Origin of the sequence: Mesorhizobium sp. WSM3626 (genome assembly GCF_000513935.1) — a bacterium.
GTDB lineage: Bacteria > Pseudomonadota > Alphaproteobacteria > Rhizobiales > Rhizobiaceae > Mesorhizobium > Mesorhizobium salmacidum.
The window spans coordinates 224,923-281,809 of sequence record NZ_AZUY01000001.1; the positions used below are offsets into that span (position 1 = coordinate 224,923).

The following is a 56,887-nucleotide window of genomic DNA, read 5'->3' on the forward strand; positions in this document are numbered from 1 at the left end:
GAGGCCGAAGAAACGGGCGTCGGGATAGGCGCGGGCGGCGAGGATGATGTTGCGGCCGGTGCCACAGCCAAGCTCGAGCACTGTGCCGCCCGGCGGCACGTCCAGCCCCGCGATCAGCCGGTCGCGGCCGAGCAGGTAGTATTTGCGGGTCAGGTCGTAGATATGGCGCTGCCAGCGGTAGACGCCGTCCATCAGCTCGGCGTGGCTGGCCGGCAGCTCCGTCGTGCTCATGCCGCGCGCTTCACATAGAGGTGGAAGCCGCCATAGATGGCGGAGCGGTCACGAGCCGAGAATTCGCGCGATGCTTGGTTCTGATAGTCCCACTGATCGAGCAGCGAGGTCGAGACGCGCCCCGGCAGCAGACTGGGCTCGGCGGCGGTGCGGAAGATGACGCGGGCCCCGGCGGAGGCGGTGCGGGTGATCTCCAACCACAGCGCGTTGAGCTGGTCGTCAGTCATCCAGTCCTGTGCGTCGAGCAGGATGAAGCGGTCGACGGCGCCGGCATCCTTGCCGGCGAGGAATTCGATCAGGTTGGCATGGTGGATGGCGACGCGGTCGATATTGCCGCGGATGGTCTCGTAGTTGCGCTTTTCCAGATAGGCGGGCAAGGCGGCCTCGCCCGGCTCGGGATAGCGGCGGGCGAAAGCCTGCCAAGCGAAGTAGTTGTTTTCCAGGGGGAAATCGCAGGCGAGCTTTTCCAGCCGGGCCTTCAGCACGCTGGCCATGGTGCCGTCGCCGGAGGTGATCAGCGAGTCATACTGCGCCGGCGGGATGCCGAGACCGAACAGCGAGGCTTTTCGCGACGTCGCCCATTTCAGAAGCTTCTTGTCGAAGACCGGCGCCAGCTCCTCGTTGAAGAAGCGGCGCTGTTCGCCGATGTTCCTGGCTTCCATCATGCGGGCCGGGTTGACGCCGAAGAATTTCGCCGTGCGGTGGCCCATGGCGATGAACAGGCCGAGCAGGCCGGTCTGGTAGAAATTGCGGTCGAAAACGCCAATGCGCCTGTTGCCGCGCCAGTTGCGGCGCTCCCAGTAATGACGGCTGACCGGATCGAGATGCGGGGCGATGAAGCGGTCGTAGGCTTCGGAATTGTGGCTCGTGTCCGCCGCGCCGAAGAAACGGAACAGGTCGCCTTGCGAAGGCAGATGGCGAACCGCCTCCAGCTTCATGCGGCTCAGCGCGATGTGGGCCGCGTTGAGATCGACGGCGTCGATCTGTGCCGGCGAGCGGGTGAGATAGGCGAGGATGTTGCAGCCGCCCGAGGCGATGGTGACGACACGGTGGCCCTGGCCAAGCTGCATCGCGTCCATGTCGACGTCGGGGTCTTCCCAGATCTGCGGATAGACGAGGCCGGAAAACAGGAAGGCGAACAGCCGCTCGGAGATGCCGGCTTTCGAAAGCGGGCGGTTCTGGTAAACGGCCTTTCCAACTTCCTTGCCGCGGCGAAAAACCAGATCTGCGGAGACGTCCGTCATGGCAAAGTGATTCCCCATTTGCTTTGGCGCAAGCCGGTAACGCAGGGTCATGACAGGCCGGTGACAATCTGTTGACGCCTTCTTTTTACAGCCTACCAAACCCGCCCGGCGTCGGCGTGGTCACGATGACGGCCTCACCGACTTCGAGCACGGTCTGATCGCAAGCCCTCAGCACGTCGAACGTGCCGTCGTTGCGGCGCACCTTGGTCGAGCCGACCTCGCCGTCGCCGCCACCGTCCAGCCCTTGCGGCGGGCGGTTGCGGTGCGAGGACAGGATCGCGCATTCCATCTTCTCGAGGAAGCGAATGGTGCGTTTGGTGCCGTCGCCGGCGTTCCATTTGCCCTTGCCGCCGGATCCCTGGCGGATGTGAAAATCCTCCAGCACCACGGGAAAGCGCAGTTCCAGCACCTCCGGGTCGGTGAGGCGCGAATTGGTCATGTGGGTGTGGACGCCGGAGGTACCGGCAAAGCCGCGGCCGGAGTTCATATGGCCGGCCGGCGAGCCGGAGCAGATCGTCTCGTAATACTGATACTGCTTGTTGCCGAAGGTCAGGTTGTTCATCGTGCCCTGCGCGTTGGCCATCGCGCCCATGGCGCCGAACAGCGCGTTGGTGACATGCTGGGAAGTCTCGACATTGCCGGCGACGACGGCGGCAGGGTAGGTGGGCTTGAGCATGCAGCCGTCGGGAATGACGATATTGATCGGCCTGAGGCAGCCGGCATTCATCGGGATCATGTCCTCGACCATGACGCGAAAGGCGTAGAGCACGGCGGCACGGGCTACCGGCTCGGGCGCATTGAAGTTGTTCTTCATGACAGGCGATGTGCCGGTGAAGTCGACGGTCGCCTCGCGCTTTTGCCGGTCGACGGTGATCTTCACCTTGATGGCCTGGCCGGTGTCGGTCGGATATTCATACTCCGACGTGTCCGGCAGCCGCTCCAGTACGCGGCGTACGCTCTCGGCCGCGTTGTCCTGCACATGGCCCATATAGGCTTCGACGACGTCGAGGCCGAAATGCCCCACCATCTTGCGAAGTTCCGCCACGCCTTTCTCGTTGGCGGCGATCTGTGCCTTCAGATCGGCGATGTTCTGGTGCGGGTTGCGGGCCGGGTAGCGGTGGTCCGTGAGCAGCGTGTGCAGCTCCTTTTCGCGGAATTTTCCGCGGTCGACGATGCGGAAATTGTCGAACAGAACGCCTTCCTCGTCGACCGTGGTGGCGAGCGGCGTCATCGAGCCCGGCGCGGTGCCGCCAATGTCGGCATGGTGCCCGCGCGAGGCCGCCCAGAAGAGGATGCTTTTCCGGGCATCGTCGAAGACCGGCGTCACCACCGTGATGTCGGGCAGATGCGTGCCGCCATTATAGGGGGCGTTCAAGGCAAAGACGTCGCCGGGATGAATGTCGCCGGAGTTCAGCCGGATGATGGTTTCGACTGAACGGTCCATTGAGCCGAGATGCACCGGCATGTGCGGCGCATTGGCGACCAGCGCCCCGGTGTGGTCGAAGACGGCGCAGGAAAAATCGAGCCTTTCCTTGATGTTGACGGAGTAGGCGGTGTTCTGCAGCGTCACGCCCATTTGTTCCGCGATGGACATGAAGAGATTGTTGAAGACTTCGAGCATCACCGGATCGGCCTCGGTGCCAAGGGCAGCGGCGCGCGCTTTCTTTTCCGTACGGCGTATGACAACGTGATTGAGGTTGGTGATTTCGGCTTGCCAGCCCGGCTCGACGACGATGGTCTGGTTCGGCTCGATGATCAAGGCGGGCCCGGCGACCAGATTGGACGGTCCGAGGGTCTCGCGACGGTAGACGCCAGCTTCACGCCACCGGCCTTCCGTGTAGATGCGCCGGGTCTCGGAAGTGGCTGACTTGACAGTTGCAGGTCCGGCAGGCGCATAGGCCTCGGCGCTGGTCTGGCCGGTTTCGGTGCCTTCGACGCCGACGGTCTCGACGATCATTGGCTTGTCGTCATAGACGAAGCCGAATTGTGCCTTGTGTGCGATTTCGAAATCGCGCCTGGCCTGGAAGATCGAGTCTGCCTCGAAATTCACCGGCAGTGCCGTGTCAGTGCCGTCATAGCGAATGTGCAATACGGGCCTGGTGGAAACCGAGCCCTCGGCGATGCCTTGTGCCGCCAACTCCGCGATCACTGCCTTTTTCAAGGTGGCGATGAGGCCGCCGATTTCCGTTCTGGATTCCTCGGCGAGAGGCTTCAGCAGCGCCTGCTGGCGCGAGGCAAAGACCGAGGCCAGGCCGATACCGTAGGCCGAAAGCAGGCCGGAGAAGGGATGGATCAGCACCGCCTCCATGCCGAGCGCGTCGGCGACCAGGCAGGCGTGCTGTCCACCGGCGCCGCCGAAACAGTTCAGGAGATATTCGGTGACGTCGTAGCCGCGCTGCACCGAAATCTTCTTGATCGCATTGGCCATGTTCTCGACCGCGATGGTGACGAAGCCTTCGGCGACCGCTTCGGGCGAGCGACCGTCACCGATCCCGGCGGCGAGAGCCGTGAATTTCGCGCGCACGGTTTCCGCGTCGAGCGGCGCGTCCTGGCCGGGGCCGAAGATCGACGGGAAGAAATCGGGCCGCAGCTTGCCCAGCATGACATTGGCATCGGTGACGGCCAGCGGACCGCCGCGCCGGTACGCGGCGGGGCCGGGATTGGCGCCAGCGGAGTCCGGTCCGACACGGAAACGGCCGGCCTCGTAATGCAGGATCGAGCCGCCGCCGGCGGCGACCGTGTGGATGCGCATCATCGGCGCGCGGACACGCACGCCGGCGACCTCGGTGTCGAAGGCACGCTCATACTCGCCGTCATAGTGGGCGACGTCCGTGGACGTGCCGCCCATGTCGAAGCCGATAACCTTGTCGAAACCGGCGAGCTTCGCCGTCTCGACCATGCCGACCACGCCGCCGGCCGGGCCCGACAGCAGCGCGTCCTTGCCCTGGAACATGTCGGCGGCGGTGAGGCCGCCAGAAGACATCATGAACATGAGGCGAGGGGATTCGTCGTTTTCTCCCGCCGCACCCAGTTCTCCCGCCACCCGTTGTACGTAGCGTGAGAGGATGGGCGACAGATAAGCATCCACCACCGCGGTGTCGCCGCGGCCGACCAGTTTGATCAGCGGCGAGACCTCGTGGCTGACCGAGACCTGGCCGAAACCAAGCTTGCGGCAGACCTTGGCCACCGCCTTCTCGTGATCAGGATATTTCCAGGCATGCATGAAGGCGATGGCAACGGCATCGATGCCATCGGCTTTCGCTTGTTCTATGGCCGGCCGGCAAGCTGATATGTCGAGCAACCGTTCGACGCAGCCGTCGGCGAGCACACGCTCGTCGATCTCGATGATGCGCTCGTAGAGTTGCTCGGGGAGGATGATCTCCTTGGCGAAAATGTCGGGTCGTGCCTGGTAGGCGATCCTGAGCGCATCGCGAAACCCCCTGGTGATGAGCAACAAGACGCGGTCGCCCTTGCGCTCCAGAAGGGCGTTGGTGGCCACCGTGGTTCCCATCTTGATGTCGCCGATCAGGCCAGACGGGATCGCGGCGACCGTGTCAAGGCCGAGCAGGTCGCGAATGCCTTGAATGGCGGCGTCGGCATAGGCTTCGGGATTCTCAGACAGCAGCTTGCGCGGATGCAGCCCGCCTTGCGGGTCACGGCCGATAATATCGGTGAAGGTGCCGCCGCGATCGATCCAGAAATCCCATTTCGCGGTCATGCGGCTGTCTCCGGTATTCCGTTTCCGGTGTCGTTGTTAAAGCGCCGAAGCGCCGGCAGCAATAACGCTTGCATGCCATTGATGTTACAGGTGGAAACGCAACGTTACGAAACCCATGGCGATCTCGGGCATTTGTGTCTCGACCGTTCACCGCAACGTGAACGTGTGTCGAAGGAGAGATGTTATGAAAAAGCTCGTTCTTGCTTCCCTGTCCGCCCTTGCCCTGCTGGGCGTCGCGGCCTGCAGCGACAGCGGCACAGGCACCGACAACACCACGACGCAGAGCACCAATCCGCCGCCTGTCGAGCAGCCGATGAAGCCGGCGGCCCCGGCTGACAATTCGACCAAGCCTGCCGAGCCGGCTCCGGCAACGCCCGCTCCTGCGCCCGCGCAGTAGTTTGTAAGCAGTAAGTGTCTTGGGAGGAAGGCCGGCTCTGCGCCGGCCTTTTCTCGTATAGGCAACGACAGGACCGGCAATGCGCCTCTCGTTCACAGACCCGACAGATGGCTGTTATTGACTTGATAGCGGGGATCGGTTGGCTCTATGAAGCGGGCCATGTCGATTTGGGACCGCCTCGGCGACTTCATCACGCGGGTTTCATCTTCAACCACCTCTGGCGTTGCCGACGTGGTCGAGGCTGTGCGCACGGTTTTTTCCGGCGACGCCGACTTGCGCCGCCGCGTCGCCTTTTCGGTGGCGATGATCGCGCTTTCGGCCAAGATGGCCAAGGCCGACGGCATCGTCACCCAGGATGAGGTACGCGCCTTTCAGGAAATCTTCGAAGTGCCGCCGAAAGAGACGCGCAACGTTGCGCGGCTGTTCGATCTCGCCCAGCGGGACGTGGCCGGTTTCGAAACCTATGCCGAGCGCATGGCGCAACTCTGCGGCTCCGGGCACTCCAATTGCGTGATGCTGGAAGACATACTCGACGGCCTGTTCCACATCGCCAAGGCCGATGGGCTGGTGCATGAGCGCGAAGGCATCTTCCTGCACCGTATCGCCGAGATCTTCCGCATCGATGAGACGCATTACGAATCGATCTTGGCGCGGCACGTCAATCTTGGCGCAGGCGACCCCTATATCGTGCTCGGCATCGAGCGCGGCAAGCCGTTCGAGGAGGTCAGAAAACGCTATCGCAAGCTGGTATCGGACAACCATCCGGACCGGTTGATCGCGCGCGGGCTGCCGCAGGAATTCATCAAGATCGCGACGACCAGGGTCGCGGCGATCAACGCCGCTTATGAGATGATCGAGCGGGGCCTGCGGCACGCATGACCGGCTTCCTGCCCGACGAGCCGAGCGCCGAGGTCAGGGTATCGCCGAATTTCGGGCCAAGGCGCGACGCGCAGAAGCCCGACATGATCGTGCTGCACTATACCGGTATGGCGAGTGGTACCGGGGCCGAAGCCTGGCTGTGCGACCCGGCGAGTGAAGTCTCGTCGCATTATCTCGTCCATGAGAATGGCCACATCGTGCAGATGGTCCGGGAAAGCGACCGCGCCTGGCACGCTGGCCAGAGTTCCTGGTTCGGACACACCGACATCAATTCCTGCTCGGTCGGCATCGAAATCGTCAATCCGGGCCACTCGCTGGGCTATCCCGGCTTTCCGAAACGTCAGATCACGGCGGTCATCGAGCTGTGCAAGGGGATTGCCGCGCGGCACGCGATCGGCGCCGAGCGGGTGCTGGCGCACTCCGATGTGGCGCCGGGCCGCAAGATTGATCCCGGCGAGAAGTTTCCATGGGCCGCGCTGTTCAAGGCCGGGGTCGGCCATCTCGTGCCAGCCGCTCCCGTCAGGCGCGGAGCCGCGCTGAAGCCCGGTGACCGCGGTGCCGATGTCGAGACACTGCAATCGATGTTGTCGCTCTATGGCTATGGTGTCGAAATATCGGGCGTTTTCGACGATCGGACACGGGTCGTGGTCGAGGCCTTCCAACGGCATTTCCGGCCGCGCCGGATCGACGGAGTTGCCGACGGCTCGACGATGCGCACACTGCAGAAGCTGCTTGCTTCCGTCAGGAATTGACCCAGGGTCAATTCCTGATTCAAGTAATCCTCCCTGGCCATAAAGTTACAAACTGTCACTTAAAGTGACTTGCCCCGCCTTTATTGGCGCCAAATCGGGCTTCAAAGGGCTTTTCGTACAGTTTGTCGGACGTCCAGCCCCCCGGGTGTTCCGATATTGATCAAGCGATGCCACGCGAAGATCTTCGCGCGGTCCCAACAGAACAGGATCACATGCAGAAATTGACGGTTTTAACGGCAGCTCTTGCTGCCGGCGTAATGAGTTTTGCCTTCAGTGCGGCCGACGCCGCGCCGTTCAGCCCGCGGGCCGACCAGGGCTTCGTCGCGGCACCCGCCAAAGGCAAGGCCATTTCGGCCAAAAGCAGCAAGAGTGCCAGGGCGACGACGAAGCAGGCTGCCGCGAAAGTGGAAAAGGCAAGCTGGACCAAGGCAAGGAAATCCTCTGCCAAGAGGCAGACAAAGCGCGGTCGCAAAACCGTGGACATGACGAGGACGGCATCGATCGGTCTCAGCAACGTCGCTGCGGCGACGTCGGCAGTGACGAGCGGCGGCCAGTATTCCGCGATTGTCGCCCGCTACGCGGCGAGCTACGGCGTTCCGGTGTCGCTGGCCAACGCCGTGATCCAGATCGAAAGCAACTACCGGCCGAACATGGTCGGCGGCGCCGGCGAGATCGGCCTGATGCAGATCAAGCCGGCAACCGCGCGCATGATGGGTTACAGCGGGTCGGCCAAAGGCCTGTTCGATCCCGACACCAACATCAAATACGGCATGAAGTACCTCGCCATGGCGCGCGACCTCGGCGGTGGCACGACCTGCGGCACGATCCTGAAATACAATGCCGGCCATGGCGCCACCCGGATGAACCCGGTTTCGGCGGCTTACTGCAGCAAGGTCAAGGTTCAGTTGGCGGCTGTCGGCGCGCCGGCTTGACAAGAACCGGTCACGACCGGCTTTTTCGGTTGCGTTTTGTGGTGTGAACCCCTTTATACGCCCTGCCAGCTGGCCGGGCGGCCGCACCCGCAAACGCCGAAAGGCCGCGGGTGAGGAAAGTCCGGGCTCCATGGAGACACGGTGCCGGTTAATGGCCGGCGGGGGCGACCCCAGGGAAAGTGCCACAGAAAGCAAACCGCCACGACTTTGTCGGGGTAAGGGTGAAAGGGTGGGGTAAGAGCCCACCGCGCGACTGGCAACAGGAGCGGCACGGTAAACCCCACCGGGAGCAAGACCGAATAGGGGCGGTGCGAGGGGAAACCCTCGAGGGCTGTTTCCGGCTCACCGTCCGGGTAGGTTGCGTGAGGCGCATGGCAACATGCGCCCAAGATGAATGGCCGCCACGTTCTCGCCTCGCAAGGGGCGAGGGCCATACAAAACCCGGCTTACAGGCCAGCTGGCAGTTTCTCTCCGCGATATCTAGGATAAGTCTTTCATATCAGAAGGTTGCACCCATGGGTGCAGCTTCTTATCCAACGGCGCGGTGCTGCTTTGCATCGCCACAAGACAGAGATTTCCGCCGACTTTCTTGAAATTGGTGCGATTAAATCGTACCATCACGGCTCATTATCGGGAGCCTGTCATGGGTCAAGTCGACAAACGCAGCATCACACTTTCGCCGGAACTGGCGCAGGCGGTCGACGATGTGGTCGCGGCTGGAGAATACGCCTCGGCGAGCGAGGTGATCCGCGATGCATTGAGGCAATGGAAAGACCGCCGCGACCTGATGGGCTACACGATCGAAGAACTGCGCAAGCTGGTGCAGGAGGGGATCGACAGCGGGCCTGGGCGGTTTGCCTCGATGGAGGAAATCAAGGCGGAGGCCCGCAGGCGTCTGCGATCTGACGATGCGGCATGAAGTTGCTGCCTATCGACCGCAACGCTCGTGCAGAAGATGATTTGGTTGCGATCTGGCTTCATATTGCGCGCAACAACGAGGCAGCAGCCGATCGGTTGCTTGATCGTTTCGCGGCAAGATGGCAGCAATTGTCGACTTATCCCTTTTCAGGTGCGCCACGCGACGACATAGCGCCGGGTATCCGCCATCTGATTGTCGGCGAATATCTCACCTTGTACCGGGTCGGCGGTGATGCGATCGAAATTCTTCGCGTGCTGCATGGTCGTCGCAACATCGAAACCGATGACCTCGGCTCCTAGAACAATTCCAGGAAAGTGGTAGCAGTTTTCCCGGGAAAAGCGCGTAGCGCTTTCCCTTGTGGAATTGCGTAAAAACAAAGAGTTAGAGCGGTTCGGCGATTCCATCAACGCTGAACCGCTTGTCGATTTGTCAGCCGCCGATCCTGCCCAGCGAGGCCTCGATCGCCTTCCAGAGTTCTTCCACGGGCTCACAGCCTACCGACAGGCGAACGAAGCCGGCCGGAACCGCATCGCCTCGCTTAAGCCGCCGCTCGGCCGAGGTGTGGACGCCACCGAAAGAGGTCGCGGCCTGCATCAGGCTGCAATTGTTGATGAAATCCTCGGCTTTCTGCTCGGAAGCGAGTTCGAAGGAGATGAGGAAGCCGAAGCGCTCCATCTGGGCGCGGGCAAGATTGTGCGAGGGATCGCCTTCCAGTCCGGGATAGCGCAGGCCGCTTATCGCCGGATGCCCCTGCAGGCGCCGCGCGATCACTTCCGCCGACGAACACATGCGGTCGAAGCGCACGTCCAATGTTTCCAGGCCGCGATGCACCAGCCAGGCTTCGAACGGCCCGGGGATGCTGCCCGAGACCTCGCGCCAGCCGGTCACCGCGGCGATGATATCCGCATTGCGGCTGGCGACATGGCCGAACAGCACGTCGGAATGGCCATTAGGCGCCTTGGTGTCGGCGGCGACAACGACATCGGCGCCGTGATCGAGAGGGCGCTGGCCGAAGGGCGTCATCGTCGTGTTGTCGACCACCAGCAGCGCGCCGGCCTTGTGAACCGCTTCGGCGACAGCGGCGATATCGCAGATGTCCAGCCCCGGATTGGCTGGCGTTTCGACGAAGGCCAGGCGATAGCCATCGAAACCGCCGTCGAGGAAGGTCGATGTAGGCCTGACATCGTGGGTGACGCCGAGCGGCTTCAGGAAACGATCGGCCAGCGCCCTGGTGGTGTGATAGCCGTCCGAAGGCAGCAGGATATGGTCGCCGGCCTTGAGCACGGCAAAGAATGCCGCCGAGATCGCCGCCATCCCCGACGGAAAACCGACGCAAGGCGCGTCTTCCAAATGGGACAACATGTGTTCGACGGCATCCCAGGTCGGGTTGCTGAAGCGGCCGTACTGGTTGAAGCCGGTGGCATCGCCCGGAGCATGGAAGATGGCGGCCATGGTCAGGGGCAGGGGAATGGAATCGCCCATGGCAAACCCGCCGCGACACAAATGGGGAAGGGCTGCAGCGCGCGACTTCGCAGTTCCAGACATCGATTTCAAATCCCTTGGCGATCGGTGAGATGGACGAGACGCTATGCCCGGCGGCGGCTCGCGGCAAGGCGCCTCAAGTTGGGCCAGGCAGGCTCTAAACGCTTCGTTAGGCTTAATAGACCATAAAGACGAGACGTGCTGTCAAAGCCTTTCTCGTCGGCATGATGCGCGTGTTTGAGAAGCCTATTCCCGTTGACGCCCATAGTGCCCCATGATATCCCATCCAGACATCAAAGCCTTCGTTCCGCGTCAGGGTAGAGCGTACGCCAATCGGGCAGCCGCGGCGGCTGCGCGTTTGCCGGTTTTCGCCCGTGTGGACGAGGTGGGTGCGGGGCAGGCAATGCGCGGCGGTGGCGCGTGCGACACGATGAAGAGGGGTGCGGCGGCGCAAGCGGCCGCAACGTGTGATGGACCGGTTTCTGTCGAACACGGTGAGCAGGATCGATGCGAAGGGGCGGGTGTCCGTTCCTGCGCATTTTCGTGCCGTGGTGCAGAAGCGCGGCTATTCGGAACTCTATGCGCTGCGCTGCCTGGACCTGCCGGCAATGGATGTCGGCGGGCTCGATCTGCTCGACCGCTACGAGCAGCGCATCGCGCGGGAAGACCCGTTCCTGCAGGCAGCGGACGACATGTCGTTCTTCTGCCATGGCGACGGCGCATTCCTGAAACTCGACCAGGACGGCCGCATCACCATGACCGATTTCATTCGCGAGCATGCCGGCATCTCGGCGGAGGTGGCCTTTGTCGGGCGCGGCAATTTCTTTCAGATCTGGGAGCCGGGACGGCTTGCGACCTATGGGGCGCAGGCGCGGGCCAGGCTTTTGCAGCTTCGGCAGGGGACGAAGGCTCACGAGGCCAAGGCTGGGGAGCGACTGGAATGACGGTGGGCCACGGCGATGATATCAACGCCGTTGGCGGATCGGTCCGCCACATTCCGGTCCTCCTTGGCGAAGTGCTGGAAGCGCTGGCGCCGGCAGAGGGCGACATCATCATCGACGGTACGTTCGGCGCCGGCGGCTACACCAAGGCCATCCTGGCGGCGGGCGCGTCCGTCGTTGCCATCGACCGCGATCCGGATGCCATCGCGGCCGGCCGCGACCTCGAGGCGCGGTCCGGGGGCCGGCTGCGGCTCGTGCAGGCGCCGTTCTCGACGCTCGACGAACACGTGGAAAGCGCCGATGGCGTCGTGCTCGACATCGGCGTCTCCTCGATGCAGCTCGACCAGGCCGAGCGCGGCTTTTCCTTCCGCAACGACGGACCGCTCGACATGCGCATGGCGCAGGCGGGACTGAGCGCCGCCGATGTCGTCAACAGTTTCAAGCCGGGCGACCTTGCCCGCATCTTCGGCTTCCTCGGCGAGGAGCGTCACGCCGGCCGTATCGCCCGCATGATCGAGGCGCGCCGGGAAAAACGGCCGTTCGAGCGAACGCTGGAACTCGCCGACGCGATCGAGACGCATATCGGCCGCGCGCCGAAGGACAAGATCCATCCGGCGACGCGCGTCTTCCAGGCGCTGCGCATCTTCGTCAATGACGAACTTGGTGAATTGGCCAAGGCGCTGTTCGCGGCCGAACGCGCGCTGAAGCCCGGCGGCCGCCTTGTCGTGGTGACGTTCCATTCGCTGGAAGACCGCATCGTCAAGCGTTTCATCGCCGACCGCGCCGACGTCATGACCGGCTCGCGCCACATGCCGGAGGCGCAAGCGCGCACCGCGACCTTCCGCAAGGCTGGTGGCGGCGTGACGGCAGGCGACGCCGAGGTTGCGGCCAACCCGCGCGCCCGCTCGGCCAGACTGCGTGCCGCGATCCGCACCGAGGCTCCGGCGCGCAGCGGCGATTTCTCGATCTTCGGCCTTCCAAAACTTCCTGGCATCGACCGGCCAGGGGAGAGGTAAGCACGTGTTTCGTACCAGCGATATCATCCTGATCGCCGTCATGGTTTCGGCCGCCGCCCTCACCTACAAGGCCAAGCGCGAGGCCGAGGACCAGTTGGCGGCCGTGCAGAAGATCCATGCCGAGATACGTTACGAGGAGGACACGATCGACCTTCTCAAGGCCGACTGGAGCCTGCTCACCCAGCCGTCGCGGCTGCAGAAGCTCGCCGAGCTCTACAAATCGCAGCTCGCTTTGGAGCCGGTCAGTGCCCGGCAGATCGTGGGCCTGGGCGACCTGCCGGCCAAGGCCCTCGACATCCAGGACATCCTGAACGGGCGCCAGGGCGCCATGGCCGACAATTCCGACAAGGCGCCCTTGGGCGACAAGGATCCCGTCGTGACCGGAGACATCGCCCAATGATCGGCAAACTGCTGAAACGCTTCGCCACGGTAGGCCGCGCCAGGACGGGCGGGGACGGGTCGATCGTGGTCGAAGGCGCCCGCAAGGCGACCGGCGGCAAGGGCAAGGCGCGCATCGTGATGACGATGGCGGTATTCTTCGGCATTTTCTCAACTATATCCGGGCGGCTGGTCTATCTCGGTTTCCAGACACCCGACCTATCGGGCGGTCCGCAAAGCCGGGTCACCGCGTCACGTCCCGACATTGTCGATCGCAACGGCGAAGTGCTGGCCACCGACATCAAGACAGCGTCGCTGTTCGCCGAGCCGCGCCGCATCGTCGATGCCGATGAGGCGATCGAGAAGCTGTCGACGGTGCTGCCCGAAATCGACTACGAGCAGACCTATCACAAGCTGAAGAGCGGCGCCGGCTTCGTCTGGCTGCAGCGGCAGCTGACGCCCAAGCAGCAGGCCGACATCATGCAGCTCGGCATTCCCGGTTTTGGCTTCCGCACCGAAAAGCGCCGTTTTTATCCGAGCGGCGAAACCTCATCCTACATTGTCGGCCTGACCAACATCGACAACCAGGGCATCTCTGGCATGGAGAAATATATCGATGAGCAGGGCCTGAGCGACCTGCAGGCGTCGGGCCTGGCGGTGGCGAAGGATCTCAGGCCGGTCAAGCTTTCGATCGATCTGCGCGTCCAGCATGTGGTGCGCGACGAGATCGCCGCCGGCCTGGAACGCTACCGCGCCATGGGGGCGGGCGCCGTCGTGCTCAACGTCAAGACCGGCGAAGTGGTCGCCATGGCCTCGGTGCCGGATTTCGATCCGAACAATCCCTACAATGCGCAGGACAAGGACCGGCTCAACCGGATGTCGGCGGGGCTCTATGAGATGGGCTCGACGTTCAAGAGCTTCACCTCGGCCATGGCGCTCGATTCCGGCAAGGCGACGATGTCGAGCCGCTTCGACGCTTCGCATCCAATCCGGGTCGGCCACCAGGCCATTCACGATTTCCACGGCAAGAACCGCGTGCTGTCGTTGCCGGAGGTGTTCCTCTATTCCTCCAATATCGGGTCGGCCAGGGAGGCCGAGCTGGTCGGCATCGAGGCGCATCGCGAATTCCTGCATCGCCTCGGCATTCTGGAGAAGATGCAGACCGAACTGCCCGAAGTCGCCCGCCCGACCGAGCCGAAGGTCTGGAAGCAGGTCAATTCGTTCACCATCGCCTTCGGCCATGGCGTGTCGACGACGCCGCTGCAAGCGGCCGTCGGCTGCGCGGCGCTGGTCAATGGCGGATTCCTGATGCAGCCGACATTCCTGGTCCGCAGCCAGGAGGATGCGATGGCGGCGGCCAAAAAAGTGGTTGCCGAAAAAACTGTCGAGGGCATGCGCTACCTCTATTCGCTCAATGCCGAGAAGGGTTCGGCCAGAAACGCCCGGGTTCCCGGCTACCGCGTCGGCGGCAAGACCGGAACGGCCGAGAAGGTCATCAATGGCCGTTACTCGAAGGAGTTGAATTTCAACACCTTTGTCGCCGCCTTCCCGATGGACGATCCGCAATATCTAGTGTTCACGATCGCCGACGCCCCGCATCCGGAAAAGCCCGGGATGACCGACGTCGCGGCCAACAATGCAGGGGTAATGGCAGGCAATATCATCAGGCGTGCAGCGGCAATGCTTGGCGTGAAGCCAGATTTCAGCCATGAAAATGGTGCAACGCTGGTTTCCTATCAGTGATTCTTGGGGCGCGCCGGCAACTGCGCGCTATTTTGTTGCGGTGAACGGGACTCGATGAAGCTCAAAGATCTAGCCGGTATCCTGCCAGTCGAAGGAACAGCTTCCGCCGATCTGGAGGTTTCCGGCATCTCGTCGGATTCCCGCCAGGTAAAACCGGGCGTCCTCTTTTTCGCGCTTGCCGGCACCAGGGCCGATGGCGCCAGCTACGCCGCCGACGCGGCCCGGCGTGGCGCTGCCGCGATCGTCGCGGGCAGCGCCCTTGCCGATTTGCCGGTTCCGGTGCTGGCTGTCGATGATCCGCGCCTGGCACTGGCGTTGAGTGCCGCCCGCTACTTCGGCATACAGCCGCAAACCATGGTCGCCGTGACCGGTACCAGCGGCAAGACGTCGGTCGCCGCCTTCACCAGGCAGATATGGGAGCAGGCGGGATACGCAGCCGCCTCGATCGGCACCACCGGCGTGGTTGCGCCCGGCCGCAACGAATATGGTTCGCTGACGACACCCGATCCGGTCGCCCTGCACCAGTTGCTGAGGGAATTGGCCGATGCCGGCGTTACCCACGCTTCGATGGAGGCCTCCAGCCACGGGCTCGACCAGCGCCGCCTCGATGGGGTGAAGCTCTCGGCTGGCGGCTTCACCAATCTCGGCCGCGACCACATGGATTACCATCCGACGATCGAGGATTATCATCGCGCCAAATTGCGCCTGTTCGACACGCTGCTGCCGAAGGGCGCACCGGCCGTCGTCTTCGCCGACGATCCGTGGTCGGAACCGACGATAAAGGCGGCGCGGGCCGCTGGGCTCGACGTGCTGACGGTCGGCCGCCATGGCGATTTCCTCAAGCTGAAGCGGGTCGAGCATGAGCGTCATCGCCAGCGTGCCGAGGTCGAGGCCGACGGTGTGATCCACGAGATCGACCTGCCGCTCGCCGGCGATTTCCAGATAGCGAATGCGCTGGTTTCGGCGGGGCTTGCCATTTCCACAGGAACACCTGTCGCCAAAGCCTTGGCGGCATTGGAGAAATTGAAAGGCGCGCCGGGCCGGCTAGACCTGGTCGGCACCACGGCGAGCGGCGCGCCGGTCTATGTCGATTACGCTCACAAGCCCGATGCGCTGGAAAATGTTCTGTCCTCGGTGCGTCCGTTCACCACCGGGCGCGTGATGGTCGTGTTCGGCTGCGGTGGCGATCGTGACCGGGGAAAACGACCGATCATGGGCGAGATCGCGACCCGGCTCGCCGATGTCGTCATCGTCACCGACGACAATCCGCGCTCCGAAGTGCCCGAGACCATCCGCGCCGCCATTCTCGCCGCCGCGCCCGGTGCCATCGAGATCGGCGACCGGCGCAAGGCAATCCACGAGGCTGTCGGCATGCTGCATGCCGGCGACACGCTGATCGTGGCCGGCAAGGGCCATGAGGAAGGCCAGACGATCGGCTCTGAAACCCTGCATTTTTCCGACCATGAGGAAGTGCGCGCCGCGCTCAGGGAGCGTGCCGCATGAGTTTGCTGTGGACATCGGAAGCGCTGGTTGCCGCCACGGACGGGCGGCCGCTCGGCCCCATGCCCGAAGGCATATCGGGCATTTCGATCGACAGCCGCAGCCTGCAGCCGGGAGAGGCCTTCTTCGCCATCAAGGGCGAGGCGATGGACGGCCATGACTTCGTCACCGCCGCCATCAAGGCCGGCGCCGGCGTGCTGGTGGTGGCGGAAGGCAAGCTGCCGTCTCTTGGCCGGCTGACGGCGCCAATCATCGTCGTCGAGGACGTGCTGGTTGCGCTCGAAAAGCTCGGCGTCGCGGCGCGCGCCCGCTCGCAGGCCAGGATCATCGCGGTAACCGGCTCCGCGGGCAAGACCACAACCAAGGAGGCGCTTCGCCACGTGCTTTCTGCCGTCGGCAAGGTGCATGCCTCGGCGCAGTCCTTCAACAACCATTGGGGGGTGCCGCTGACCCTGGCGCGCATGCCGGCTGACTGCGACTATGCCGTGTTCGAGATCGGCATGAACCATCCCGGCGAGATACGGCCGCTGGTGAAGATGGTGCGGCCGCATGTCGCCATCGTCACCATGATCGCGGCCGCGCATCTTGGCTTCTTTCGCAATCTGGACGAGATCGCCAAGGCCAAGGCCGAGATTTTCGAGGGTCTGGAGCCCGACGGTGCCGCGGTGCTCAACCGCGACGATGCGCGTTTCAAGCTGCTGGACAAGATGGCACAGGCTGCCGGCGTCGAGCATGTCTATGGCTTCGGCGAGAATGCTCGCTCGACCTTCAAGCTGGTCAAGTGCGAGTTACATGCCGATCATTCCGACATCGCCGCCAGGATCAGCGGCCACGATGTGATCGCCCGTATCGGAGCTCCCGGCCGGCACATGGTGCAGAACGTGCTGGCGGTGCTTGGCGCCGCGCATCTGATTGGCGCCGATCTCGACAAGGTTGCATTGGCGCTGGCCGATCTCTCGGCCGAGCGCGGACGCGGCAAGCGCCACGTGCTGCGGCACCCCGGCGGCTCGACTTCGGGCCAGCCCGGTGGCCAAATCACACTGATCGACGAGAGCTACAACGCCAATCCGGCCTCGATGGCGGCCGCCATGGCGCTGCTCAATGCGACGCCGGTGACGGGCGAGGGCAGGCGCATCGCCGTGCTTGGCGACATGCTGGAGCTCGGCGACCACTCGGCCAAGCTGCATGCCGCTCTTGCCGATCTCATCGTCGGCACGGGCACGCGGACAGTCTTTCTCGGCGGGCCGGAAATGCGGTCGCTGGCGGAAGCGCTACCGGGCGATATCAGGACGGAATACCGCGCCGGCGTCGAGGAGTTGAAGCCGGTGCTGCTCGCCGCGCTGAAGCCGGGCGACGTGGTGATGATCAAATCGTCGAAGGGCATCGGTTTTGCAAAACTGGTCGATGCGCTGCTGGGCAAATTCCCGGCCAAGACGACAACCAGTAACCAGACCTAGTCGGGGGACGAAAGCGCATGTTCACACTGCTGGTCGATTTCGCGGACAAGGTCTCTGTCTTCAATGTCTTCCGCTACATCACGTTCCGCACCGGCGGCGCGCTGATCACCTCGGCGCTGATCGTCTTCATCTTCGGGCCGACCATCATCAATTCGCTGCGGCTCAGGCAAGGCAAGGGTCAACCGATCCGCGCCGACGGGCCGCAGACCCATTTCAAGAAGGCGGGCACGCCGACCATGGGCGGCCTGATGATCCTGTCCGGCATCATCGGCTCGTCGCTTTTATGGGCGAACCTGTCGAGCATCTATGTCTGGGTGGTGCTGTTGGTGACACTCGGCTTCGGCTTGATCGGCTTCTACGACGATTATCTGAAGGTGACGAAGCAGTCGCATCTCGGCTTCTCCGGCAAGGCGCGGCTTGCGTTGGAATTCGTTATCGCCGGCATCGCCGCCTGGGCGATCATGCACAATGGCCAGGCGCCGTTCTCGTCGTCGCTGACCTTCCCCTTCGCCAAGGAATTCATCGTCAACCTCGGATGGTTCTTCATTCCGTTCTCCTGCTTCGTCATCGTCGGCGCCGGCAATGCGGTGAACCTGACCGACGGCCTCGACGGTCTGGCGATCGTGCCGATCATGATCGCGGCGGCGTCCTTCGGCGTCATCGCCTATCTCTCGGGCAACGCGGTGTTCGCCGAATATCTGCAGATCCATTTCGTGCCCGGCACCGGTGAACTGGCGGTCGTGCTTGGCGCGGTCATCGGCGCCGGCCTCGGCTTCCTCTGGTTCAACGCGCCGCCTGCGGCGATCTTCATGGGCGACACCGGGTCGCTCGCCATGGGCGGCCTGATCGGCACGGTCGCGGTCGCCACCAAGCACGAGATCGTGCTCGTCATCGTCGGCGGCCTGTTCGTGGTCGAAATCCTCTCGGTCATCATCCAGGTCGGCTACTTCAAGATGACCGGCAAGCGCGTGTTCCTGATGGCGCCGATCCATCATCATTTCGAAAAGCTCGGTTGGACCGAAAGCCAGGTGGTGATCCGCTTCTGGATCATCGCCGTCATCCTGGCGCTGGTCGGCCTCTCCACCCTCAAGCTCAGATAGGCCACCGTTTGATCCCCGCCGCATCCTTCGCAGGCAAGCGTGTTTCGCTCTTCGGGCTCGGCGGCTCGGGGATCGCCACGGCGCGCGCGCTGATCGAGGGCGGCGCTGAGGTGCTGGCCTGGGACGACAATCCCGATAGTATCGCCAAGGCGGCCGCCACCGGTATCGCCACTGGCGATCTGCGTGGCGCCGACTGGGCTGGGTTTTCCGCCTTCGTGCTGTCGCCCGGCGTGCCGCTGACCCATCCCAAGCCGCACTGGACCGTGGAATTGGCGCGCGGGGCGGGCGTCGAGGTCATCGGCGATATCGAGTTGTTCTGCAGGGAGCGGACGCAGCGTTCGCCGGATGCTCCCTTCATCGCCATCACCGGCACCAACGGCAAGTCGACAACGACCGCGCTGACGGCGCATATTCTCAAGGCCTCCGGACGCGACACGCAGATGGGCGGCAATATCGGCCGCGCGGTGATGACGCTCGATCCGCCGAAGCCCGATCGCCACTACGTGGTCGAATGCTCGTCCTACCAGATCGACCTTGCGCCCTCGATCAATCCGACGGCCGGTATCCTGCTCAATCTGACGCCCGACCATCTCGACCGCCACGGCACCATGCAGCACTACGCCTCGATCAAGGAGCGGCTGGTGGCAGGCAGCGAGACGGCGATCATCGGCATCGACGATTCCTGGTGCGCGCAGATCGCCGATCGGCTGGAGCGGGCAGGGCGGCAGGTTATCCGCATTTCCAAGCGTCTGCCGCTGACCGACGGCTATTTCGCCGACGGCACCAACATGATGGAAGCCGTGCATGGCCGCTACAGCCGGGTCGCCTTCCTCGAAGGCATCGGCTCGCTGCGCGGCCAGCACAATGCGCAGAACGCTCTAGCCGCCGTCGCCGCCTGCCTCAAGGTCGGGCTCGACCTCGGCGAGATCCAGTCCGGACTGGAAAGCTTTCCGGGTCTCGCCCATCGCATGGAGCAGGTTGGCCGCAAGGACCATGTGCTGTTCGTCAACGATTCCAAGGCGACCAATGCCGATGCCGCGGCACCCGCGCTGTCCAGCTTCAGCCGCATCTACTGGATCGCCGGCGGCCTGCCGAAGGAAGGTGGCATCGAGCCGCTGCGCGGCTTCTTCCCGCGCATCGCCAAGGCCTATCTGATCGGCGAGGCCGCACCCGCCTTTTCTGCGACGCTCGGCGAGGCCGTGCCCTACGAGATCTCGGGCACGCTGGCCGCCGCGGTCGAGCATGCCGCGCATGACGCGGCCAAAGACGACAGCGGCGAGGCAGTGGTGCTGTTGTCGCCGGCCTGCGCCAGTTTCGACCAGTTCAAGAATTTCGAGGTCCGCGGCGAAGCCTTCAGGCAAGCTGCGAGCGCTATAGATGGTGTCAAACCCATCGGAGGGGCACGATAATGCAGAGCCGTCTCGACAAAAGTCCGGTCGCAACCTGGTGGTGGACCATCGATCGCTGGTTCCTGGCGGCGTTCCTGTCGCTGATGGGGCTCGGCATCGTGTTGTCCTTCGCGGCAAGCCCCGCGGTCGCCGAACGCATCGGCCTCGACAGTTTCCATTTCGCCACCCGACAGATCATCTTCACCGTGCCTGCGCTCGGCGTGATGCTGGCGGTCTCCTTCCTCGATTCCAGGCAGATCCGGCGCATGTCGCTGATCATGCTGTGCCTCATGCTGGTGCTGATGGTGGCGGTGCTCTATGTCGGCGTCGAGGTGAAGGGCGCGCGCCGCTGGGTATCGCTCGCCGGCCTGTCGATCCAGCCTTCGGAATTCCTCAAACCGGCCTTCGTCATCATGTGCGCCTGGCTGTTCGCCGAACACAAGCGCCAGCCCGACATTCCGGGCAATCTGTTCGCCATGCTGCTCCTGGTGCTGGTCGTGTCGCTGCTGGTAGCGCAGCCGGACCTTGGTCAGACCATGCTGACCACCGGCACCTGGGGCATTATGTTCTTCATGGCGGGACTGCCATGGCTTTGGATCATCGTGCTGGGAGCCGCCGGCGTCGGCGGCGTCTTCGCCGCCTATACGGTGTTTCCGCACGTCGCGCTGCGCATCGACAAGTTCCTCACCGGCGAAGGCGACACGTTCCAGGTCGACATGGGCCGCGATGCGCTGATCAATGGCGGCTGGTTCGGCGTCGGGCCGGGCGAGGGCACCGTCAAGCGGGTCATCCCCGACAGCCATGCCGACTTCGTCTTCTCGGTCGCGGGCGAGGAGTTCGGGCTGATCATGTGCTTCTTCATCATGTCGATCTTCGCCTTCATCGTGCTGCGCGGTCTCAACACGGCGCTCAAGGAGCATGACGACTTCACCCGCTATGCCGTCGGTGGTCTGGTCACCGTGTTCGGCTTGCAGGCCGTCATCAACATGTGCGTCAACCTGCAACTGGTGCCGGCCAAGGGCATGACGCTGCCCTTCATCTCCTATGGCGGCTCCTCGCAGATCGCCATCGCCATATCGATGGGCATGGTGCTGGCGCTGACACGCAAGCGGCCGGAAAAGCGCAAGCAGATGGGCTTTGCGCTGCCGCAGCGCGCCATGCCGGCGGAGTGACATGGCCAGAGGCGTTATCCTTCTCGCGGCGGGTGGAACCGGCGGACATCTGTTTCCAGCCGAAGCGCTGGCGCACGAACTGATCGAGCGCGGCTGGGCGGTGCATCTGGCGACCGACACCCGGGCCGAGCGGTTTGCCGCCCATTTCCCGGCGGCGGCCGTCCACCCGATCCAGTCGGCGACGTTAGGCTCGAAAAATCCCTTCACCCTACTTGGCGCCTTCTGGAAAATCTGGAGCGGCGTGCGTCAGGCCTCCGCCATCATCGGCAGGATCAAGCCGGAGGCCGTCGTGGGCTTTGGCGGCTATCCGACCTTGCCGCCGCTCTATGCGGCGACGCGGCGCAAGGTTCCGACGCTGATCCATGAGCAGAACGCGGTGATGGGGCGCGCCAACCGGGCGCTGTCGGGCCGTGTCGATGCGATAGCCGGCGGCTTCCTGCCGCAGGATGAGAGTGCGGCCGGCGCCAAGACGGTGACGACCGGCAATCCGGTCAGGCCGGCTGTGCTCGAAGCAGCCAGGACACCTTACGTGGCTTCAACCGGGGATGAGCCTTTCCGCCTGCTGGTGTTCGGCGGCAGCCAGGGCGCGCAATTCTTTTCCGATGCGATGCCGGGGGCAGTCGCGCTGCTTTCCGATGCACAGCGCAGACGCCTTGTCATTACTCAACAAGCTCGCGCGGACGACGTGGCGCGGGTGAAGGCGGCCTATGCCGTGCTCGGCGTCGCCGTCGAGGTCTCGCCGTTTTTTACCGACATGGCGGCGCGCATTGCGGCGGCGCATCTGGTGATCTCGCGTTCCGGCGCCTCGACTGTCTCGGAGATCGCCGTTATCGGCCGGCCGGCGCTGCTGGTCCCCTATCCCTTTGCGCTCGACCACGACCAGGCAGCGAATGCGGCAGCGCTCGCTGCCGCCGGCGGCGGCGAAGTGCATGTGCAATCGTCGCTTTCGTCCGAGCGTATCGCGGCACTGCTCGGTGCCCTGATGGACCAACCGGAGCGGCTAGCGACGATGGCTGCAGCTGCCAAGTCGGTCGGCAGGCCCGACGCGGCACGGTTGCTCGCCGACCTCACAGAGGCTATTGCGTCCCGCAAAACAGTATCGGATTTCAGGAAGGGAACGCACCCATGAAGATGCCGCAGACCATTGGCCTCGTGCATTTCATCGGCATTGGCGGTATCGGCATGAGCGGCATCGCCGAGGTGCTGCACAATCTCGGCTACAAGGTGCAAGGGTCCGACCAGGCCGACAGCGCCAATGTGCAGCGGCTGCGCGACAAGGGCATCGAATGCTTCGTCGGCCACAAGGCCGAGAATCTCGGTGACGCCGAGGTCATCGTCGTCTCGACCGCGATCAAGAAGTCGAATCCCGAACTGAAGGCGGCGCGTGAAAAGCTGTTGCCGATCGTGCGCCGCGCCGAGATGCTTGCCGAGCTGATGCGTTTCCGCCAGGCTGTTGCCATCGGCGGCACGCATGGCAAGACGACGACGACCTCGATGGTGGCGACACTGCTTGAAGCCGGTGGGCTCGACCCGACCGTCATCAATGGCGGCATCATCAATGCCTATGGCACCAATGCGCGCATGGGCGACGGCGAGTGGATGGTGGTCGAAGCCGACGAAAGCGACGGCACCTTCCTCAAGCTGCCAGCCGACATCGCGGTCGTCACCAACATCGATCCCGAGCATCTCGATCATTATGGCAATTTCGACAATGTGCGCGAAGCGTTCCGCCAGTTCGTCGAGAACGTGCCTTTCTATGGCTTCGGCGTGATGTGCACCGATCACCCGGAAGTGCAGGCGCTGGTCGGCCGCATCGAGGACCGGCGCGTCATCACCTATGGCGAGAACGCACAGGCCGACGTGCGCTTCACCAACCACCGCATGGCGGGGGCGACCTCGGAGTTCGATGTCATCATCCGCGACCGCAAGGGGCGCGGCCAGACAACGATAGCGGGCCTGCGCCTGCCGATGCCTGGTCACCACAATGTGTCCAACGCGACGGCCGCGATCGCGGTCGCGCACGAACTCGGCCTCTCCGCCGAGGCGATCAAGAAGGGTCTGTCGTCCTTCGCCGGCGTCAAGCGCCGCTTCACGCATACCGGTTCCTGGAATGGTGTCGACGTGTTCGACGACTACGGCCACCACCCGGTCGAGATCTCGGCGGTGCTGAAGGCGGCGCGCAGCGCCACCAACGGGCGCGTCATCGCCATCGCCCAGCCGCACCGCTTCACCCGGCTGCACGATCTGTTCAACGAGTTCTCCGCCTGCTTCAACGATGCCGACACGGTGATGGTCGCCCCGGTCTACGCCGCCGGCGAAGAGCCGATCGACGGCGTGACCTCGGACGCGCTGGTGTCGCGCATCCGCGCCGGTGGCCATCGTGATGCCCGCTACATCGAAGGGCCGGCGGATATCGCGCCTGTCATCCGCGACATCGCCAAGCCCGGCGACTTCGTCGTCTTCCTGGGCGCCGGCAATATCACCCAATGGGCCTATGCCTTGCCGAAGGAGCTTGCCGCCTCATGATGAACGGCCAGGCCCTGATCGACAGACTTGGCGACCGGCTGGCCGGCCTGCGCGGTCGCATCACGCCGAACGCCGAGATGGACAAGATCACCTGGTTCCGCGCAGGCGGCCTTGCCGAGGCGCTGTTCCAGCCGGCGGACGAGGAGGACCTTGCGGCGTTCCTCAGGGCGGTTCCCGAAGAGATTCCCTTGATGATCGTCGGCGTCGGTTCGAACCTTCTGGTCCGCGACGGCGGCATTCCGGGTTTTGTCGTCAGGCTTTCCGCGAAGGGCTTTGGCGAGCCAGAAGTCATTTCCCCGATCAGGATCAAGGCAGGTGCCGCCACGCCCGACAAGCGTATCGCGGCGGTGGCGCTCGAGGCCGGCATTGGCGGCTTCCATTTCTATCACGGCATTCCGGGCGCCATTGGCGGGGCGCTCAGGATGAATGCCGGCGCCAATGGCGTCGAGACGCGCGAGCGCGTCGTCGAGGTGCGGGCGCTCGACCGCAAGGGCAATGTCCAGACGCTGAGCAATGCCGAGATGGGCTATGCCTATCGCCATTCGGCGGCACCGTCCGGGTTGATCTTCACCTCGGCCGTTTTCGAAGGCTTTGCCGAGGAGAAAGCGGTGATCAAGACGGCGATGGATGCGGTGCAGAACCATCGCGAGACGGTGCAGCCGATCCGCGAGAAGACCGGCGGCTCGACCTTCAAGAATCCGGAAGGCACCTCGGCCTGGAAGGAAATCGACAAGGCGGGTTGCCGCGGCCTGATGATCGGCGGCGCGCAGATGTCGCCGATGCACTGCAACTTCATGATCAACACCGGAACCGCGACCGGCTACGACCTCGAATATCTCGGCGAGACGGTACGCGCGCGGGTGCTCGAGCATTCCGGCATCCGGTTGCAGTGGGAGATCAAGCGCATCGGCGATTTCCGCTCCGGGCATGCCGTGCAGGAGTTCCTCGGCCAGCTCCTTTAGCGCATCTTGAAGTTCACGTGATGCGTGAACTTCAACGGGATCGAAATGCCGTGAAATCGTTGCTGCAAAGACTCAGCGACACGGTTTTCGCATCCATTTTCTCAGAAAGTGAATCTCTCGGAATCATAAGTACTTGCCAGTGAATCAACTCTCTGATTCTCTGCCCTAAAGCGTTTCCTGATTTGAGTCGTTCGACGCGTTACCCGCGTTTTCCGTCTGGGGGGGGGAACCTGCCGGGAGACTCGGACTCAATGTTGCGGAAATCTTGGATTTTGGTCCGCCGTGAGAGGGGATGACGGGGAATGAAAAACAAGCATGTGGCCGTATTGCTGGGAGGTTTCTCGTCCGAGCGGCCCGTGTCCTTGTCTTCCGGAAAAGCCTGTGCCGATGCGCTGGACCAGGAGGGGTATCAGGTCACTCGTGTCGATGTCGGGCGCGATGTCGGCTCGGTGCTTGCCGAGCTCAAGCCCGACGTCGCCTTCAATGCGCTGCATGGACCCTTTGGCGAGGACGGTACCATCCAGGGTATCCTTGAATATCTCGGCATTCCCTACACCCATTCCGGCGTGCTCGCCTCGGCGCTTGCCATGAACAAGGAACAGGCGAAGAAGATCGTCAAATCGGTCGGCGTTCCCGTTGCCGAATCGAAGGTCGCCAATCGCTTCTCTATCCAGAACAAGCACCCGATGAAGCCGCCCTACGTGGTCAAGCCGGTCAGCGAAGGATCGAGCTTCGGCGTCGTCATCGTGTCGGAGGGGCAGTCGCACCCACCGCAGGTGATCGGGTCGTCCGAGTGGAAATATGGCGATACCGTCATGGTCGAACGCTACATCCATGGGCGCGAGCTGACCTGCGCCGTCATGGGCGATGTGGCGCTTGGCGTCTGCGAGATCATCCCGACGGGCCATTCCTTCTACGACTATGATTCAAAATATGTCGCGGGCGGATCAAAACACGAATGCCCCGCAAAAGTTTCACCGAATATTTACCAAAAAATACAGACACTGGCGCTCAAGGCTCACCAAGCTGTCGGCTGTCGGGGCGTTTCCCGGTCGGACTTCCGTTATGACGATCGTCACTCCGAAAATGGCGAGGTTGTATGGCTCGAGGTCAACACTCAGCCGGGCATGACGCCGACGTCTCTGGTGCCTGAAATTGCCGCCCATGCCGGGCATTCGTTTGGTGAACTGTTGAGTTGGATGGTGGAGGACGCTTCGTGTCTGCGTTGAAATGGGGGCAGGGCAAGGTGAGGGGCGCGGCCGGGCCGTCGCTGTTCGGCTTGCCGTTGTCGTTGGACCATTTCGTCCTGCCGCGCGTGCTTCGCCGCCCGGTGCGCATCCTGACGCGCCTTGGTGATGGTGAATTCCAGGCGCCGCGGTTCTCCGTCGCGATCATGTCGTCGGTGCTGCTGGCTTCGAGCGGGGCCTATGGCGCCTACCTCGGCGGTCATGCCGACGGCATCATTCAAAGCATCACCGCCCGCACCGGCTTTGCCGTCGATCAGGTCAAGGTGGTCGGCAACCGTCAGACTTCAGAGATCGACATTCTCGACAGGCTTGAACTCGATGGCTGGACTTCGCTGATCGGCTTCGATGCCGAGGCCGCGCGGGAGCGCATCGCGACCTTGCCGTGGATCCAGGTCGCCGCGGTGCGCAAGGTCTATCCGCATACGCTCGAAGTGCGCGTCGAAGAGCGCGCGGCTTTCGCGCTCTGGCAGCAGGGCAACGACCTCTCCGTCATCGAAAAGGATGGCGCTGTCATCGCGCCGTTCTCGGGCGGCAAGCAGGTGCTCCTGCCGCTGTTGATCGGTACCGGCGCGCCCGCCAAGGCGCCTGATTTCCTGGCCAGGATCGAACAGTATCCCGACCTTGCCAGCCGCATCAAAGGCTATGTCCGCGTCGGCGAGCGGCGCTGGGACCTGAAGCTGGACAACGGCATCACCATCAAGCTGCCCGAGGATGACGAGGATCAGGCGCTCGCCGAACTCGTCAAGATGGACCATGACAGGGGCCTGTTGTCGCGCGACATCGCCGCTGTCGACATGCGCCTGACGGACCGGCTGGTCGTGGAGCTGACGCCACAGGCGGCGACGCAGCGCGAAGCCGCGCTCAACGAGAAACCAAAGACCCTCAAGCGCAAGCCGGAGACGAAGATATGAGCTGGCTTGGCGGTTCTGGCGATGCCTCGTCGCGCCGGTCGGGCACATTGACAGTGCTGGACGTCGGCTCGAACAAGGTCTGCTGCATGGTGGCCAAGCTCAAGCCGAACGATGACGGCAAGCTGTTGCGTGGCCGCTCGCACCGCATCCAGGTCATCGGTATCGGTCACCAGAAATCGCAAGGCGTGAAGTCGGGCGTCATCGTCGATCTCGACCGTGCCGAGCATGCTATCCGCCTGTCCGTCGACGCCGCCGAGCGCATGGCCGGGCTGACGGTCGATTCGCTGATCGTCAACATGACCGCCGGACGGCTGAAGAGCGAAAGCTTCTCGGCCACCATCAACCTTGGCGGCCACGAGGCCGACGAGGCCGACATCAAGCGCGTGCTCGGCGCCGGCGCCAAGCAGGCACTGAAGGCTGAACGCGAGGTGGTCCATTCGCTGCCCGTCGGCTTCTCGCTGGATGCCGAACGCGGCGTGCGCGATCCGCGCGGCATGGTCGGTGACACGCTTGGGGTCGACATGCATGTGCTGACCGGTGACGCGGCACCGATGCGCAATTTGGAGCTTTCCATCAATCGCTCGCACCTGTCGGTCGAGCGCATGGTGGCGACGCCCTATGCCAGCGGGCTGGCGGCACTCGTCGACGACGAGCTGGAACTCGGAGCCGCCTGCATCGACATGGGCGGCGGCACGACGACGATCTCGGTGTTTTCGGAAGGCAAGTTCGTTCATGGCGACGCCATTGCCATCGGCGGCAACCATGTCACGCTCGACATGGCCAAGGGACTTTCGACCTCGCTCGATGCCGCCGAACGGCTGAAGGTGATGCACGGCTCGGCGCTGCCGGGCAGTGCCGACGATCGCGACCTGGTTTCGATCCAGCCGATCGGCGACGATGGCGACGTGCCGCTGCAGATTCCGCGTTCGGTGATGACGCGCATCGTGCGCGCCCGCATCGACGAGACGCTCGAACTCCTGCGCGACCGGTTGAACAAGTCCGGCTACGGCAATGCGGTCGGCAAGCGCGTCGTGCTCACCGGCGGCGCCAGCCAACTGGCCGGCCTGCCGGAGGCGGCGCGCCGCATCCTGGGGCGCAATGTACGCATCGGTCGCCCGCTCGGCGTGGCGGGCTTGCCCGAAGCGGCGAAAGGCCCTGCTTTCTCGGCCGCTGTCGGGCTTCTGATCTATCCGCAGATGGCGAGCTTCGAGAGCCATCCGGCGAAAGGCATTTCCGGTCTCAGGATGACCGGAACTGGTGGAAAACTGCATCGCATGAGTCAGTGGTTGAGAGACAGTTTCTAATTGACGGGGACAGCCCCATAGGCGGCCGCGGCGGCGAAGCGGCGTGAAAGGCAAAGGACGGAGACAATGACCATCAATCTGCAGAAGCCGGACATCACCGAGCTCAAGCCGCGCATCACCGTGTTCGGTGTCGGCGGCGGCGGCGGCAATGCCGTGAACAACATGATCACCGCCGGACTGCGCGGTGTCGAGTTCGTCGTGGCCAACACCGACGCGCAGGCGCTGACCATGTCGAAGGCCTCCCGGCTGATCCAGCTTGGCGCGCATGTCACCGAGGGGCTCGGTGCCGGATCGCAGCCGGAAGTCGGCCGCGCCGCGGCGGAAGAGTGCATCGACGAGATCCTTGACCATCTCACCAACACCCACATGTGCTTCGTAACCGCCGGCATGGGCGGCGGCACCGGTACGGGTGCTGCTCCGGTTGTTGCCCGCGCGGCCCGCGAGAAGGGCATCCTGACCGTCGGCGTCGTCACCAAGCCGTTCCACTTCGAAGGCCAGCGCCGCATGAAAACGGCCGACTTCGGCATCGAGGAGTTGCAGAAATGCGTCGACACCTTGATCGTCATCCCCAACCAGAACCTGTTCCGGCTGGCCAATGACAAGACCACCTTCGCCGACGCCTTCGCGATGGCCGACCAGGTGCTCTACTCCGGTGTCGCCTGCATCACCGACCTGATGGTCAAGGAAGGCCTGATCAACCTCGACTTCGCCGATGTGCGTTCGGTGATGCGCGAGATGGGCAAGGCGATGATGGGCACCGGCGAGGCTTCGGGCGAGGGCCGTGCGATGGCCGCGGCGGAAGCCGCGATCGCCAACCCGCTGCTCGACGAGACCTCGATGAAGGGCGCCAAGGGCCTGCTGATCTCGATCACCGGCGGCCGCGACCTGACCCTGTTCGAAGTCGACGAAGCCGCGACCCGCATCCGCGAGGAAGTCGACCAGGACGCCAACATCATCCTGGGCGCCACTTTCGACGAGGAACTCGAAGGCGTCATCCGCGTCTCGGTGGTCGCCACAGGCATCGACAAGTCGGCGGCTGAAATCGCCGCCGCGCCGATTTCGATCCGCACCGCTCCGCCGAAGCCGGCTGCCCGGCCGGCCGTCGCCCCGATGGAAAGCCGCCCGGCACCGGTCCAGCAGGCTGCTTACGAGCCGCGCGCCGCCGATCCGGTTGCCGAAGCCATCCAGTTGGCCGAAGCGAATGCCGCGGCCATGGCGCAGGCTCGTCCGGCTCCGGTCGCCCATGCGGACGATTTCCGCCCGCAGAGCAAGATCTTCCAGGCGCCGCCCGCACAGCCGCAGCCGATGGTGCAGCCGGTCGTCCAGCAGATGATGCAGCCGGCTCCGCAGCCGCGCGAAATACTGCGTGAGGTCCAGCAGCCGGTCGCGATGGCGCCGCAGCGCATGCCGCGCGTCGAGGACTTTCCGCCGGTCGTGAAGGCCGAGGTCGACGCCAAGAGCCGTCCGGTGGACCATGAGAACAGCGGCCCGATGGGTCTCCTGAAGCGTCTGACCAATGGCCTGACCCGTCGCGAAGAGGAACCTGCACGGCTGCAGCCGGCGCAACCGCGCGAGCCCAAACTGCGCCAGGCCGCACCGGAAGTGCGCCGCCTCGCCAGCCAGGACGCGCAGCTCTACGCGCCGCGCCGCGGTCAGCTGGACGATCAGGGCCGCCTGACGCCGCAGACCAGGGCGACTCAGGACGACGATCAGTTGGAGATTCCGGCGTTCCTGCGCCGCCAGGCCAACTGAGTCGTTAACGGACTGTAACAATTGTTAACAGGCAGGCAAGGAATTGCTTGGCTGTTAACGTTTAAAATGCCGTATAATCAATTGGTTATGGCGCCGTACATGTTCCAGTTCGGGGTTACAAAGAGTAAGAAACCGTGATTTGGAGTCTCCTTGCCGGGACATTATCTTCGCTGCCTACCATAGTCGGTATGCCGGGATTTCGGGGGAAGGGGCCCTGCCTGCCGATTTAACAAGAGCCGCGCCCTCGGGCTGGAGAAGCGGACCTAGGCATTACGGGCTCATGGGGATTGTCTTGCACGACCACCAGACGACAGTGAAGACGCGCGCGTCGCTTACAGGCACCGGCGTTCACAGCGGCAAAGAAGTTTCCATCAGTTTCCTGCCCGCGGATGCCGATACCGGCATCGTGTTCCAGCTCCTTAATGGCGATGGGCAGGGCCGTGAGTTCCGCGCCCTGTTTTCCGAGATCGGCGCCACCGACCTTTGCACAATGCTCGGCGATCCCTCGGGTGAGCACATCGCCACGGTCGAGCACATCATGGCGGCCCTGTTCGGGCTCGGCATCGACAATGTCGTCATCGAGGTCGACGGCCACGAGGTTCCAATCCTTGATGGCAGCGCCATGGCGTTCGTCGAAGCCATCGACCAGGCCGGCATCGAGGTGTTGGCCGTCAAGCGGCGCTATATCAGGGTGGTCAAGCCGGTCCGCATCGAGAACGGCGCCTCTTGGGCGGAGTTCAGGCCTTATGACGGTACCCGTTTCGAGGTCGAGATCGATTTCGAAAGCCCGGCGATCGGCCGTCAGCTCTTCGCATCGGACATCAACGCCGATATTTTCCGCCGCGACATCGCGCGGGCCCGCACCTTCGGCTTCATGAAGGACGTCGAGCGGCTGTGGGCCGCCGGTTATGCGCTGGGATCCTCGCTGGAAAATTCCGTGGTGATCGGTGATGACAACCGCGTCATCAATATGGGCGGCCTGCGCTATCCCAACGAATTCGTGCGCCACAAGACGCTCGACGCCATGGGCGACCTGGCGCTGGCCGGTGCGCGCTTCATCGGCTGTTTCCGCTCCTATCGCGGCGGTCACAGGCTGAACGCCGCCGCGCTGCGGCGCCTGCTGTCGGACCGCACGGCCTTCGAGATCGTCGAGACGACACGCCGGGAGCGTGGCCGGGCCGCCGAGATGAACGCCGTCAACGCGCCGCTCTATGCGCCCTGGATGATCTGATTTTCTTAATCTTTTTCGGATTCCATGGGGCATGGGTGTTGCATGAATGCATCATCCATCAGCGAAATTGCATAGATTTTCACGCCACGGTCCGCCGCCACAAAAATGTGCGATTGGCTGGACATAGCGTTGCCGGGCAAGGCGGTTATGGTTTAAGGCTGCTGCCGTCTATTAGTGCATGTCGCTCAAAAGTGGGGATCAGTTTTGGGACAACAGCATGCAAGAGGCATTGAAATAACGCCGAAAGGGCGCAATCCAATCATGTTCTTCAAGCGAGTCGGTCAATCGAAAGCGCCGCAGCGGTCCGTTTTCCTGGCGCTTTCGGTGGTTGTTCCATCGCTCTTTCTGTCGGCCTGTATGTCGTCGGAGAAAGATATCGACCTGTCGACCTATGTCGACCAGACCGAGCCGGCCGACGTTCTCTACAATCAGGGCCTCGCCAACATGAATGCGGGACGCCTGGACGAGGCGAGCAAGAAATTCGACGCCGTCGACCGCCAGCATCCCTATTCGGAGTGGGCGCGCAAATCGATGGTGATGGGCGCGTTCGCCGACTATCGAAAGGGCAGCTACGACGACGCGATCCAGTCGGCAAAGCGGTACCTGGCTCTTTATCCGTCCACGGATGACGCCGCCTACGCCCAGTACATCATTGGTCTCAGCTACTATCGCCAGATCAAGGACGTGACGCAGGACCAGAAGGAAGCACGCCAGACCCTGCAGACCATGCAAGACCTGGTGACGCGCTGGCCGACGTCGGAATATGTAGACGATGCCAAGGAAAAGATCCGCTTCGCCAACGACCAGCTCGCCGGCAAGGAAATGCAGATCGGGCGCTATTATCTGGAGCGCCGCGAGTACATCGCCGCCGTCAAGCGCTTCCGCACCGTGGTCGAAAACTATTCTAATACCCGCCATGTCGAGGAAGCGCTCGCGCGCCTGACCGAAAGCTATTACGCGATGGGATTGACCTCGGAGGCCCAGACGGCCGCCGCGGTGCTCGGTACCAACTATCCCGACAGCTCGTGGTACAAGGATTCCTACAAGCTGCTGCAGAGTAACGGGCTGGCACCGCGCGAGAATGCCGGATCGTGGATATCCAAGGCCGGGAAGCTGATTACCGGCGCCTGACCTCCGAGCGAAGCGCGCAGCGCGCTTTTTCGGATTGATCCGAAGCTCAAACAAAAAGATAGTGCGGCGCTGCGACTCCAACTGTCGGGTGCCGCCTTAAATTTTTGTTTCGTGCCTGTCGTTATCCCGAAACCGGGTCCACTTTTGGGCGGCATGCAATAGGTCCGGTTTCTCATGCTTTCCAGACTGTCGATCCGAGATATCGTCCTGATCGAAAAGCTGGACATCGACTTCCAGCCGGGTCTTTCCGTGCTGACCGGCGAAACCGGCGCCGGCAAATCCATCCTGCTCGACGCCCTGTCGCTGGCGCTCGGCGCGCGCGGCGATGCCTCGCTGGTGCGCCATGGCGCATCGCAGGGCCAGGTCATCGCCGTGTTTGATGTTCCGCGCAACCATCCGGTGCGCGCGCTGCTCGCCGAAAACGCCATCGAGGACGATGGCGACGTCATCCTGCGCCGCGTGCAGACGGCGGACGGCCGTACCCGTGTGTTCGTCAACGACCAGCCGTCCAGTGTGACGCTGATGCGCGATGTCGGCCGCGCACTGGTCGAGATCCACGGCCAGCATGATGAACGCGCTTTGGTCGATCCCGGCGCACACCGCGATGTGCTTGATGCTTTCGGCGGCCATCTGGGTGCCGTCCGCTCGACCGGCGAGGCATGGCGGCACTGGCGCGCCTGCGAGCAGGAGCTGACGCGCCATCGCGCCAAGGTGGCGGCCGCCGCGCGCGAGGCCGATTATCTGCGCGCCGCGGTTGCCGAACTGACCAAGCTCGACCCGCAGCCCGGCGAGGAGACCGAACTTGCGGAGCTGCGCGCCCACATGATGCGCGCCGAGAAGATCGCTTCCGAAATCCACGACGCCCAGGATGTGCTGTCGGGTCCGTCCTCGCCCTTGCCGCAACTGGCCAGCTTGCTGAGGCGGTTGCAGCGCAAGGCGACGGAGGCGCCCGGATTGCTCGAGGACGTGGTCAAGTCGCTGGATGAAGCGATGTTGTCGCTCGATGCGGCGCAATCGGGCGTCGAGGCCGCGCTTCGGGCCACCGAATATGATCCGCAACGGCTGGAAAAAGCGGAAGAGCGGCTGTTTGCGCTGCGCGCGGCGTCGCGCAAGCACAGCGTCGCCGTCGACGATCTGGCGCAGCTGCGCGACACGATGGTTGCCGATCTCGCCGATCTCGATGCCGGCGAGGAGCGCCTGCACGGCCTGGAAAAGCAGGCGGCCGCCGCGCGCGAAACCTACGACATCGCCGCCGTACAGCTCTCCTCGCTTCGCCATGCCGCGGCGGTCGGTCTGACCAAGGCTGTGATGGCCGAACTGCCGGCGCTGAAGCTCGAACGCGCGGCCTTCATCGTCGAGATGAAGAGCGAGGCCGAGAGCCGCATGGAGGAGGGCATCGACCAGATCGAGTTCTGGGTGCGCACCAATCCCGGCACGCGGCCCGGGCCGATGATGAAGGTCGCGTCCGGCGGTGAGCTGTCACGCTTCCTGCTCGCGCTGAAAGTGGCGCTGGCCGATCGTGGTTCGGCGCCGACACTGGTTTTCGATGAAATCGACACCGGCGTGGGCGGCGCGGTGGCCGACGCCATCGGCCAGCGGCTGGCGCGGCTGTCGAAGCGCGTCCAGGTGCTTTCCGTCACCCACGCTCCGCAAGTTGCGGCGCGCGCGGCAACACATTTCCTGATCTCCAAATCGGGCAGCACCGACCGGGTCGCGACAGGGATTGCCGAGATGGACAGGACGGCGCGGCAGGAGGAGATCGCCCGCATGCTAGCCGGTGCCACGATCACCGACGAGGCGCGCGCCGCCGCCGAGCGGCTGCTGCGCGAGAATACAAACGCGGCGTGAGACTATCCGGCGTCATGGGGCGAGTCAGGATATGGCTCCATCCTGCTGTTCAGGAATGATCTTTTCCGAAAACCGGTTCCCACCTTTCGGGATCATGCTCTATGGTGACGCGCCACCGTTCGGGGACAAAAAGCATGGCCGAAAAACCTGTCGATTCGCTCAGCGAGAGCGAGGCTGAAGCCGAACTCCAGCGCCTTGCCGAGGAGATCGCCGGTCACGACCGGCGCTACCATGCCGAGGACGCGCCTACGATCACGGACGCGGAGTATGATGCGCTGCGGCGGCGCAATCTTGCCATCGAGGAGCGCTTTCCCGGCCTGGTGCGTGACGATTCGCCCTCGCTCAGGGTGGGTGCCGCACCGGCGGAAGGCTTCACCAAGGTGCGCCATGCCGTGCCGATGCTCAGCCTCGCCAAGGCCTATACCGACGCTGACGTTGCCGATTTCATCGAGCGCGGCCGGCGCTTCTTCGACCGCGACAAGGATCTCGACATCGCCTTCACCGCCGAACCGAAGATCGACGGGCTGTCGGCGTCGTTGCGTTACGAAAAGGGCGTGTTCGTGCAGGGGGCGACGCGCGGCGACGGCGCCGTCGGCGAGGACATCACCGCCAATCTCAGGACCATCGCCGACATCCCAGCAAGGCTGAAAGGTTCGGGCTGGCCCGAGATCATTGAGATACGCGGCGAGGTCTACATGACCTATGCGGAATTCGAGGCGCTCAAGGCGCGCTCGGCGGCTGTCGGTGGCCAGGATTACGTCAATCCGCGCAATACGGCGGCCGGGTCACTGCGCCAGAAGGATCCATCCGTCACCGCCAGCCGCAATCTCAAATTCTTTGCCTATGCGTGGGGTTATACGACGGCGGATCCTGCACCAACGCAGTACGAAGCGGTGCAGAAATTCGCCGATTGGGGTTTCAAGATCAGTCCGCTGATGGTGCGGGCGAAATCGGTCGAGGAACTGGTCGCGCATTATCATCGGATCGAGGAGCAGCGCTCGTCGCTCGGCTATGACATAGACGGCGTCGTCTACAAGGTCGACCAGCTGGAGTTGCAGCGCCGCTGGGGCTTCGTCACCGGTGAGCCGCGCTGGGCCGTCGCGCACAAATTCCCGGCCGAACAGGCGATGACGACCGTGCAGAGGATAGACATCCAGGTCGGCCGGACCGGCACGCTGGCGCCGGTGGCGCGGCTGGCGCCGGTTACGGTCGGCGGCGTGGTGGTGGAAAACGTCACACTGCACAATGAGGACTATATCAAGGGCCTGGACAGCACCGGCCAGCCGATCCGCGACGGTATCGACGTGCGCATCGGCGACACTGTCGTGATCCAGCGGGCAGGGGATGTCATCCCGCAGATCGTCAGTGTCGTCATCGACAAGCGTCCGCCCAATGCCGTGCCATACGAATTCCCGCACACCTGCCCGATCTGCGGTTCGCCGGCGACACGCGAGATCAACGAGAAGACCGGCAAGGAGGATTCACGGCGCCGTTGTACCGGCGAATTGATCTGCCCGGCGCAAGCAGTGGAAGGGCTGCGCCACTTCGTGTCGCGCGGCGCCCTGGATATCGAGGGGCTGGGCGCGGAGAACATCGATACTTTCTTCAATGCCGGGTTGATCAAGACCGCCGCCGATATCTTCACGCTCAGGGAGCGCCGGCCCGCCGTGACCAAGGCGCTGGCCGAGCGGCGCGAGGAGCAGGCCAGGCAGCGCGAGGCAGCGTCCGGCAAGACCCGCAAGAACGTGCGCAGCGTTGAGGACCGCAACTATGACGGGCTCGACAAGCTGTTCGCGGCCATCGATTCGCGCCGAGAGCCGGAGCTCGACCGCTTCATTTTCGCGCTCGGCATCCGCCATATCGGCGAGACAACGGCTGCCGTCTTGGCCCGGACATTTTCAACCATCGAGGAGTTGATCCGCGTCGGCAAGGAGACGGCGGCGGCGGAGGATCCGCATGCCGTCTTCCCATCGATCAACGGCATTGGCGATACGGTGATCGATGCGCTGCGCGATTTCTTCGGCAATGAGCGCAATGACGACGTGCTCGAGAAGCTGCTGGAGCAGGTCAAACCGAAGCCGTATATCGTCACCGTCTCGGCCGACAGCGAGGTCGCCGGCAAGACGATCGTCTTTACCGGCTCGCTGGAAAAGATGACGCGCTCCGAAGCCAAGGCAATGGCCGAGCGTCTCGGCGCCAAGGTGGCCGGCTCGGTTTCGGCCAAGACCGATCTGCTGGTGGCGGGACCGGGTGCGGGCTCCAAGCTCAAGCTTGCCAGCGAACTCGGCGTCGAAGTCATCGACGAGGACACCTGGCTGCAGCGGGTCGGCAAGTCGTGACGGGCGAAGCGTTCAAGGGGTTCGGCTCCAAGGCAATTCCGTTCCTGAAGGCATTGGATTTCCACCAGAGTCGCGAGTGGTTCCTGGAGAATCGCGACTTGTTCGAAAAGGAATTGCGCGACCCGCTGGGCGATCTCGTCGACACGCTTACGCAGCGTTTTGCGGAAGCCGGCCTCGGTCTGCGCGGCGATCGCAAGAAGTCGCTGTTCCGCATCAACCGCGACGTGCGCTTCGCCAAGGACAAGCGACCCTATAACCGACATCTGTCGGCTATCCTGTCGCCGGACGGCACCAAGATGGAGCAGGGCGTGTTCTTCGTCCATATCGGGCTTGAGCGCTGCTTTGCTGGCGTCGCCTGGTGGCAGCCGGCGCCGGAACTGCTGACGGCCATGCGCAAGGCCATCGCGAGCCATCCCGATACGTTTCGCGCCGTGGTGGCGGCGCTGAGGAAAAATGGCCTTGAACTCAATGCCGAAGGCGGCATGAAACGCACGCCGCGCGGCTTCGAAGAGGTCGCCGACAAGGATCTTGTCGATGCCATCCGCAACCGGCATTTCGCCGTCCGCCACGCGATCGATCCGGCTGGTATCCACGGGCCGGAACTGGTCGAGGAACTTGTCGATTTCACCTTGCGCGCCAAGCCGCTGCTCGACTGGGGCAGGGCGATCGAGGGCAAGACCGCGAAGGACTGAGCTTCCACGCAAGCGTCGACGATCATTTCCGCTGATCGTTTGGCTCAAGCGAATTCGTGTGACACGGCAAGCCATGCCACCTAAATACCGCCACTCCCTTTGTTGTCGTGCATGTCGCTGTCCCAAAACCGTACGCAGTTTTGGGCGACATGCATCAGGAGTGGCCGATGGCGACGGACTTGATTTCTGAGAGCGGCGGCAAAAGCGATTTCTGGCAGGGCGTGCGGCTCTCCATGCCGGTCGTGGTGGCGTCGGCGCCGTTCGCCGTGCTGTTCGGCGCGCTCGCCGTCGACAATGGCTTCTCGGTCCTCGAAGCCTTCCTGATGAGCGCGCTGGTCTATGGCGGCGCCAGCCAGATGGTCGGCATCCAGCTGTTCGGCCAGCATGTCGCGCCGTGGCTGGTCGTGCTCTCGATCTTCGCCGTCAATTTCCGCCACGTGCTCTATTCCGCCGGCATTGGACGGCGCATCGCGCACTGGCCTGTCATCAGCCAAGCGCTCGGCTATTTCATCCTCACCGACCCGCAATTCGCGGTCGCCGAGGCGCGGGCGCAATCTGGCCAGACCGTGGGCTTCGCCTGGTATCTGGGGCTTGGCCTGCCGGTCTATCTGTTCTGGATTGTTGAAAGCGCGCTCGGCGCGCTGTTCGGCAAGCTCATCCCCGACACCCATGCGCTGGGCATCGATTTCCTGCTGCCGATTTATTTCCTCGGCCTCGTGATGGGCTTTCGCAAGCGCCCGCTGTGGTTGCCGGTGGTCGTCGCCAGTGCCTGCGCGTCGATCGTCGCCTACAAGACTGTGGGCTCGCCCTGGCACGTGTCGATCGGCGCCATTGCCGGCGTGCTGCTCGCCGTCATCCTGCCGCCCCGTCACAGCGGCGTGGAGGCAAAGCGATGAGCACGACATTCTGGATCATCATCGCCGGCGCGATCGCCACCTATCTCACCCGCATCGGCGGGCATCTGGTCATCTCCCGCTTCGATCACATCCATCCGCGCGTCGAAGCCGGTCTCAATGCCGTGCCGGCTGCCGTGTTGACCACGCTGGTGGCGCCTGAGCTGCTCAATGCCGGACCGGCCGAATGGGCAGCCCTGGTTGTCACGGCGGTGGTTTCACTGCGTGGAGGGCTGATGGCGATGTTTCTGGCCGGGGCGGTGGTGCTGATCCTGGCACGGCAGTTCGTGGGGTAGGGCGCATCGCCCTTGGCGCCTCAAAAATTCAAATCTTCGCGTCATGCGGCAGCGGTGCTGTCGCCTTTTCCAGCCAGGCCAGCGTTTCGCCGTCGAGCATCGGACCGATCTCGGCCAGCACGCGGGCGTGGTAGGTGTCGAGCCAGTGCAGTTCGTCACGAGTCAGCAGGTCCGATCGCACCAGCCTGACGTCGATCGGGGCGAGCGTCAGCGTCTCGAAGCCGTGCATGGCGATGTCGCCGCCCTCGATCTGTTCGGCCGGCGTCACCAGGATGAGGTTCTCGATGCGGATGCCGTAGGCGCCTTCCTTGTAGTAGCCGGGCTCGTTGGACAGCATCATGCCCTCGAGCAGCTTTTCGGTGCCGGTGCGGGCGATGCGCTGCGGACCCTCATGCACGGCCAGGTACGAGCCGACGCCATGACCGGTGCCATGGGCGAAGTCGCAGCCATGCTTCCACAACGCCATGCGGGCGACGGCATCGATCTCCGAGCCGCGCGTGCCGGCGGGGAAGCGCAGCGTCGAAATGCCGATCATGCCCTTCAGCACCAGCGTGAAGCGCTCGCGCATCTCCTCGGTAGGCTGGCCGATTGGTACGGTGCGGGTGATGTCAGTGGTGCCATCCTGGTATTGCGCGCCGGAATCGAGCAGGAACAGCTCACCGGCCTGCAGCCTGCGGCTGGTGGCGCGCGAGACGCGGTAATGCATGATGGCGCCGTTCGGGCCGGCGCCGGAAATGGTGTCGAAGGAGACGTCGCGCAGCGGCATCTGGGTTTCCTCGCCGGTCTGCCGGCGCGTCTCTTCGAGCCTGGTGACGACCGCGATCTCGTCGAGGGAGCCGGGCTGCTGCCGGTCGAGCCAGCACAAAAGCTTGGCCACCGCCGCGCCGTCACGGCGATGCGCGGCGCGTGAGCCGTTGATCTCGGCCTGGTTTTTGGTGGCGCGCGGAATACGAGCGGGATCGGGCGCGGCAATCACCGTGCCGCCATTGTCCTCGACCAGCATGCGCAGACGGTCGGCCGCCAGCACCGGATCGAGCGCGATTTTCGCGCCGCTTTTGGCAAGCGCCACGATCGCGGCCTCGAATTCGCCGGGCTCGTGCGGATCGGCAAGCTGGGTGAGATAGGCCGCCACCTGACGCGAGAACTTGCGTCGCTCCATGAAAAGTTGGTGCGATCCGTCGGCGGCGAGAATGGCGAAGCCGAGCGCCAGCGGCGTATGCGGGACGTCGCCGCCACGAATGTTGAAGGCCCAGGCGATAGAGGAGGGGTCGGTCAGCACCGCATGGGTGGCGCCGTCCCTGCCGATCGCCGTTGCCAGCCGCGCCAGCTTGTCCTTGGCGAGCTCGCCGGCAAAGCCGATCGGGTGCAGCTCGACCGGGGTCACGGGTGCGGCGGGCTGATCCTTCCAGATGATGTCGATCGGGTTCTTGTCTAGCGGCGCGAGCACCGCGCCGGTCTTATCGGCGGAGGCCTGCAGCGCCTTGACCTCGCCGATCGTGTGCAGCCAGGGATCGAAGCCCAGCCGCGCCCCTTTGCCGATGTTGTCCCCGAGCCAGACAGCGGGCGGATTGTCGACCAGGCTCTCGATCGAAAAGATGCCGAGGTCGACTTCGTTGCGTACCTGCAGCGTGTAGCGCCCGTCGACAAAGACGAAGGCGCGGTCGCGCAGCACGACGGCGACGCCGGCCGAGCCGCTGAAGCCGGTCAGCCATTTCAGCCGTGCAGAACGATCGGCGACGTATTCGCCCTGGTGCTCGTCGGCGCGCGGAACGATGAAGCCATCGAGGCCATTGTCGCTGAGCCATTGGCGCAGCAGCGCCACGCGTGGCTTGCCGACTGCCGGATCGCCCGCGGAATCGAAGGTCTGGAACATGATGGGCCTCTTGATATCAGCTTGACCGTAGCGCATGGGCCTGGAAATCGGAATCGATTTCCGGCTGGCGCAACCTGCTACAGCATTGCCTGGCTGACAACCAAATGGGGCTGGTCCAGCCGTGGCCTGAAGCGGACGGCGCCGGCATTCTCTTGGCGGTGCCTTGCCGACAACCATTGATCGGCAATGGCTTTGCCGGCCTCAGCGCTTGAGGTGGATCGTCACCCAGCCTTCGCGGTGTAAGGTGCTGATATGGCGGAAATTCTGGCCGACATAAGCCGATACCACCGCATCGCGCTGGCGGTCTAGGATGCCTGACAGCACGATCGAGCCGCCAAGCGCGATATGCCCTGCCATTTGCGGCGCGAGCCGCATCAGCGGCCGCGCCAATATGTTGGCGACGATGAGGTCGAAGGGCGCGCGCCTGGCGAAGATCGGGTGATGAAAGCCCGGCGCGGTCACCGTCTCGATGAGCGTCTTGACGTGGTTCAGCCGCGCATTGGCGGCGGCGACCTTGACCGCCACCGGATCGATGTCGGTGGCCAGCACCGGAATATGCGCCAGCTTGGCGACGGCGATCGCCAGCACCGCACTGCCTGTGCCGAGGTCGAGCGCGTTGCGCGGGTGCTCGCGCTGCACGACTTTCTCCAGCATTTCGAGGCATCCGGCGGTGGTGCCGTGATGACCGGTGCCGAAGGCAAGGCCCGCCTCGATCTCGATGGCGAGTTCGCCGCTGTGGCGCTTCCTGCTGTCGTGCGCGCCGTGGACAAAGAACCGGCCGGCGCGCACCGGCTTCAGGCCTTCCAGGGAACGTGCCACCCAGTCGATGTCGGGCAGCGCCTCGCGCTCGACCGGTCTCGACAAGGCAAGGCCGGCGAGAACGTCCTTCAGCCGCGCCTCGACCGCGTCGACGTCGCCATCGGCATAGAGCGAGACCTCATGGATGTCGGCGTCTTCGTCGACCTCCAGCACGGCGATCGGCAGGCCTTCATCCTCGAAGGCCGTTTCGAGCGCCGCGAAGATGCGCTCCGCCTCGATCTTTCCGGTGGTGAAGTGGAGCCGCGTCTGGGTCATGTGAATTCTGGTCAGCCGTTCGCGGCGAGGCGCTTCAGCTTCTCCACGGCGGTGTCGGCGCTCTCGCCATAGGCGATCGTGCCCGCAAAGTCGCCCTTGGCGTTGAGCAGCAGCACCGAGGCGGTGTGGTCCATGGTGTAGTCGCCGTCGCCGGTGTCGACCTTCTTCCAGTAGATGCCGAATGCCTTGGCCATGGCATGGACCTTGTCAGGGTCGCCGGTAATGCCGGTGATGCGGTCGGAGAAATTGCTGACATAGGCGTTCATGACCTGCGGTGTATCGCGCTCCGGATCGATCGAGACGAAATAGGCATGCAGGTCCTTGCCGTTGTCGCCGAGCGTCTTCAGCCAGCCGGAGAGTTCGAACAGCGTGGTCGGGCAAACTTCGGGACAATGGGTAAAGCCGAAGAAGACGACGCTGGGCTGGCCCCGGAAAGCGGCCTCGGTAATCGGTGCGCCATTCTGGTCGACCAGGGTGAACGCCGCGCCGAACGGCTCGCCGCCATAGTGGCCGCGATACCAGTCGAAGGTCAGCCAGCCGATGCCGGCGGCCATCAGGACGAGAATGCCAACCAGGATAGAACGCATCATCAGAAAAGTCCGTCTGTAATGTCATGGGGTGGGCGGGCCAAAGCCGTGCGCCCCTTGTTCGGCCACAGTCTTAGCGGTTCAGCCTCGCACAGGCAAAGTGCCGCGTTGCCGCAACCGCTGTGGTGTTGACGCATCCGCTTGCAAAGCCGCACAGCCCGCCCCACCCGAGACCGGCAACTCGAACCGAGGAGGCCTCTTTGCTCGAACTGATTGGGCTCGAACTGACTGGACGGAAACTGATCGGCGGCGCGTTGGCGGCATTCATTGCGCTTGGCGCCGGTAGCGCAGTTGCCGAGGAAGTCGGCAAGGTCGGCGTCGACTGGGTCGGCAACGACATCATCATCGACGCGATCAAGGACCCGAAGGTGGATGGCGTGACCTGCCATGTCTCCTATTTCGACCGAAGCGTCATCGACCGCCTGCACAAGGGCAATTGGTTCGAGGATCCAAGCGATTCCTCGATCTCATGCCGTCAGACCGGCCCGATCACCATCGGCGACATCGACATGAGCGAGGGCGGCGAGGAGGTGTTCAAGCAAGGCCTCAGCCTGATCTGGAAGAAGCAGGTGGTGAACCGCATCTACGACAAGAAGAACGAGACGCTGATTTATCTGTCGCACTCGCGCCAGGTGCAGAACGGCTCGGCCAAGATGTCGGTTACGACGGTGCCGCTCTACGGCCAGAACGTGGTGTGGAGCAACAGCAAGCCGAAATAGGCGGGCGAACTCTTCCTGGTGCTACTCTGACGATGATCGGCTCCTGCTTGCGGGACCAATCGCTCTGACGTAAAGCCGCCGGCATGGACCGTTCCGAAGATCTCGTAGCGAAAGACCCCGAGCCGCGCATCCATCCAACGGCGGAGATGAAGGGCTGCAAGCTTGGCCGCTACGCCGCGATCGGCGAACGCGTCGTGCTGCGCGAGGTCATCGTCGGCGATTTCTCCTATTTCGAACGCCATGCCGAGGCGATCTATACGACGATCGGCAAATTCTGCTCCATCGCCGCCAACAGCCGCATCAACGCGCTGGAACATCCGATCGAGCGGCTGACCCAGCACAAGGTCAGCTATCGGCCGAACGAATATTTCCGCTGGCTGGGCGTCGATGCCGCGTTCCGCGAGCGGCGGCGGTCGAAGGCCGTGACCATCGGCAATGATGTCTGGATCGGCCACGGCGCGGTCATCTTGCCTGGCATCGCCATCGGCAATGGCGCGGTCATCGGCGCCAATGCGGTGGTGACGCGGGACGTGCCATCCTACACGATCGTCGCCGGCGTGCCGGCGAAGCCGATCAGGCTGCGCTTTGCCCCTGAAATAGCGGCACGCATCGAGGCTCTCGCCTGGTGGGACTGGCCGGTCGAGAAACTCGCCAGGGCGGTTCCCGACATGCAGGCAATGCCGATCGAAGCCTTCCTCGACCGCTGGGAAAACGACGCCGTTTAATCTCCCGCGGAGAACGGTTTGGGCCTCGCCGTCACGGCTGCGCAGGGAGCTGTTCTTGGCGCTCTCCGGAATGAAACCCCTTCCGCCATGCGGGGGTGGCGCGGCGGAAGGGGCTGGAGGTAAACCGCTGTGAAGCGGAAGGAACAGGCTCTTGCCTGCGCGGCTACCATGACATTGAACCGATAAGGTGTGTTTTGTGCCGAATGCGCGCTTCGCGTGCATTTAATTGCATCGGTTGTATTTTTTGCCCGCGGGAACCTGAAATGGCTGGTGGTTGTTTCCTCTTGTGCCCGCACGGAGCCGCGCTGTCTGAGGGAGTTCATGATCGAGAAGCTTTTCACCAAAATCGCCAACCGGGTAGCTCACCTTGCTGGCCTGTCCCCCACGTTCGCACTCTGTTGCTTGATCGTCATCGTCTGGGGAGTAAGCGGGCCACTCTTCGCGTTCTCGGACACCTGGCAACTGGTGATCAACACCGGGACGACAATCATCACCTTCCTGATGGTGTTTCTCATCCAGAACACCCAGAATCGCGACGGCGCGGCGATCCAGGCCAAGCTCGATGAGCTGATACGGGTCAGCGCGGCCAAAAACACCTTCATCGGCATCGAGCACCTGACTGAAGCCGAGGTCCAGGAGATCCGCGCCAAATGCGAGCGGGCGGCTAAGCGGCACGACGAGAAGGTCGCCACCATGGCGGCCAAGAAGGCGGTTGCCCAGAAGCGGGGCGCGAAAAAGAGCGTGGCTTGAGGCTCAGCCTTTCATGAACGCCGCGAACGCATCCTTGTGGTCGGGGTGCCAGCGCGACAAGGCAGGGCGGTTTTCGATGATGTCGCCGATCGCCCAGGCCATGCGCTTTTCGTCCAGCGGCCGCGCGGCCTCATTGTCGGGGCACAGGATGTAGAAGTCACCCCTGACCAGCGATTCCAGCATGAAATCAATCACCTGCTCACCGGTCCACGCCCCCGCCGGCTTTTCCGTCGCGCCTTCGGTCAGGCCGGTATAGGTGAAGCCGGGGATAAGCAGATGCGCCGACAGGCGGGCGCCAGGCTCATTCCTCAGCGCATGCGCCAGACCCTCGGTAAAGGTCTTCACGCCGGCCTTGGAAACGTTGTAGGCGAGGTTGCCGGGCGGCGTGGTGATGCCTTGCTTGGAGCCGGTGTTGACGATCAGGCCCGGCTTGGCCGATGCGAGCATGCGTGGCGCGAAGGCTTCGACGCCATGCACGACGCCCCAGAAATTGATGTCGAGCAGCCGTTTCCAGCCGTCGCGGTTGTCCCAGGGTTTTCCCGGGTTGTCGCCGACGCCGGCATTGTTTATCAGCAGCGAGACGTCGCCGAAGGCGCCGAATGCCCGGTCGGCCAAACGATCCACCTCATCGGCCTTCGACACGTCCGATGCAACGGCAAGCACGGCGTCGTCGCCGGCAATCGCGGCAACGGCTCGCGAGGCATCGTCGAGGCGCGGGCCGCCAATGTCGGCGAGCACGATCTTCATGCCCATCAGCGCCAGCCGTTTGGCCGCCGCAAGACCAATGCCGCTGGCGGCGCCGGTGATGACGGCGGTATTGCCTTGGCCAAGCGCGGGCAAGGCGGTCTGGATCTCGGTATCGGGGATCATCGGCGATGCTTTCCTTTTTCGATGGCGCCGAACTTAGCGCCGGAACGGGCTTGTGCAAGCCGCCGTCGGGGCTTGTCGGGTTGACCAGTCCGGTCGTGGCTGCGCATGCTGCGATGCCAAAAGGGAGATTTCCGATTGACGGATTGGGTTGCAATTCTGAAGGAGCAGACCGCCACCGGCGACCAGATGGGGCGCGAGGTGCCACAGATGCTGGCCAACCCGGATATCAGCGAAGCCCAGGTGAAAACCTTGTTCTCCGCATTGGAAAAGCAAGCGGAGTTCGTCGAGAAGCTGCGCATGGCGCTGGAGAAGTTCGGCCATGATTTCTCGATCATCAAGGCGGCGGAGCGGCTGGAAGAGCGCTATGCCGAGCTTGCCGCTTCCGTGGCGGAGAAGCTGAAGGCGATGCGCGGTTAAGCAATTCCAGGTAAAGTGTGAAGCGGTTTTCCCGGGAAAAGCGCATAGCGCTTTCCCTAGGGAATTGCGCCGGACAAAGAGCTATTTTTCGAGAACGCGCGAAAAACGCGTGTCCGGCACCAGCCAGACCAAGGCGACGGCGACATAGAGCGCGACGCCGATCCACCGGTCGAGGAAGGTCAGCCCAACGGCCGCTATGTAGACGGCAAGCGAAATCCTTCCCTTGCGGTCGCGGCCGATCGCCTTGGCGAATGCGGTATCCGGCCCATGCAGCCGATGCAGCGCAATGACCAGGATGCTGTAGGCGGTCGCACACATTACAAGGTCGAAGCCGTAAACCGCGACGGGAACCGTGGCGAAATGGTTCTCGCCCATGAAGGCGGTCGTCATCGGCATCAGGGACAACCAGAACAACAGATGCAGGTTCGCCCACAGCACGTGGCCGTCGACACGCTGCACGGTGTGGAACATGTTGTGCAGATTGTTCCAGTAGATGCCGACATTGATGAAGGATAGCACGTAGCATAGGAAGATCGGCCACTGCGGCAGCAGCGCCGAAAAATCCTCGCCTTCCGGCACCTTCAGGTCCAGCACCATGATGGTGATGATGATAGCCACCACGCCGTCGGTGAATGCCTCGACCCTGCCTTTGCCCATGATCACCACCCCGGTCCGCGACGAATTGCCGAAAGATAGTAAATCGTTAGCGGATGTTGGCGCGCCGATAAACAGTGCGAGGAAAATTCCTCAACTATATCAGGGGAAACTTCCACGCAGGGCCGGTGATCGTGGTGATCGGCCCTGGCAGCTTGTTGACTTTTCTCGCCGCGGCCTCTCCCGTTGCGATGCTGTCCCGGCCGAAGCAGTCGAACGGCCGGCACTCGATGGAAGGGACCGATGAGATTTCGATTTCTGCTTGCGATAGCGACCATCCTAGCCGCCGTCTTCGGGACGTCCGCCGCGGCTTTCGCCTACGGCGCCCATACCACGACCAGCCTCAACGTTCGTACCGGGCCTGGCGCGGAATACGCCAAGGTCGGGACGCTGCCGGCCGGCTTCCGGGTTGACGTGACCGGCTGCCAGCCTGGCTGGTGCAGGATCCATGGCGGCGGTGTCAGCGGCTGGGCCAGCTCCGGCTATCTCTCGCGAGCCCAAGTCGTGCATCCGCCGGTTATCATCGCGCGCCCGCCGCATCGCCCGCCATACTGGCACCATCGGCCCCATCACCGCCCGCCGCACCATCGCCCACCGCACAAGCCGCGTCCCGGCAAGTGCAAGATCGCGCCCGGTTTTTCCTGCAAGTAGGCCCGGTTTCCTGCAAACGGATTGATAGCGTCTGATGCGGCACAAGGGGTGCCGTGATGGATGGGGGCCGCTGGCCCCGATCCGCATTTGTGCGTTCATCGGCCTGGTCAGGCAAGGCCCACCGTGGTGTCAGGAGGGTAGCCGTTGACCGGAACGCCGGCGGGAAGGGCGCGTTAACGTCGCGATCCCTGAAACTGATGACGAGGTTGGCCATGGCCTTTCGTGATTTGGCGCAAACTCAGAACGAGGCCGGCGACGTCCTCGCGATCCCGACTGTCGCGGCGATGATCGCGGTGCTGTTTGCCGGCAGCACGGCGCTGACGCCCCTCTATATCATCTACAAGCAGCAATTCGGCTTTTCGCAGATTACCTTGACGCTGATCTACGCGGTCTATGTTGTCGGCAATCTCGGCGCCTTGCTGGTGTTCGGCGGCGTGTCGGATGTTGTCGGACGCCGGCCCACTGCGCTGGCGGCGATGATCGTGGCCATTGTCAGCGCGCTTATCTTCCTGTTCGCCGGAAATGTCGTCTCGCTCGACGTGGCGCGCATCCTGAGCGGGCTTGGCATCGGCGTTGGCGCCGGAACGGGAACCGCCTGGATTGCCGAGCTTCTCCCCGCCGCCGACAAATCGCGTGCCAGCGTCATCACCACCAGCACCAATTTCCTCGGTCTCGGTTTCGGATCGCTGATATCGGGCCTATTGGCTCAATACGAGCCCTGGCCCCTGCGGCTGGTCTTCGTCGTCTATCTCGTGGCACTCGCGGTGGTGGCGGTCCTGGTCTGGCGCACCCGTGAAACGGTGGCGAAGCCGGGTGGCCTCGGGCGGATTTCGATGCGGCCGCGCCTCTCCGTACCTCAGAAGATACGCACGCACTTCGTCGCGCCGGCGGTGACCGGTTTCGGCGCGATGGCGCTGGTCGGCTTCTATGCCGCGTTGGCGCCGAGCATCCTGGCGCAGCAGCTGAACGAAACGAACCATGCCGTTGCCGGCGCACTGTTCTTTGAACTGGCGATCGTCGCGGCGGCCAGCATCGTGTTGCTGATGCGGGTGCAGAGCAGCAAGGCCATGCTGGCCGCCCTGGCCCTGATGATCCCTAGCGTGCTGGTGTTGGTGGCGGCGCAGATGCTGGCCTCGATGACGCTGATGATAGTGGCGACGGCCTGCTGCGGTGTCGCGGCCGCGCTTGGCTACCGAGGCGGCCTGCAGGTGGTGAACGAGATCGCACCGCAGGACCGCCGTGCCGAAGTGGTGTCCAGCTTCTTCGTCTGCTGCTTTGTCGGCAATGCCTTGCCTGTCATCGGCATCGGCGTCGTGTCGACCTATGCCAGCCCTGTCGCCGCGAGCCTGGCCTTCGCGGCCATGATCATCGTGTTCGCGCTGGTGGCGCTCGCCTTCGGGCTCAGACAGAGGCGCTGAGACAGCCGCGCCAGCAGCCGCGCTTCAGCCGTTCGGCGTTTCAGGTGTCATGTTCGCGCGCTGGCGCGGCACGCCGAGCCCCGTGTCGGGCGGCTCGCCGGCAGCCGGCCTGTTCTCGATCATGTGCAAGGTGCGCCAGCCGCCGAAGCGGTAGTAGGCCGCGGCCAGGACCAGCGAGGCGATCGAACCGGCCGGGAAACACCACCACAGCGCTTCCTCGCCGATCACGCCGCGCATGTAATAGGCAAAGCCGGTGCGCACGATGAGCACAGAGATCACCAGGATGATCAGCGGCGGCATCACGGCACCCGTGGCGCGCACCGTGGCGAACAGCACGATGGTGATGCCGAACAGGATGAACGACCAGGATGCTACGGTGTTGATGTGGGCGGCGATATCGATCGCGGCGCTGTCACTGCTCAGGAACAGGCCCAGGATCGAGCGGTCGAAGACCCATAGCAGCGCGACGAGGGCGCCGGTCAGGACGAGGTTGAAGCCGACGCCGGAGGCGGCAACGCGGCCGATCCGGTCCCAGCGGCCGGCGCCGACATTCTGCGCCGCCATGGAAGAAACCGCGGCGCCGATCGCGAGCGCCGGCATCTGGATGTAGGTCCAGAGCTGCGCGGCGATGCCGTAGGCGGCGGCGACTTGCGAACCATAGGAATTGACGATGCCCATCACCGTCAGTGCCGCCGCCGAGATCACGATCATCTGCAGGCCCATCGGCACGCCCTTGAAGACGACGATGCGCAGCAGCGCCGGATCCGGGCGTAGCAGGGCGAGATTGGCGCCGGCCAGCCGCAATGGATGTTTGCGCGCGTAGAGCACGACGAGAATGGCGATAACGCTCACGGTCTGGCCGATCAGCGTCGAGGTGGCGGAACCGGCGATGCCGAGTTCGGGAAACGGGCCGATGCCGCGGATGAGCAGGGGATTGAGCACGATGTCGAGCACGACCGCCAGCGCCATGAAGATGAAGGGCGTGCGGGAATCGCCGGCACCGCGCAGCACGGTCATGACGAAGGACAGGAGGTTCATCATCGGCACGGCGACGAAGATGATGCGCAGGTAAGAGCGTGCGAGCGGCAAGGCGTCGGCCGGCGTGCCAAGCGCGCCCAGGATGGCGTCGACCCAGATCCAGCCGCAGACCGCGAAGACCACCGAAACGAGGAAGAAGAAAGTAGCGCTGGTGCCGACGATGCGGCGCGCCTCGGGCAGGTCGCGCGCGCCGACCGACTGCGCCACCAGGATGGTGGCCGCCATGCCGATGCCGAACACCGTGCCGAGGATCAGGAACAGGACAAGGTTGGCGTTGGAGGTCGCCGTCAGCGCCGATTCGCCGAGGAAGCGGCCAACCCAAACGGCATTGACCGAGCCGTTCAGGGATTGCAGCACGTTGGAGCCGAGCACCGGCAAGGCGAAGAGCAGCAGCGTGCGTGGGATCGGGCCGCTGGTCAGGTCGCCGGTGCGCCGACGCGCGGGCATTTTTTCGTTCATGGCCGACAAAGCCTATCTCGAGTCCGGTGCGCGATGATTGCAGATTCAACCCGACAGGTCGATGCGGGGGCAGCGGGAAGCGCGGTCCACGGTGCTCATGCCATGGTCCATCCTGTTCTCAAAGCCACCGGAATGGGATATTGATCCCAAGCGCGTTGGGCCGCGTTTCTCACCGGGGGGTTCATGTCCGATATTCCGCTTGTTCCTGAGCGCCTGAGCCGGCGCGCGTTTGTTGGCGCGTCCGCTTTGGGCTGCGCTTCCGTCGTTCTCTCGGCGTGCACCACGACCGATGTGGCGCCGCCGGCAGTGGCGCCGGTCCCGCCGTCGGCTGCGCCAAGCGAGCCGGCTGTCGGCGATACCGCAACCATGTATGCGGCGCGCACCGACGAGGGTTATCAACTGCCGGCCATCCCGGTTGCCAAGCTCGATCCGAAGTTCGTGCGCCAGATCGTGGCCGATCCGACCGGCGAAAAGCCTGGCACGATCGTCGTCGATGTTTCCGAGCATTTCCTCTATCTGGTGCGCGACGGCGGAAAGGCCATCCGCTACGGCGTCAGCCTCGGCAAGGCCGGTTTCGGATGGACCGGCAGCGCCGTGGTCCAAGCGCGCAAGAAGTGGCCGGTGTGGACGCCGCCGCCGGAAATGATCCAGCGCCGGCCGGAACTGGCGAAATACAAGGACGGCATGCCGCCCGGACCGCAGAGCCCGCTGGGCGCCCGCGCGCTCTATCTCTTCCGCGACGGCAAGGACACGATGTACCGGCTGCACGGCACGCCGGAATGGGATTCCATCGGCAAGAACGCGTCGTCCGGCTGCGTGCGCTTCATGAACCAGGACATCATCGACCTCTACGGCCGCGTCAACGGCCCCGCCCAGGTCTTCGTGCGGCCCAACCTGTCTGCCGCCGGCAAGATCATGGCCGTGTCGGGCAGGACGGCCGAGCCGATCGATGCGGGCGTGCCGAAGGACGCCGAGTTCTTGAAGTAAGCCTTCACGACCTGCTCAGGCGGACGCGCCAGGCGCGCCCGCCTGTGCAGTGATCGTTACTTCTTGCCGAGACCCGGCAGCGTCATCTGATAGACTAGGAACATGGTGTCGACATCGGCGCCGTCATCGGCCTTGTAGGATGCGCCGACCTGGAAGCCGTCCTGGGCGAGGAAGTCGTTGTCGTTGCCGACGAACAGGAAATAGTCGTCGGGCAGCTTCGGATCGAGGACGCTGGCCAGCGACATCGCTTCCCATTTCTCCGAAAGCTCATTGTGGTCCTTCGCCCCACCATTATGCAGGCCGAAGCGGCCAAGCTCGGCGGCATCGTTGATGTCGATGAACGGCGTCAGCTTGGCCGGGGTCACCGAGGGATCAAGCACGCCCTTGGGTGCGACCGGCTTGTCGGCCGCGTCGAAGGCGCCGCCCGCGATGTCGGTCGCCCCGGACACATCGACGATGTTGATCTGGCGGTAGAGCGACGCATCACCCTTCTTCAGGCCCTGGCCGTTGCCGCTGTCGCGCGCCAGCATCAGGAAGGATGTGTCCGAAAGCGCCACGATCTCGCTCTGCGCGGCGACCTTGGTCTTGCCCTTGGCGTCCTTGAACACCGGCAGCGGCACGACGTATTCATGCGCGAGCTTCAGATGGGCGAGGTCGGAGGCATCGTAAACCAACGCCCGGGTGTTCTGGCGCGTCGAGGGTGAATCGCCGCCGTCCTGCCTCGGCGCCGACTGCAGCACGGCGATCAGGAACTTGCCGTCCGGCGTCATCGCCATGCCTTCGAGGCCCTGGTTGTTCTGGCGCCCGGTTTCGGGATCCTTCGGATCAGGGTCGGCGGCACCCGGGCCGGGATTGTCGGAGGAGAAGTTCGGCGTTCCCTTGCGCATCGGCACGAGGGCTGCCGGCGGCTGGGTCGCCGACATCAGGCGGCCTTGCGCGGAGAACCTGTAGATGTTGGGGCCGTACTCGTCGGAGATGAACATCGAACCGTCGGGCAGCCGCACGATGGCCTCATTGTCGAGAGCGAGCTTGCCGTTGGTGGCGACGGGCAGCATCGGCATGTCGCCGGCCGCGGCGCGTACATCCGACAGCGGATCGAGGCCGGTGGCATCGGCGCCCTTGTCGTCGGTGAGAAGCATGGTGTCGGCAAGCGTCGCCTTGACGCCCGTCTGCTCCTGGCCGGCGGCGGGAGCAGCACCCGGCGCGACAGGCGTGAACTCGATGCCGATGGTGTTGAGGCGCGGCCGGTAGTCCGTGGTGCCGGCGACATTGTAGCCACGGTCGGGCAGGAGCCAGAGCGATCCCTTGTAGGTGCCGGCATCATGGGTCCAGCCTGTAGTGTCGATTGCCATGCCGGAGCCCGAGCCGAAGGTCTCGCCGAACTTGTCGCGCTGAGCAGCCGGCATGCGGCCGACGCCGACCAGGCCCTTGTTGATGTAGGCCACGCTGTCGGCAAGCGCCGGTGTCAGGGCGGTGAACAAGGCCAGCGCGACGCCGAGCGAGGCGGTTCGGTGCAGGTGTTTCATGGACAATCCTCTTTGTGACGAAGCATGCCGGAGCGGCCGAAGGACAAAAACGGAATGAGGTGCCGCATCGACGATGCCGCGCGCGCCTCCCCAAAAGCGATCTAAGGCGTGAACATGATGCTTGCGTGACAGTGCGCGATGCCGGTCCGCTGGCGTACTGGACACATATGTCTAGCACATATAGAGTGCCGGCTTCGAACTGATCGGAAGGGAAGCCTTGAGGCCGCCGCGTAGGCTTCGTCACCTCGGGCGGATTTGGCTACACGATCAGCAAGAGCGTCGCGCTGGCGTTGGTGGACGACGATTTCGCCGGGGAGGGGACGCAGCTTTGCGTGCACATTGTCGGCGTCGAACGGCCTGCGCGGATCTTCGCGGCCTCGCCCTATGACCTAGGGCAAGGTGATGCGGCAATGAGGAGGAATTCGCGATGATCGATGACGCGGCTCGGGACAGCAGGCGCGAACGCCGGCGCGGACGCACGGGCGAGGCCGGCAGCGAATCAAGCCGCAAGCCCAATTACCGGTCGCTGAAGAATCCATTCCTGCCGCAGCCGATCTTTTCCAACGACCAGGTGGCGTCGATCCACGACACGGCGCTGCGCGTGCTGGAAGAACTGGGCATCAAGGTGCTGCTGCCTGAGGCGCGCGAGATGCTCGCCCGCGCCGGCGCGCTGGTCGATCCCGAAACCGACATGGTGCGCATCGGCCGCGATATGGTGGTGGCAGCCTTAGCCTCGGCGCCGCGATCGATCCACGCCAATGCAGGCGCGCGCGCTCGCGACCTGTCGCTCGAATTGGGCTCGATGACATTCCTGGCGGGCTCCGGCGCGCCCAACGTCACCGATCTCGACCGCGGACGGCGGCCCGGAACGCTGGTCGCCTTCGAGGAGCTCATCAAGCTGGTGCAGCATTTCGATGTCTTGCACATGCTGGGACCGTGTATCGAACCGCAGGACATCGACAATCGTTTTCGCCACTACGCCGTCAATCGGGCGCAGCTGACACTCTCCGACAAATTCCCATTCGTGTTCGCGCGCGGCACGCCGCAGGTCGATGACAGTTTCGAGATGATCAGGCTGGCCCGCGGGCTGTCCGAAGAGGAGTTCCGCTCGGGCGCGCATTGCTACACCGTCATCAACACCAACTCGCCGCGCCAGCTCGATATTCCCATGGCGCAAGGCATCATCGACTTCGCCAAGGCGGGCCAGGTCCTGATCATCACGCCGTTCTGCCTGGCCGGTGCGATGGCGCCGATCACGGTGGCCGGCGCCTTGACGCTGCAGCATGCCGAAGCGCTCGCCGGGCTGACGCTGGCACAGATCGTGCGGCCGGGCGCGCCGGTGGTCTACGGTTCCTTCTCCTCCAATGTCGACATGAAATCCGGCGCCCCGGCCTTCGGCACGCCGGAGCACGTCAAGGCCACGCTCGGTGCAGGCCAACTGGCGCGCTTCACCGGTCTGCCCTGGCGCTCGGGCGGCGGCAGCGCTGCCAACATTTCGGACGCGCAGGCCGCGCACGAGACGCAGTTCGCGCTGTGGGGCTCGGTGCTTTCGGGCGCCACCGTCTGCATCCATGCGGCCGGCTGGCTGGAAGGGGGCTTGAGTGTTTCCCTGGAAAAGCTGGTCACCGACATCGAAGCGCTGCAGACGGTCGCGGAACTTTGTACAACAACGCCCGGCGACGACGACGCAATCGGCTTCGAGGCCATCGCCGAAGTGCAGCCGGGCGGCCACTTCTTCTCGGCCAGCCATACCATGGCGCGCTACCGCACCGCCTTCTACGAGCCGCTGGTGGCCGACTGGTCGAATTTCGGCAACTGGACGCAAAGCGGGTCGAAGAACGCCACCGAACGCGCCACCGGCATCTGGAAACGCATCCTCGCCGATTTCGAGCCGCCGGCAACGGCGGCCACGTCAGGCGTGCTCGACGCATTCATCGCGAGGCGCACGGAAGAGGGCGGCGCGGCACCGGTGTCGTGAGATAGCTCGCGGATCCACCGTCCTGAATTGTGGCCGTTGTCCCGGAACCCGCGGCGCGTCCCACGCATTCATGGATGCGGGCCAATGCCTGGCTCCATTCGCGAGCCGTTGAGGGAGGACGACATGGGTTTCGACCAGTATCACGAACCGCCGGAAGAACTGTCGCAGGAAGTGCGGACCTTTGCCCGCATGATCGCCTCGCTGATCGAGGAGGCGGAAGCGATCAACTGGTACGAACAGCGCATGTCGGTAGAGAAGGACCCGCAGGCCAAGGCGATCATGAAGAACGCGCAGAGCGAGGAGTTCAAGCATTTCGGCATGGACCTCGAATTCCTGCTGCGCCAGAAGACGGACTGGCGCGTGGAACTGAAGGAGATTCTGTTCACCACAGGGGATATCGTGAAGGCTGGCGAGAAGGGCGAGAAGAAGGTGGATTAGAAATTCACGATGATTAAACCGCCTAATCCATAAGTCTATTTTTCGGAAAAGCTAACTATTGTGGGAAGATTTTCTGCCTCCTAGCCTCATCCAATTTAAGTTCGACCTGTTTTGTTGCATTCTCTGCTTCAGCGAGAGAAATATGAGGCTTAAGCCTGTTAAGGATTTGAGCGCGTGCATCAGCTGTTTTGGTCGGATTCTCGCTCATGATCATTAATGCGGTGGCAATTTTTTCAAGGGACTTTACGTCTCGATCGCCGACCCATTCGACAACGAAACTCACCTTCTTTTTGATCCTCTTGACCTTTTCCTGATGTCTTTCAAGAAAGCGAGTTCCCCATATCTCGGTTACCTCAAAGGATGGCCCATAACGGTCCTGCAAAACCACTAGTGAAATTAAGTTCGCATTCCGAACTATAGCTAGTTCGCTATGGAGTTCAAAAGAATATGGTCCATGTTTGTACAATATAAAGTCGTAATCAAGTTCGTCGACGCCAAAGCTTTTCAATATAAAAGCGGTTTTCTGGATGTGCGTCTCACCACACCAACTCCCTTTCTGCTTCAATTTAATGGTTAAATCGAGTATGATCGACACTCTGTCGTCTTGATGGGCAGGGTTCATAGCATTTCCGTTTGTTTGACCAAGTCCAAGGCCTCGGCGCGAATGGAATCGCGCCACTTCAGGGCGTCTCTCAAAATCGACCTGCAGCAAAAAAGAGAGTCGACCTCGATAGTTGGAAGACCCATGAGAACCTGTGATACCTTCAAGGAAGATTGAATCGTATTATCGTACATTTTCACCGGAAAATCCGGAGACGCAATCTTGGGTGGAATGTAGTCGTGCCTGATAAGCGCAGGATCAAACTCTTTTTGAGCAAGCTCAAATAGCTTCTCTCCGGGTCGAAGGACCCCGCCAATCTTGTCGCCAGGACTTGTTGCGTAAAAAAGGCGAAAATGCTCCCGTTTCTCGATCCGGCAAGCATGAATATAAGATGCGCTTGAGGCATCGCTTGCAGCTTTGCGAATTGCCGAAATCACTTCGGCATCGCAAACTGCAAGATGATCTTCCAGAGATACTGAAAATACACCGCCATCGAGCCAAGAGTTTAAAAAATCGATCAAATGAAGGTCGTAGACTCGGCGGATTGGGTGAAGATAAACTTGCTTGTACATAAAATGCCGAGCAAGCATCAGTGCTTCTGAGGATTCCAGGCCGCCATTTTCCAATCCAAGCGCAGGTTCGTCCGACCCCTGATCCTGCCTTGGAACTATCCTCAGAGTGTTAATTAATCTATGGTGGTCAAAGTTTCCATATTTAACACCTGCATGGTAAGAATCCCTCAATAGGTAATCTATCCTATCAGCGCCAAACGCATCCCCAACAATAATTTCCGATAATATTGTCTCCCATGTTGAAAAGCTTAAACCTTTTGCCTTCTTTGGTCCAACTGCCAGCCTAACGATGTCATCCGCCCGGAGCGGAGGGGTCATCCTCTCCCATATAGCTTGCATTTCGTCAGATCTTATTAAGTCAACTGTAATTCTCTCATGATCATAGCCTTTTGGCAGTAATTTATGTTCCGCAGCATGTGAAAAGGCAGATGACCTACATCATGGCAAAGTGCCGCCATGCGAAGAACGGCTCTCCAATATCGAAGGGCATCAGTATCAGGTATAATATCTCGAACCACAGAGTGGACGACATTTTCAGAACTTGTCACGATGTCGAATATTCGCGACGCTAAGTCCATCACTCCGAGGGAGTGCTCAAACCGGCGATGCGTCGCGCCGGGATAAACCAAGTACGTAAGCGCAAGTTGATGGATATTACGAAGGCGCTGAAATGGTCGCGAGTCAATCACGCTCCGCTCGTCGGTGCGGACGCTGATAAACGTATGAATCGGATCGCGAAACTCGTGGTGATGTTTTTCATCTTCGCTAGCTTGGGCATGCGTGAGAATCGCGCATAGATCGCAGTATATGCTCGTTCACGCTTTGTTTCATCAGGGAATTATTGGAAGATGGCGATCATTTCAAACTGTTGCCCAAACGCAACGGCGTTGAACCACTCACACCGCCGCGACAAACCCCTCCAGCACGCGTTTCTGGCCGGCCTTGTCGAAGTCGATGGTCAGCTTGTTGCCCTCGATGGCTGAAATATTGCCGTTGCCGAATTTCTGGTGGAAGACGCGGTCGCCGACGCTGAAAGCCGACGGCGTGTCGGAGACGGATTTGGCGACCAGTTCGCCGTCGATGGTCCGGCCCTTCACGCTGGTGCGGCCGGCGCCGTAGCCGGAGTCTGTCTCGCCATAGCCGATGCGTTCGACCTGATGGCCCGAGCG

The 56,887-nt window shown here is 63.3% G+C and carries 53 protein-coding genes and 1 other RNA gene (2 of these 54 running past the window's edge); 40 read left to right on the top strand and 14 right to left on the bottom strand.

Annotated elements, in window-relative coordinates; translation table 11 throughout:
- The 3 genes in view from M653_RS0101155 to M653_RS0101165 are tightly spaced (at most 34 nt apart) and all read right to left on the bottom strand, a layout consistent with a single transcriptional unit that may run on beyond the window.
- On the bottom strand, nt 1-231 hold the 5' portion of the coding sequence (locus M653_RS0101155) for a class I SAM-dependent methyltransferase (protein WP_027141630.1). It extends 435 nt beyond the left edge of the window; 231 of the gene's 666 nt are visible here — the first part of the coding sequence; the start codon lies at nt 229-231; its stop codon lies off the left edge, out of view.
- Nucleotides 228-1,526, bottom strand: a complete 1,299-nt coding sequence (locus M653_RS0101160) for a DUF3419 family protein (protein ID WP_027141631.1) — start codon at nt 1,524-1,526, stop codon at nt 228-230. The genes M653_RS0101155 and M653_RS0101160 overlap by 4 nt, the downstream gene beginning before the upstream one ends.
- 34 nt (nt 1,527-1,560) lie before the next feature.
- The gene (locus M653_RS0101165; protein WP_027141632.1) at nt 1,561-5,193 is read right to left on the bottom strand and encodes a hydantoinase B/oxoprolinase family protein; all 3,633 of its coding nucleotides are present in this window, start codon (nt 5,191-5,193) and stop codon (nt 1,561-1,563) included.
- 184 nt (nt 5,194-5,377) lie between these two features.
- Between M653_RS0101165 and M653_RS0101170 the strand changes: the two genes are divergently transcribed.
- The 7 genes from M653_RS0101170 (at nt 5,378) to M653_RS0101195 (ending at nt 9,371) form a co-directional block, all read left to right on the top strand.
- The gene (locus M653_RS0101170) at nt 5,378-5,590 is read left to right on the top strand and encodes a hypothetical protein (protein WP_027141633.1); all 213 of its coding nucleotides are present in this window, start codon (nt 5,378-5,380) and stop codon (nt 5,588-5,590) included.
- 159 nt (nt 5,591-5,749) lie between these two features.
- Complete coding sequence (locus tag M653_RS0101175; protein WP_027141634.1) at nt 5,750-6,469, top strand: DnaJ family molecular chaperone; 720 nt, start codon at nt 5,750-5,752, stop codon at nt 6,467-6,469.
- Nucleotides 6,466-7,221 (top strand): N-acetylmuramoyl-L-alanine amidase, encoded by a 756-nt coding sequence (locus M653_RS0101180; RefSeq protein WP_027141635.1) that lies wholly within the window; start codon nt 6,466-6,468, stop codon nt 7,219-7,221. The genes M653_RS0101175 and M653_RS0101180 overlap by 4 nt, the downstream gene beginning before the upstream one ends.
- Nucleotides 7,222-7,433: 212 nt before the next feature.
- Nucleotides 7,434-8,153 (top strand): transglycosylase SLT domain-containing protein, encoded by a 720-nt coding sequence (locus M653_RS0101185; RefSeq protein WP_027141636.1) that lies wholly within the window; start codon nt 7,434-7,436, stop codon nt 8,151-8,153.
- Between the two features lie 65 nt (nt 8,154-8,218).
- An RNA gene (rnpB, locus tag M653_RS1000000134890) (RNase P RNA component class A) lies at nt 8,219-8,618 on the top strand.
- A 178-nt stretch (nt 8,619-8,796) separates the two neighbouring features.
- Nucleotides 8,797-9,072, top strand: a complete 276-nt coding sequence (locus M653_RS0101190) for a type II toxin-antitoxin system ParD family antitoxin (RefSeq protein WP_027141637.1) — start codon at nt 8,797-8,799, stop codon at nt 9,070-9,072.
- A complete protein-coding gene (locus M653_RS0101195; protein ID WP_027141638.1) occupies nt 9,069-9,371 on the top strand; it encodes a type II toxin-antitoxin system RelE/ParE family toxin in 303 nt (100 codons plus the stop codon). Before M653_RS0101190 ends, M653_RS0101195 begins: the two co-directional genes overlap by 4 nt.
- Before the next feature lie 130 nt (nt 9,372-9,501).
- Here M653_RS0101195 and M653_RS0101200 read toward each other — a convergent pair whose 3' ends face one another.
- Nucleotides 9,502-10,617 carry a cystathionine gamma-lyase gene (locus M653_RS0101200; protein ID WP_027141639.1) on the bottom strand — a complete coding sequence of 372 codons (1,116 nt, stop codon included), beginning with the start codon at nt 10,615-10,617 and terminating at the stop codon, nt 9,502-9,504.
- Nucleotides 10,618-11,024: 407 nt separating this feature from the next.
- On the opposite strand from M653_RS0101200, the gene mraZ reads away from it, so the two are divergent.
- From mraZ to M653_RS0101320, 23 genes are all read left to right on the top strand, one after another.
- On the top strand, nt 11,025-11,498 hold the full coding sequence (gene mraZ, locus M653_RS0101205) for a division/cell wall cluster transcriptional repressor MraZ (protein ID WP_027141640.1): 474 nt from the start codon (nt 11,025-11,027) through the stop codon (nt 11,496-11,498).
- A complete protein-coding gene (gene rsmH, locus M653_RS0101210) occupies nt 11,495-12,511 on the top strand; it encodes a 16S rRNA (cytosine(1402)-N(4))-methyltransferase RsmH (protein ID WP_027141641.1) in 1,017 nt (338 codons plus the stop codon). The genes mraZ and rsmH overlap by 4 nt, the downstream gene beginning before the upstream one ends.
- A 4-nt stretch (nt 12,512-12,515) precedes the next feature.
- Nucleotides 12,516-12,911: a hypothetical protein gene (locus M653_RS0101215; protein ID WP_027141642.1), complete on the top strand. Its 396-nt coding sequence runs from the start codon at nt 12,516-12,518 to the stop codon at nt 12,909-12,911.
- On the top strand, nt 12,908-14,632 hold the full coding sequence (locus M653_RS0101220) for a penicillin-binding protein 2 (protein WP_027141643.1): 1,725 nt from the start codon (nt 12,908-12,910) through the stop codon (nt 14,630-14,632). Before M653_RS0101215 ends, M653_RS0101220 begins: the two co-directional genes overlap by 4 nt.
- 54 nt (nt 14,633-14,686) lie before the next feature.
- Nucleotides 14,687-16,135: a UDP-N-acetylmuramoyl-L-alanyl-D-glutamate--2,6-diaminopimelate ligase gene (locus M653_RS0101225; protein WP_027141644.1), complete on the top strand. Its 1,449-nt coding sequence runs from the start codon at nt 14,687-14,689 to the stop codon at nt 16,133-16,135.
- A complete protein-coding gene (locus tag M653_RS0101230) occupies nt 16,132-17,589 on the top strand; it encodes a UDP-N-acetylmuramoylalanyl-D-glutamyl-2,6-diaminopimelate--D-alanyl-D-alanine ligase (protein ID WP_027141645.1) in 1,458 nt (485 codons plus the stop codon). The genes M653_RS0101225 and M653_RS0101230 overlap by 4 nt, the downstream gene beginning before the upstream one ends.
- 17 nt (nt 17,590-17,606) lie before the next feature.
- Nucleotides 17,607-18,689: a phospho-N-acetylmuramoyl-pentapeptide-transferase gene (gene mraY / locus M653_RS0101235; protein WP_027141646.1), complete on the top strand. Its 1,083-nt coding sequence runs from the start codon at nt 17,607-17,609 to the stop codon at nt 18,687-18,689.
- 8 nt (nt 18,690-18,697) lie between these two features.
- Nucleotides 18,698-20,098 carry a UDP-N-acetylmuramoyl-L-alanine--D-glutamate ligase gene (gene murD, locus M653_RS0101240; protein ID WP_027141647.1) on the top strand — a complete coding sequence of 467 codons (1,401 nt, stop codon included), beginning with the start codon at nt 18,698-18,700 and terminating at the stop codon, nt 20,096-20,098.
- The gene (gene ftsW, locus M653_RS0101245; RefSeq protein ID WP_027051103.1) at nt 20,098-21,249 is read left to right on the top strand and encodes a putative lipid II flippase FtsW; all 1,152 of its coding nucleotides are present in this window, start codon (nt 20,098-20,100) and stop codon (nt 21,247-21,249) included. The genes murD and ftsW overlap by 1 nt, the downstream gene beginning before the upstream one ends.
- A gap of 1 nt (nt 21,250) precedes the next feature.
- Complete coding sequence (gene murG / locus M653_RS0101250) at nt 21,251-22,378, top strand: undecaprenyldiphospho-muramoylpentapeptide beta-N-acetylglucosaminyltransferase (protein ID WP_027141648.1); 1,128 nt, start codon at nt 21,251-21,253, stop codon at nt 22,376-22,378.
- Nucleotides 22,375-23,775 (top strand): UDP-N-acetylmuramate--L-alanine ligase, encoded by a 1,401-nt coding sequence (gene murC / locus M653_RS0101255; RefSeq protein ID WP_027141649.1) that lies wholly within the window; start codon nt 22,375-22,377, stop codon nt 23,773-23,775. Before murG ends, murC begins: the two co-directional genes overlap by 4 nt.
- Nucleotides 23,772-24,737, top strand: coding sequence for a UDP-N-acetylmuramate dehydrogenase (gene murB, locus M653_RS0101260; RefSeq protein ID WP_027141650.1), 966 nt, complete (start codon nt 23,772-23,774; stop codon nt 24,735-24,737). Before murC ends, murB begins: the two co-directional genes overlap by 4 nt.
- Nucleotides 24,738-25,039: 302 nt before the next feature.
- Entirely contained in the window at nt 25,040-25,966 is a 927-nt protein-coding gene (locus tag M653_RS0101265) for a D-alanine--D-alanine ligase (RefSeq protein ID WP_027141651.1), read from the top strand.
- Nucleotides 25,954-26,895, top strand: a complete 942-nt coding sequence (locus M653_RS0101270) for a cell division protein FtsQ/DivIB (RefSeq protein ID WP_027141652.1) — start codon at nt 25,954-25,956, stop codon at nt 26,893-26,895. The genes M653_RS0101265 and M653_RS0101270 overlap by 13 nt, the downstream gene beginning before the upstream one ends.
- A complete protein-coding gene (gene ftsA, locus M653_RS0101275) occupies nt 26,892-28,199 on the top strand; it encodes a cell division protein FtsA (RefSeq protein ID WP_015317215.1) in 1,308 nt (435 codons plus the stop codon). The genes M653_RS0101270 and ftsA overlap by 4 nt, the downstream gene beginning before the upstream one ends.
- 66 nt (nt 28,200-28,265) lie before the next feature.
- A complete protein-coding gene (gene ftsZ / locus M653_RS0101280; protein WP_027141653.1) occupies nt 28,266-29,951 on the top strand; it encodes a cell division protein FtsZ in 1,686 nt (561 codons plus the stop codon).
- A 280-nt stretch (nt 29,952-30,231) separates the two neighbouring features.
- Nucleotides 30,232-31,182: a UDP-3-O-acyl-N-acetylglucosamine deacetylase gene (gene lpxC, locus M653_RS0101285; protein WP_027141654.1), complete on the top strand. Its 951-nt coding sequence runs from the start codon at nt 30,232-30,234 to the stop codon at nt 31,180-31,182.
- A 261-nt stretch (nt 31,183-31,443) separates the two neighbouring features.
- On the top strand, nt 31,444-32,313 hold the full coding sequence (locus M653_RS0101295) for an outer membrane protein assembly factor BamD (protein ID WP_027141655.1): 870 nt from the start codon (nt 31,444-31,446) through the stop codon (nt 32,311-32,313).
- A 174-nt stretch (nt 32,314-32,487) separates the two neighbouring features.
- Complete coding sequence (recN, locus tag M653_RS0101300; RefSeq protein ID WP_027141656.1) at nt 32,488-34,161, top strand: DNA repair protein RecN; 1,674 nt, start codon at nt 32,488-32,490, stop codon at nt 34,159-34,161.
- A gap of 134 nt (nt 34,162-34,295) precedes the next feature.
- On the top strand, nt 34,296-36,500 hold the full coding sequence (gene ligA, locus M653_RS0101305) for an NAD-dependent DNA ligase LigA (protein ID WP_027141657.1): 2,205 nt from the start codon (nt 34,296-34,298) through the stop codon (nt 36,498-36,500).
- Nucleotides 36,497-37,192, top strand: a complete 696-nt coding sequence (locus M653_RS0101310) for a TIGR02453 family protein (protein ID WP_027141658.1) — start codon at nt 36,497-36,499, stop codon at nt 37,190-37,192. The genes ligA and M653_RS0101310 overlap by 4 nt, the downstream gene beginning before the upstream one ends.
- Nucleotides 37,193-37,359: 167 nt before the next feature.
- Nucleotides 37,360-38,088, top strand: coding sequence for an AzlC family ABC transporter permease (locus M653_RS0101315; RefSeq protein WP_027141659.1), 729 nt, complete (start codon nt 37,360-37,362; stop codon nt 38,086-38,088).
- Complete coding sequence (locus M653_RS0101320) at nt 38,085-38,381, top strand: AzlD family protein (protein WP_027141660.1); 297 nt, start codon at nt 38,085-38,087, stop codon at nt 38,379-38,381. Before M653_RS0101315 ends, M653_RS0101320 begins: the two co-directional genes overlap by 4 nt.
- Nucleotides 38,382-38,409: 28 nt before the next feature.
- Here M653_RS0101320 and M653_RS0101325 read toward each other — a convergent pair whose 3' ends face one another.
- The 3 genes from M653_RS0101325 to M653_RS0101335 all read right to left on the bottom strand — a co-directional run bounded on the left by M653_RS0101325 (nt 38,410) and on the right by M653_RS0101335 (nt 41,918).
- Nucleotides 38,410-40,254 (bottom strand): aminopeptidase P family protein, encoded by a 1,845-nt coding sequence (locus M653_RS0101325; RefSeq protein WP_032934902.1) that lies wholly within the window; start codon nt 40,252-40,254, stop codon nt 38,410-38,412.
- 201 nt (nt 40,255-40,455) lie between these two features.
- Nucleotides 40,456-41,328 carry a 50S ribosomal protein L11 methyltransferase gene (locus tag M653_RS0101330; RefSeq protein ID WP_027141662.1) on the bottom strand — a complete coding sequence of 291 codons (873 nt, stop codon included), beginning with the start codon at nt 41,326-41,328 and terminating at the stop codon, nt 40,456-40,458.
- An 11-nt stretch (nt 41,329-41,339) separates the two neighbouring features.
- Nucleotides 41,340-41,918 carry an SCO family protein gene (locus M653_RS0101335; protein ID WP_027141663.1) on the bottom strand — a complete coding sequence of 193 codons (579 nt, stop codon included), beginning with the start codon at nt 41,916-41,918 and terminating at the stop codon, nt 41,340-41,342.
- 197 nt (nt 41,919-42,115) lie between these two features.
- On the opposite strand from M653_RS0101335, the gene M653_RS0101340 reads away from it, so the two are divergent.
- The 3 genes from M653_RS0101340 to M653_RS0101350 all read left to right on the top strand — a co-directional run bounded on the left by M653_RS0101340 (nt 42,116) and on the right by M653_RS0101350 (nt 44,109).
- Nucleotides 42,116-42,634 (top strand): CreA family protein, encoded by a 519-nt coding sequence (locus tag M653_RS0101340; RefSeq protein WP_084636345.1) that lies wholly within the window; start codon nt 42,116-42,118, stop codon nt 42,632-42,634.
- 83 nt (nt 42,635-42,717) lie between these two features.
- The gene (locus M653_RS0101345) at nt 42,718-43,359 is read left to right on the top strand and encodes a DapH/DapD/GlmU-related protein (RefSeq protein ID WP_027141665.1); all 642 of its coding nucleotides are present in this window, start codon (nt 42,718-42,720) and stop codon (nt 43,357-43,359) included.
- Between the two features lie 321 nt (nt 43,360-43,680).
- Complete coding sequence (locus M653_RS0101350; RefSeq protein ID WP_027141666.1) at nt 43,681-44,109, top strand: low affinity iron permease family protein; 429 nt, start codon at nt 43,681-43,683, stop codon at nt 44,107-44,109.
- A 3-nt stretch (nt 44,110-44,112) separates the two neighbouring features.
- Here M653_RS0101350 and M653_RS0101355 read toward each other — a convergent pair whose 3' ends face one another.
- Entirely contained in the window at nt 44,113-44,979 is an 867-nt protein-coding gene (locus M653_RS0101355) for an SDR family NAD(P)-dependent oxidoreductase (protein ID WP_027141667.1), read from the bottom strand.
- Between the two features lie 135 nt (nt 44,980-45,114).
- Between M653_RS0101355 and M653_RS0101360 the strand changes: the two genes are divergently transcribed.
- Nucleotides 45,115-45,396 carry a hypothetical protein gene (locus M653_RS0101360; RefSeq protein ID WP_027141668.1) on the top strand — a complete coding sequence of 94 codons (282 nt, stop codon included), beginning with the start codon at nt 45,115-45,117 and terminating at the stop codon, nt 45,394-45,396.
- Nucleotides 45,397-45,477: 81 nt separating this feature from the next.
- Here the strand turns inward: M653_RS0101360 and M653_RS0101365 are convergent, their stop codons facing one another.
- Nucleotides 45,478-46,053, bottom strand: coding sequence for a TMEM175 family protein (locus M653_RS0101365; protein ID WP_027141669.1), 576 nt, complete (start codon nt 46,051-46,053; stop codon nt 45,478-45,480).
- A 240-nt stretch (nt 46,054-46,293) separates the two neighbouring features.
- Between M653_RS0101365 and M653_RS1000000134885 the strand changes: the two genes are divergently transcribed.
- On the top strand, nt 46,294-46,701 hold the full coding sequence (locus tag M653_RS1000000134885) for an SH3 domain-containing protein (protein ID WP_027141670.1): 408 nt from the start codon (nt 46,294-46,296) through the stop codon (nt 46,699-46,701).
- Between the two features lie 212 nt (nt 46,702-46,913).
- A complete protein-coding gene (locus M653_RS0101375) occupies nt 46,914-48,119 on the top strand; it encodes an MFS transporter (protein WP_027141671.1) in 1,206 nt (401 codons plus the stop codon).
- 24 nt (nt 48,120-48,143) lie between these two features.
- Here M653_RS0101375 and M653_RS0101380 read toward each other — a convergent pair whose 3' ends face one another.
- A complete protein-coding gene (locus tag M653_RS0101380; protein ID WP_027141672.1) occupies nt 48,144-49,616 on the bottom strand; it encodes an MATE family efflux transporter in 1,473 nt (490 codons plus the stop codon).
- A 183-nt stretch (nt 49,617-49,799) separates the two neighbouring features.
- On the opposite strand from M653_RS0101380, the gene M653_RS0101385 reads away from it, so the two are divergent.
- Nucleotides 49,800-50,603 carry a L,D-transpeptidase gene (locus M653_RS0101385; protein WP_027141673.1) on the top strand — a complete coding sequence of 268 codons (804 nt, stop codon included), beginning with the start codon at nt 49,800-49,802 and terminating at the stop codon, nt 50,601-50,603.
- A gap of 56 nt (nt 50,604-50,659) precedes the next feature.
- Here M653_RS0101385 and M653_RS0101390 read toward each other — a convergent pair whose 3' ends face one another.
- The gene (locus M653_RS0101390; protein WP_027141674.1) at nt 50,660-52,129 is read right to left on the bottom strand and encodes an esterase-like activity of phytase family protein; all 1,470 of its coding nucleotides are present in this window, start codon (nt 52,127-52,129) and stop codon (nt 50,660-50,662) included.
- Nucleotides 52,130-52,395: 266 nt separating this feature from the next.
- Here M653_RS0101390 and M653_RS1000000137530 point away from each other — a divergent pair, with 266 nt between their 5' ends.
- The 3 genes from M653_RS1000000137530 to M653_RS0101405 all read left to right on the top strand — a co-directional run bounded on the left by M653_RS1000000137530 (nt 52,396) and on the right by M653_RS0101405 (nt 54,545).
- The gene (locus M653_RS1000000137530; protein WP_084636347.1) at nt 52,396-52,560 is read left to right on the top strand and encodes a hypothetical protein; all 165 of its coding nucleotides are present in this window, start codon (nt 52,396-52,398) and stop codon (nt 52,558-52,560) included.
- Nucleotides 52,557-54,107 (top strand): trimethylamine methyltransferase family protein, encoded by a 1,551-nt coding sequence (locus M653_RS0101400; RefSeq protein WP_027141675.1) that lies wholly within the window; start codon nt 52,557-52,559, stop codon nt 54,105-54,107. Before M653_RS1000000137530 ends, M653_RS0101400 begins: the two co-directional genes overlap by 4 nt.
- 123 nt (nt 54,108-54,230) lie before the next feature.
- Nucleotides 54,231-54,545 (top strand): hypothetical protein, encoded by a 315-nt coding sequence (locus tag M653_RS0101405; RefSeq protein WP_027141676.1) that lies wholly within the window; start codon nt 54,231-54,233, stop codon nt 54,543-54,545.
- Between the two features lie 55 nt (nt 54,546-54,600).
- Here the strand turns inward: M653_RS0101405 and M653_RS0101410 are convergent, their stop codons facing one another.
- From M653_RS0101410 to M653_RS0101420, 3 genes are all read right to left on the bottom strand, one after another.
- The gene (locus tag M653_RS0101410; protein WP_027141677.1) at nt 54,601-55,167 is read right to left on the bottom strand and encodes a hypothetical protein; all 567 of its coding nucleotides are present in this window, start codon (nt 55,165-55,167) and stop codon (nt 54,601-54,603) included.
- Nucleotides 55,164-56,036 carry a hypothetical protein gene (locus M653_RS1000000134250; protein ID WP_198028648.1) on the bottom strand — a complete coding sequence of 291 codons (873 nt, stop codon included), beginning with the start codon at nt 56,034-56,036 and terminating at the stop codon, nt 55,164-55,166. The genes M653_RS0101410 and M653_RS1000000134250 overlap by 4 nt, the downstream gene beginning before the upstream one ends.
- A gap of 578 nt (nt 56,037-56,614) precedes the next feature.
- On the bottom strand, nt 56,615-56,887 hold the 3' end of the coding sequence (locus tag M653_RS0101420; RefSeq protein ID WP_027141678.1) for a UvrD-helicase domain-containing protein. It continues 2,550 nt past the right edge of the window; 273 of the gene's 2,823 nt are visible here — the last part of the coding sequence; the start codon falls outside the window, past its right edge — the gene reads right to left on this strand; the stop codon is at nt 56,615-56,617.

Coding starts and splice junctions, on each gene's coding strand:
- M653_RS0101165 (WP_027141632.1), bottom strand. CDS start 5,193: ATGACCGCGAAATGGGATTTCTGGATCGATCGCGGCGGCACCTTCACC.
- murC (WP_027141649.1), top strand. CDS start 22,375: ATGAAGATGCCGCAGACCATTGGCCTCGTGCATTTCATCGGCATTGGC.
- M653_RS0101355 (WP_027141667.1), bottom strand. CDS start 44,979: ATGATCCCCGATACCGAGATCCAGACCGCCTTGCCCGCGCTTGGCCAA.
- M653_RS0101345 (WP_027141665.1), top strand. CDS start 42,718: ATGGACCGTTCCGAAGATCTCGTAGCGAAAGACCCCGAGCCGCGCATC.
- M653_RS0101230 (WP_027141645.1), top strand. CDS start 16,132: ATGAGTTTGCTGTGGACATCGGAAGCGCTGGTTGCCGCCACGGACGGG.
- M653_RS0101180 (WP_027141635.1), top strand. CDS start 6,466: ATGACCGGCTTCCTGCCCGACGAGCCGAGCGCCGAGGTCAGGGTATCG.
- murB (WP_027141650.1), top strand. CDS start 23,772: ATGATGAACGGCCAGGCCCTGATCGACAGACTTGGCGACCGGCTGGCC.
- M653_RS0101325 (WP_032934902.1), bottom strand. CDS start 40,254: ATGTTCCAGACCTTCGATTCCGCGGGCGATCCGGCAGTCGGCAAGCCA.
- M653_RS0101390 (WP_027141674.1), bottom strand. CDS start 52,129: ATGAAACACCTGCACCGAACCGCCTCGCTCGGCGTCGCGCTGGCCTTG.
- M653_RS0101220 (WP_027141643.1), top strand. CDS start 12,908: ATGATCGGCAAACTGCTGAAACGCTTCGCCACGGTAGGCCGCGCCAGG.
- M653_RS0101365 (WP_027141669.1), bottom strand. CDS start 46,053: ATGGGCAAAGGCAGGGTCGAGGCATTCACCGACGGCGTGGTGGCTATC.
- M653_RS0101410 (WP_027141677.1), bottom strand. CDS start 55,167: ATGAACCCTGCCCATCAAGACGACAGAGTGTCGATCATACTCGATTTA.
- M653_RS0101375 (WP_027141671.1), top strand. CDS start 46,914: ATGGCCTTTCGTGATTTGGCGCAAACTCAGAACGAGGCCGGCGACGTC.
- M653_RS0101185 (WP_027141636.1), top strand. CDS start 7,434: ATGCAGAAATTGACGGTTTTAACGGCAGCTCTTGCTGCCGGCGTAATG.
- M653_RS0101405 (WP_027141676.1), top strand. CDS start 54,231: ATGGGTTTCGACCAGTATCACGAACCGCCGGAAGAACTGTCGCAGGAA.
- M653_RS0101320 (WP_027141660.1), top strand. CDS start 38,085: ATGAGCACGACATTCTGGATCATCATCGCCGGCGCGATCGCCACCTAT.
- M653_RS0101380 (WP_027141672.1), bottom strand. CDS start 49,616: ATGAACGAAAAAATGCCCGCGCGTCGGCGCACCGGCGACCTGACCAGC.
- murG (WP_027141648.1), top strand. CDS start 21,251: ATGGCCAGAGGCGTTATCCTTCTCGCGGCGGGTGGAACCGGCGGACAT.
- M653_RS0101265 (WP_027141651.1), top strand. CDS start 25,040: ATGAAAAACAAGCATGTGGCCGTATTGCTGGGAGGTTTCTCGTCCGAG.
- M653_RS0101175 (WP_027141634.1), top strand. CDS start 5,750: ATGTCGATTTGGGACCGCCTCGGCGACTTCATCACGCGGGTTTCATCT.
- M653_RS1000000134885 (WP_027141670.1), top strand. CDS start 46,294: ATGAGATTTCGATTTCTGCTTGCGATAGCGACCATCCTAGCCGCCGTC.
- M653_RS0101315 (WP_027141659.1), top strand. CDS start 37,360: ATGGCGACGGACTTGATTTCTGAGAGCGGCGGCAAAAGCGATTTCTGG.
- M653_RS1000000134250 (WP_198028648.1), bottom strand. CDS start 56,036: ATGACCCCTCCGCTCCGGGCGGATGACATCGTTAGGCTGGCAGTTGGA.
- M653_RS0101160 (WP_027141631.1), bottom strand. CDS start 1,526: ATGACCCTGCGTTACCGGCTTGCGCCAAAGCAAATGGGGAATCACTTT.
- M653_RS0101350 (WP_027141666.1), top strand. CDS start 43,681: ATGATCGAGAAGCTTTTCACCAAAATCGCCAACCGGGTAGCTCACCTT.
- rsmH (WP_027141641.1), top strand. CDS start 11,495: ATGACGGTGGGCCACGGCGATGATATCAACGCCGTTGGCGGATCGGTC.
- ftsZ (WP_027141653.1), top strand. CDS start 28,266: ATGACCATCAATCTGCAGAAGCCGGACATCACCGAGCTCAAGCCGCGC.
- mraY (WP_027141646.1), top strand. CDS start 17,607: ATGTTCACACTGCTGGTCGATTTCGCGGACAAGGTCTCTGTCTTCAAT.
- ftsW (WP_027051103.1), top strand. CDS start 20,098: ATGCAGAGCCGTCTCGACAAAAGTCCGGTCGCAACCTGGTGGTGGACC.
- recN (WP_027141656.1), top strand. CDS start 32,488: ATGCTTTCCAGACTGTCGATCCGAGATATCGTCCTGATCGAAAAGCTG.
- lpxC (WP_027141654.1), top strand. CDS start 30,232: ATGGGGATTGTCTTGCACGACCACCAGACGACAGTGAAGACGCGCGCG.
- ligA (WP_027141657.1), top strand. CDS start 34,296: ATGGCCGAAAAACCTGTCGATTCGCTCAGCGAGAGCGAGGCTGAAGCC.
- M653_RS0101170 (WP_027141633.1), top strand. CDS start 5,378: ATGAAAAAGCTCGTTCTTGCTTCCCTGTCCGCCCTTGCCCTGCTGGGC.
- ftsA (WP_015317215.1), top strand. CDS start 26,892: ATGAGCTGGCTTGGCGGTTCTGGCGATGCCTCGTCGCGCCGGTCGGGC.
- M653_RS0101385 (WP_027141673.1), top strand. CDS start 49,800: ATGTCCGATATTCCGCTTGTTCCTGAGCGCCTGAGCCGGCGCGCGTTT.
- mraZ (WP_027141640.1), top strand. CDS start 11,025: ATGGACCGGTTTCTGTCGAACACGGTGAGCAGGATCGATGCGAAGGGG.
- M653_RS0101190 (WP_027141637.1), top strand. CDS start 8,797: ATGGGTCAAGTCGACAAACGCAGCATCACACTTTCGCCGGAACTGGCG.
- M653_RS0101330 (WP_027141662.1), bottom strand. CDS start 41,328: ATGACCCAGACGCGGCTCCACTTCACCACCGGAAAGATCGAGGCGGAG.
- M653_RS0101400 (WP_027141675.1), top strand. CDS start 52,557: ATGATCGATGACGCGGCTCGGGACAGCAGGCGCGAACGCCGGCGCGGA.
- M653_RS0101200 (WP_027141639.1), bottom strand. CDS start 10,617: ATGTCTGGAACTGCGAAGTCGCGCGCTGCAGCCCTTCCCCATTTGTGT.
- M653_RS0101335 (WP_027141663.1), bottom strand. CDS start 41,918: ATGATGCGTTCTATCCTGGTTGGCATTCTCGTCCTGATGGCCGCCGGC.
- M653_RS0101295 (WP_027141655.1), top strand. CDS start 31,444: ATGTTCTTCAAGCGAGTCGGTCAATCGAAAGCGCCGCAGCGGTCCGTT.
- M653_RS0101195 (WP_027141638.1), top strand. CDS start 9,069: ATGAAGTTGCTGCCTATCGACCGCAACGCTCGTGCAGAAGATGATTTG.
- M653_RS0101225 (WP_027141644.1), top strand. CDS start 14,687: ATGAAGCTCAAAGATCTAGCCGGTATCCTGCCAGTCGAAGGAACAGCT.